61 protein-coding genes (2 of these 61 running past the window's edge) are annotated in these 55,823 nt (G+C 57.7%); 16 read left to right on the top strand and 45 right to left on the bottom strand.

All coding sequences use genetic code 11. The annotated features are described in order from the left end of the window. Window positions 1-331, top strand: partial view of an alpha/beta hydrolase family protein gene (locus CLV87_RS02010; protein ID WP_099244888.1) — the 3' portion only. It extends 707 nt beyond the left edge of the window; the window shows 331 of its 1,038 coding nt (coding positions 708-1,038); its start codon lies off the left edge, out of view; it ends in the stop codon at window positions 329-331. Between the two features lie 48 nt (window positions 332-379). Here the strand turns inward: CLV87_RS02010 and CLV87_RS02005 are convergent, their stop codons facing one another. The 16 genes from CLV87_RS02005 to CLV87_RS01930 all read right to left on the bottom strand — a co-directional run bounded on the left by CLV87_RS02005 (window position 380) and on the right by CLV87_RS01930 (window position 13,498). Further along, window positions 380-1,693 carry an ATPase gene (locus CLV87_RS02005; protein WP_099243818.1) on the bottom strand — a complete coding sequence of 438 codons (1,314 nt, stop codon included), beginning with the start codon at window positions 1,691-1,693 and terminating at the stop codon, window positions 380-382. A gap of 97 nt (window positions 1,694-1,790) precedes the next feature. Then, on the bottom strand, window positions 1,791-2,111 hold the full coding sequence (locus tag CLV87_RS02000; RefSeq protein ID WP_099243820.1) for a thioredoxin family protein: 321 nt from the start codon (window positions 2,109-2,111) through the stop codon (window positions 1,791-1,793). Window positions 2,112-2,183: 72 nt separating this feature from the next. Continuing rightward, window positions 2,184-2,717 (bottom strand): prepilin peptidase, encoded by a 534-nt coding sequence (locus CLV87_RS01995; protein WP_099243822.1) that lies wholly within the window; start codon window positions 2,715-2,717, stop codon window positions 2,184-2,186. A gap of 23 nt (window positions 2,718-2,740) precedes the next feature. Continuing rightward, window positions 2,741-3,592 (bottom strand): tetratricopeptide repeat protein, encoded by an 852-nt coding sequence (locus CLV87_RS01990; RefSeq protein ID WP_099243824.1) that lies wholly within the window; start codon window positions 3,590-3,592, stop codon window positions 2,741-2,743. 27 nt (window positions 3,593-3,619) lie between these two features. Beyond that, entirely contained in the window at window positions 3,620-4,186 is a 567-nt protein-coding gene (locus tag CLV87_RS01985; protein ID WP_099243826.1) for a tetratricopeptide repeat protein, read from the bottom strand. Between the two features lie 2 nt (window positions 4,187-4,188). After that, complete coding sequence (locus CLV87_RS01980; RefSeq protein WP_099243828.1) at window positions 4,189-5,160, bottom strand: type II secretion system F family protein; 972 nt, start codon at window positions 5,158-5,160, stop codon at window positions 4,189-4,191. A gap of 12 nt (window positions 5,161-5,172) precedes the next feature. Further along, a complete protein-coding gene (locus CLV87_RS01975; RefSeq protein ID WP_133840664.1) occupies window positions 5,173-6,138 on the bottom strand; it encodes a type II secretion system F family protein in 966 nt (321 codons plus the stop codon). 5 nt (window positions 6,139-6,143) lie between these two features. Next, window positions 6,144-7,595 (bottom strand): CpaF family protein, encoded by a 1,452-nt coding sequence (locus CLV87_RS01970; protein ID WP_099243832.1) that lies wholly within the window; start codon window positions 7,593-7,595, stop codon window positions 6,144-6,146. A gap of 15 nt (window positions 7,596-7,610) precedes the next feature. Beyond that, on the bottom strand, window positions 7,611-8,855 hold the full coding sequence (locus CLV87_RS01965) for an AAA family ATPase (protein WP_099244890.1): 1,245 nt from the start codon (window positions 8,853-8,855) through the stop codon (window positions 7,611-7,613). Between the two features lie 235 nt (window positions 8,856-9,090). Beyond that, the gene (locus CLV87_RS01960; protein ID WP_099243834.1) at window positions 9,091-9,789 is read right to left on the bottom strand and encodes an OmpA family protein; all 699 of its coding nucleotides are present in this window, start codon (window positions 9,787-9,789) and stop codon (window positions 9,091-9,093) included. 8 nt (window positions 9,790-9,797) lie between these two features. Further along, window positions 9,798-11,219: a type II and III secretion system protein family protein gene (locus CLV87_RS01955; RefSeq protein WP_099243835.1), complete on the bottom strand. Its 1,422-nt coding sequence runs from the start codon at window positions 11,217-11,219 to the stop codon at window positions 9,798-9,800. Window positions 11,220-11,424: 205 nt separating this feature from the next. Next, window positions 11,425-12,285, bottom strand: coding sequence for a Flp pilus assembly protein CpaB (gene cpaB, locus CLV87_RS01950; RefSeq protein ID WP_099243837.1), 861 nt, complete (start codon window positions 12,283-12,285; stop codon window positions 11,425-11,427). Window positions 12,286-12,470: 185 nt separating this feature from the next. Next, window positions 12,471-12,650 carry a hypothetical protein gene (locus CLV87_RS01945; RefSeq protein WP_099243839.1) on the bottom strand — a complete coding sequence of 60 codons (180 nt, stop codon included), beginning with the start codon at window positions 12,648-12,650 and terminating at the stop codon, window positions 12,471-12,473. Between the two features lie 78 nt (window positions 12,651-12,728). Beyond that, window positions 12,729-12,908 (bottom strand): Flp family type IVb pilin, encoded by a 180-nt coding sequence (locus CLV87_RS01940; RefSeq protein WP_099243841.1) that lies wholly within the window; start codon window positions 12,906-12,908, stop codon window positions 12,729-12,731. 114 nt (window positions 12,909-13,022) lie between these two features. Further along, a complete protein-coding gene (locus CLV87_RS01935) occupies window positions 13,023-13,202 on the bottom strand; it encodes a Flp family type IVb pilin (RefSeq protein WP_099243843.1) in 180 nt (59 codons plus the stop codon). 116 nt (window positions 13,203-13,318) lie between these two features. Beyond that, window positions 13,319-13,498, bottom strand: coding sequence for a Flp family type IVb pilin (locus CLV87_RS01930; protein ID WP_099243841.1), 180 nt, complete (start codon window positions 13,496-13,498; stop codon window positions 13,319-13,321). Window positions 13,499-13,841: 343 nt separating this feature from the next. Here CLV87_RS01930 and CLV87_RS01925 point away from each other — a divergent pair, with 343 nt between their 5' ends. Further along, window positions 13,842-14,693, top strand: a complete 852-nt coding sequence (locus tag CLV87_RS01925; protein ID WP_099243845.1) for a lytic transglycosylase domain-containing protein — start codon at window positions 13,842-13,844, stop codon at window positions 14,691-14,693. A 6-nt stretch (window positions 14,694-14,699) separates the two neighbouring features. Here the strand turns inward: CLV87_RS01925 and CLV87_RS01920 are convergent, their stop codons facing one another. From CLV87_RS01920 to coxB, 10 genes are all read right to left on the bottom strand, one after another. Further along, window positions 14,700-16,118, bottom strand: coding sequence for an FAD-binding oxidoreductase (locus CLV87_RS01920; protein ID WP_099244892.1), 1,419 nt, complete (start codon window positions 16,116-16,118; stop codon window positions 14,700-14,702). A gap of 183 nt (window positions 16,119-16,301) precedes the next feature. Next, window positions 16,302-16,889, bottom strand: coding sequence for a GNAT family N-acetyltransferase (locus CLV87_RS01915; RefSeq protein ID WP_099243847.1), 588 nt, complete (start codon window positions 16,887-16,889; stop codon window positions 16,302-16,304). Continuing rightward, window positions 16,889-18,151: a M16 family metallopeptidase gene (locus CLV87_RS01910; RefSeq protein WP_099243848.1), complete on the bottom strand. Its 1,263-nt coding sequence runs from the start codon at window positions 18,149-18,151 to the stop codon at window positions 16,889-16,891. The genes CLV87_RS01915 and CLV87_RS01910 overlap by 1 nt, the downstream gene beginning before the upstream one ends. Then, on the bottom strand, window positions 18,148-19,536 hold the full coding sequence (gene thrC / locus CLV87_RS01905; protein WP_099243850.1) for a threonine synthase: 1,389 nt from the start codon (window positions 19,534-19,536) through the stop codon (window positions 18,148-18,150). Before thrC ends, CLV87_RS01910 begins: the two co-directional genes overlap by 4 nt. Before the next feature lies 1 nt (window position 19,537). Next, the gene (locus tag CLV87_RS01900) at window positions 19,538-20,212 is read right to left on the bottom strand and encodes an SURF1 family protein (protein ID WP_099244894.1); all 675 of its coding nucleotides are present in this window, start codon (window positions 20,210-20,212) and stop codon (window positions 19,538-19,540) included. Window positions 20,213-20,311: 99 nt separating this feature from the next. Beyond that, window positions 20,312-21,121 carry a cytochrome c oxidase subunit 3 gene (locus tag CLV87_RS01895; protein WP_099243851.1) on the bottom strand — a complete coding sequence of 270 codons (810 nt, stop codon included), beginning with the start codon at window positions 21,119-21,121 and terminating at the stop codon, window positions 20,312-20,314. A gap of 19 nt (window positions 21,122-21,140) precedes the next feature. After that, a complete protein-coding gene (locus CLV87_RS01890; RefSeq protein WP_099243853.1) occupies window positions 21,141-21,725 on the bottom strand; it encodes a cytochrome c oxidase assembly protein in 585 nt (194 codons plus the stop codon). Continuing rightward, the gene (locus CLV87_RS01885; protein ID WP_099243855.1) at window positions 21,715-21,882 is read right to left on the bottom strand and encodes a cytochrome C oxidase assembly protein; all 168 of its coding nucleotides are present in this window, start codon (window positions 21,880-21,882) and stop codon (window positions 21,715-21,717) included. The genes CLV87_RS01890 and CLV87_RS01885 overlap by 11 nt, the downstream gene beginning before the upstream one ends. Continuing rightward, window positions 21,879-22,814: a heme o synthase gene (gene cyoE / locus CLV87_RS01880; protein ID WP_099243857.1), complete on the bottom strand. Its 936-nt coding sequence runs from the start codon at window positions 22,812-22,814 to the stop codon at window positions 21,879-21,881. The genes CLV87_RS01885 and cyoE overlap by 4 nt, the downstream gene beginning before the upstream one ends. 86 nt (window positions 22,815-22,900) lie before the next feature. Further along, window positions 22,901-23,767 carry a cytochrome c oxidase subunit II gene (gene coxB / locus CLV87_RS01875; protein WP_099243859.1) on the bottom strand — a complete coding sequence of 289 codons (867 nt, stop codon included), beginning with the start codon at window positions 23,765-23,767 and terminating at the stop codon, window positions 22,901-22,903. Window positions 23,768-23,946: 179 nt separating this feature from the next. Between coxB and tldD the strand changes: the two genes are divergently transcribed. Continuing rightward, entirely contained in the window at window positions 23,947-25,368 is a 1,422-nt protein-coding gene (gene tldD / locus CLV87_RS01870; RefSeq protein ID WP_099243861.1) for a metalloprotease TldD, read from the top strand. Between the two features lie 190 nt (window positions 25,369-25,558). Further along, window positions 25,559-26,758 carry a DNA-processing protein DprA gene (gene dprA, locus CLV87_RS01865; RefSeq protein ID WP_099244896.1) on the top strand — a complete coding sequence of 400 codons (1,200 nt, stop codon included), beginning with the start codon at window positions 25,559-25,561 and terminating at the stop codon, window positions 26,756-26,758. Between the two features lie 13 nt (window positions 26,759-26,771). Here dprA and CLV87_RS01860 read toward each other — a convergent pair whose 3' ends face one another. Next, a complete protein-coding gene (locus tag CLV87_RS01860) occupies window positions 26,772-27,215 on the bottom strand; it encodes a hypothetical protein (protein ID WP_099243863.1) in 444 nt (147 codons plus the stop codon). A gap of 165 nt (window positions 27,216-27,380) precedes the next feature. Between CLV87_RS01860 and topA the strand changes: the two genes are divergently transcribed. Then, entirely contained in the window at window positions 27,381-30,080 is a 2,700-nt protein-coding gene (topA, locus tag CLV87_RS01855) for a type I DNA topoisomerase (protein ID WP_099244897.1), read from the top strand. Between the two features lie 35 nt (window positions 30,081-30,115). On the opposite strand, the gene CLV87_RS01850 is transcribed toward topA, so the two are convergent. Together CLV87_RS01850 and CLV87_RS01845 are read right to left on the bottom strand one after the other, a co-directional pair. Beyond that, entirely contained in the window at window positions 30,116-30,493 is a 378-nt protein-coding gene (locus CLV87_RS01850) for a DUF6768 family protein (protein WP_099243865.1), read from the bottom strand. After that, complete coding sequence (locus CLV87_RS01845; RefSeq protein WP_099243867.1) at window positions 30,486-31,028, bottom strand: RNA polymerase sigma factor; 543 nt, start codon at window positions 31,026-31,028, stop codon at window positions 30,486-30,488. The genes CLV87_RS01850 and CLV87_RS01845 overlap by 8 nt, the downstream gene beginning before the upstream one ends. Window positions 31,029-31,288: 260 nt before the next feature. On the opposite strand from CLV87_RS01845, the gene CLV87_RS01840 reads away from it, so the two are divergent. Both CLV87_RS01840 and CLV87_RS01835 read left to right on the top strand, forming a co-directional pair. Then, on the top strand, window positions 31,289-31,993 hold the full coding sequence (locus CLV87_RS01840) for a CoA transferase subunit A (protein ID WP_099243869.1): 705 nt from the start codon (window positions 31,289-31,291) through the stop codon (window positions 31,991-31,993). Further along, window positions 31,993-32,619, top strand: coding sequence for a CoA transferase subunit B (locus CLV87_RS01835; RefSeq protein ID WP_099243871.1), 627 nt, complete (start codon window positions 31,993-31,995; stop codon window positions 32,617-32,619). Before CLV87_RS01840 ends, CLV87_RS01835 begins: the two co-directional genes overlap by 1 nt. A 79-nt stretch (window positions 32,620-32,698) precedes the next feature. On the opposite strand, the gene CLV87_RS01830 is transcribed toward CLV87_RS01835, so the two are convergent. The 3 genes from CLV87_RS01830 to CLV87_RS01820 form a co-directional block, all read right to left on the bottom strand. Next, window positions 32,699-33,061, bottom strand: coding sequence for a hypothetical protein (locus CLV87_RS01830; protein WP_099243873.1), 363 nt, complete (start codon window positions 33,059-33,061; stop codon window positions 32,699-32,701). 212 nt (window positions 33,062-33,273) lie between these two features. Further along, window positions 33,274-33,714 (bottom strand): phasin, PhaP, encoded by a 441-nt coding sequence (locus CLV87_RS01825; RefSeq protein ID WP_099243875.1) that lies wholly within the window; start codon window positions 33,712-33,714, stop codon window positions 33,274-33,276. Between the two features lie 123 nt (window positions 33,715-33,837). Further along, entirely contained in the window at window positions 33,838-35,640 is a 1,803-nt protein-coding gene (locus tag CLV87_RS01820; protein WP_099243877.1) for a PHA/PHB synthase family protein, read from the bottom strand. 133 nt (window positions 35,641-35,773) lie between these two features. On the opposite strand from CLV87_RS01820, the gene phaZ reads away from it, so the two are divergent. After that, window positions 35,774-37,066, top strand: a complete 1,293-nt coding sequence (gene phaZ / locus CLV87_RS01815; RefSeq protein WP_099243879.1) for a polyhydroxyalkanoate depolymerase — start codon at window positions 35,774-35,776, stop codon at window positions 37,064-37,066. 144 nt (window positions 37,067-37,210) lie between these two features. Here the strand turns inward: phaZ and CLV87_RS01810 are convergent, their stop codons facing one another. Further along, on the bottom strand, window positions 37,211-37,762 hold the full coding sequence (locus CLV87_RS01810; RefSeq protein ID WP_099243881.1) for an adenine phosphoribosyltransferase: 552 nt from the start codon (window positions 37,760-37,762) through the stop codon (window positions 37,211-37,213). A gap of 284 nt (window positions 37,763-38,046) precedes the next feature. Between CLV87_RS01810 and CLV87_RS01805 the strand changes: the two genes are divergently transcribed. Continuing rightward, window positions 38,047-38,232 (top strand): hypothetical protein, encoded by a 186-nt coding sequence (locus tag CLV87_RS01805; RefSeq protein ID WP_235871809.1) that lies wholly within the window; start codon window positions 38,047-38,049, stop codon window positions 38,230-38,232. On the opposite strand, the gene CLV87_RS01800 is transcribed toward CLV87_RS01805, so the two are convergent. The 4 genes from CLV87_RS01800 to CLV87_RS01785 all read right to left on the bottom strand — a co-directional run bounded on the left by CLV87_RS01800 (window position 38,229) and on the right by CLV87_RS01785 (window position 40,868). Then, entirely contained in the window at window positions 38,229-38,852 is a 624-nt protein-coding gene (locus CLV87_RS01800; protein WP_099243885.1) for a LysE family translocator, read from the bottom strand. The genes CLV87_RS01805 and CLV87_RS01800 overlap by 4 nt on opposite strands. A gap of 3 nt (window positions 38,853-38,855) precedes the next feature. Next, window positions 38,856-39,518 carry a DUF2927 domain-containing protein gene (locus CLV87_RS01795; RefSeq protein ID WP_099243887.1) on the bottom strand — a complete coding sequence of 221 codons (663 nt, stop codon included), beginning with the start codon at window positions 39,516-39,518 and terminating at the stop codon, window positions 38,856-38,858. Continuing rightward, window positions 39,518-40,396, bottom strand: coding sequence for an S-methyl-5'-thioadenosine phosphorylase (locus tag CLV87_RS01790; protein ID WP_099243889.1), 879 nt, complete (start codon window positions 40,394-40,396; stop codon window positions 39,518-39,520). The genes CLV87_RS01795 and CLV87_RS01790 overlap by 1 nt, the downstream gene beginning before the upstream one ends. 67 nt (window positions 40,397-40,463) lie before the next feature. Next, entirely contained in the window at window positions 40,464-40,868 is a 405-nt protein-coding gene (locus CLV87_RS01785) for a helix-turn-helix domain-containing protein (protein ID WP_099243891.1), read from the bottom strand. A 65-nt stretch (window positions 40,869-40,933) separates the two neighbouring features. Here CLV87_RS01785 and CLV87_RS01780 point away from each other — a divergent pair, with 65 nt between their 5' ends. Further along, window positions 40,934-41,416 (top strand): DUF2938 family protein, encoded by a 483-nt coding sequence (locus CLV87_RS01780; protein WP_208293318.1) that lies wholly within the window; start codon window positions 40,934-40,936, stop codon window positions 41,414-41,416. A gap of 131 nt (window positions 41,417-41,547) precedes the next feature. Then, window positions 41,548-43,182: a SulP family inorganic anion transporter gene (locus CLV87_RS01775; protein ID WP_099243895.1), complete on the top strand. Its 1,635-nt coding sequence runs from the start codon at window positions 41,548-41,550 to the stop codon at window positions 43,180-43,182. A 72-nt stretch (window positions 43,183-43,254) separates the two neighbouring features. Here the strand turns inward: CLV87_RS01775 and CLV87_RS01770 are convergent, their stop codons facing one another. Next, window positions 43,255-43,896: a CatB-related O-acetyltransferase gene (locus tag CLV87_RS01770; RefSeq protein ID WP_099243897.1), complete on the bottom strand. Its 642-nt coding sequence runs from the start codon at window positions 43,894-43,896 to the stop codon at window positions 43,255-43,257. Between the two features lie 113 nt (window positions 43,897-44,009). Continuing rightward, complete coding sequence (locus CLV87_RS01765) at window positions 44,010-44,591, bottom strand: flavin reductase family protein (RefSeq protein WP_099243899.1); 582 nt, start codon at window positions 44,589-44,591, stop codon at window positions 44,010-44,012. A 76-nt stretch (window positions 44,592-44,667) separates the two neighbouring features. On the opposite strand from CLV87_RS01765, the gene CLV87_RS01760 reads away from it, so the two are divergent. Together CLV87_RS01760 and CLV87_RS01755 are read left to right on the top strand one after the other, a co-directional pair. Further along, complete coding sequence (locus CLV87_RS01760; RefSeq protein ID WP_099243901.1) at window positions 44,668-45,165, top strand: GNAT family N-acetyltransferase; 498 nt, start codon at window positions 44,668-44,670, stop codon at window positions 45,163-45,165. A 50-nt stretch (window positions 45,166-45,215) separates the two neighbouring features. Continuing rightward, complete coding sequence (locus tag CLV87_RS01755) at window positions 45,216-46,007, top strand: EcsC family protein (RefSeq protein ID WP_099244899.1); 792 nt, start codon at window positions 45,216-45,218, stop codon at window positions 46,005-46,007. A gap of 348 nt (window positions 46,008-46,355) precedes the next feature. Here CLV87_RS01755 and ptsP read toward each other — a convergent pair whose 3' ends face one another. The 6 genes from ptsP to CLV87_RS01725 all read right to left on the bottom strand — a co-directional run bounded on the left by ptsP (window position 46,356) and on the right by CLV87_RS01725 (window position 53,114). Continuing rightward, a complete protein-coding gene (gene ptsP / locus CLV87_RS01750) occupies window positions 46,356-48,596 on the bottom strand; it encodes a phosphoenolpyruvate--protein phosphotransferase (protein WP_099243903.1) in 2,241 nt (746 codons plus the stop codon). 188 nt (window positions 48,597-48,784) lie between these two features. Then, a complete protein-coding gene (locus tag CLV87_RS01745) occupies window positions 48,785-49,573 on the bottom strand; it encodes a hypothetical protein (protein ID WP_133840663.1) in 789 nt (262 codons plus the stop codon). A 42-nt stretch (window positions 49,574-49,615) separates the two neighbouring features. Next, a complete protein-coding gene (locus CLV87_RS01740) occupies window positions 49,616-50,851 on the bottom strand; it encodes an aspartate kinase (protein ID WP_099243907.1) in 1,236 nt (411 codons plus the stop codon). Between the two features lie 115 nt (window positions 50,852-50,966). Next, a complete protein-coding gene (locus CLV87_RS01735) occupies window positions 50,967-51,395 on the bottom strand; it encodes a DUF1178 family protein (protein ID WP_099243909.1) in 429 nt (142 codons plus the stop codon). A gap of 80 nt (window positions 51,396-51,475) precedes the next feature. Beyond that, window positions 51,476-52,693, bottom strand: coding sequence for a 3-deoxy-D-manno-octulosonic acid transferase (locus tag CLV87_RS01730; RefSeq protein WP_099244901.1), 1,218 nt, complete (start codon window positions 52,691-52,693; stop codon window positions 51,476-51,478). 187 nt (window positions 52,694-52,880) lie between these two features. Continuing rightward, a complete protein-coding gene (locus tag CLV87_RS01725; RefSeq protein WP_133840662.1) occupies window positions 52,881-53,114 on the bottom strand; it encodes a hypothetical protein in 234 nt (77 codons plus the stop codon). Between the two features lie 266 nt (window positions 53,115-53,380). On the opposite strand from CLV87_RS01725, the gene CLV87_RS01720 reads away from it, so the two are divergent. The 3 genes in view from CLV87_RS01720 to CLV87_RS01710 are tightly spaced (at most 11 nt apart) and all read left to right on the top strand, a layout consistent with a single transcriptional unit that may run on beyond the window. Beyond that, window positions 53,381-54,430 carry a C4-dicarboxylate TRAP transporter substrate-binding protein gene (locus tag CLV87_RS01720; protein WP_099243913.1) on the top strand — a complete coding sequence of 350 codons (1,050 nt, stop codon included), beginning with the start codon at window positions 53,381-53,383 and terminating at the stop codon, window positions 54,428-54,430. A gap of 11 nt (window positions 54,431-54,441) precedes the next feature. Beyond that, the gene (locus CLV87_RS01715) at window positions 54,442-54,921 is read left to right on the top strand and encodes a TRAP transporter small permease (protein WP_099243915.1); all 480 of its coding nucleotides are present in this window, start codon (window positions 54,442-54,444) and stop codon (window positions 54,919-54,921) included. Between the two features lie 2 nt (window positions 54,922-54,923). Then, a protein-coding gene (locus CLV87_RS01710; RefSeq protein WP_099243917.1) for a TRAP transporter large permease crosses the window boundary here: on the top strand, window positions 54,924-55,823 show its 5' portion. It continues 438 nt past the right edge of the window; only the first 900 of its 1,338 coding nucleotides appear in the window; its start codon is at window positions 54,924-54,926; its stop codon lies beyond the right edge, outside the window.

The following is a 55,823-nucleotide window of genomic DNA, read 5'->3' as shown; positions in this document are numbered from 1 at the left end:
TGACCCGGCCTTTACCTATGTGGCGACAGAGGCGAGCCTGAGCGCGATGGAACTGCCGGTGCAGTTGATCAACCTTGGGGACGAGGCTGGGCTTGCCGCATCTGATGTCAGCGCCAAAGGCAGTGATCTGGCGGCAAAGCTGGGGGATGTGGACTATGTGACCTTGGCCCCGGCCAGCCACTTTACCGCGCTGCCGGAATGCAAACCGCAAGGCGCGGCGATCTTGGAAGAGGAGCAGGACGATCCGATTTGCACCGATCCTGAAGGGGCGGATCGCAAGGAAATCCATCGTCAGATGCTGGCAGAAATCGCGCGGTTTCTTGAGCTGTAATTGAAGCGGGAGGCTGGGCATTAGAAATTCTAATGCCCAGCCTTTCCGTTATTTCACGATTTTCTCGTCTTTGACGAACATGTTCGCCCAGGCACGATCCACCAGTTCAGGGGTCATTTTGTAGGGGATGCCCTCAAAATCACAGACCGCTATCATCTGGTCGATCAAAAACACCGGTTGATAGTTGGCAAAGACATTGTTGATCGTCGGGTATTTGTTCTTTAGCAGATGCACCAGCGACGCTTCGTCCAGCTGCATCTTTTTCTTGCGCGCCACGAGGGCAAAGATCTTGAGGAAGTTTTCCTGGCTCGGCCCGTCAATTTTGATCTTGAAGAAGATCCGGCGCAGGGCCGCCTGGTCAAAGATCTCATTGGGGTGGAAGTTGGTGGAAAAGATCACCAGCGTGTCAAAGGGCACTTCGAACTTTTCGCCCGATTGCAGGGCGAGGATGTCTTTGCTCTCTTCGAGCGGAACAATCCAGCGGTTGACCAGTTTTTGCGGCGGTTCCGCCTGACGACCCAAATCGTCGACGATAAAGATGCCGCCGGTGGATTTGAGCTGTAGAGGGGCCTGATAGGTGCGCGCGGTCGGGTTGTAGACCAGATCAAGCATGTCGAGGCTCAATTCCCCCCCCGTGATGACCGTGGGGCGCTGGCAATAGACATAGCGGCGGTCAAACTGCGCGCGGCGGCGTAATTGTTTGCTTTCGTCAACATCCTCTTCGGCGGCGGAATGCACGATTGGATCGTAGACAGTGATCACCTGACCGGAATATTCGATGGCGCGGGGCACATAAATCTTGTCGCCCATGGCATCACGAATACCGTTGGAGATCGAGGACTTACCGTTGCCGGGTGGGCCATACATCAGGATCGAGCGGCCAGAGCCGACGGCGGGGCCAAGATTGCCGATCAGGTCCTCGGGCAGGATCAGGTGACCCATGGCCGAGGTCAGTTGGTCGCGGGTGATCTGGATATTGCGGATCGATTGGCGTTTGATCTGTTCCTGGTACTTCTCCAGCGGGATCGGCATTGGACCGAAATATTCCGACTGGGCAAGAGCATCCAGCGCGCGGGCCTTGCCCGCATCGGTGAGCTGATAGGGCATTTCCGAGCTGATTTCACCGGCAGCCCCCAGCGTGCCCATGGCCTCCATCAGGCCCTGGCCGCGCGCCATGTCGATCAATTCCTGGGTACAAGGGACCGGCAGGCAGATCGCCTTGGCCAGATCTGTGACCTTGTTGATGTTCTTGCGGAACTGAGTCTTCAACAGAATGTCGCGCATCATGACCATGGTCAGGCCGACATCATCCAAATTCTTGGGGGAAGGGGGCGCCATCACCGCGCCGGTCTGCATGTTCATCGCTCAATATCCTGCCGCTTTTGGGTCTTGGCCAGAGAATGGCAAGGCTTTGTGGCAGGATGTGGGCTGGTTGGGGGAGTTTGGGGGGCAGCAGATTTCAGTCTTTGAGGTCGCTGATCCAACCAAGGATGTCAATTGGTGCAGGCCAGCTAGGGTAGCGAAAGACCTCCTTGCCGTTTTGAAAGACTAGAAAGGTCGGGTAGATATTCACCGAATAGGTTTGCGGAACCTTTACCGAGTAATCCATATCCAAGTAAAAAGCCTTAGCCGTTTGGGGAAAAGACTTTTCCGCCCTTTCCAAGTCTAAATAGGCGAAGTTGCTGGATCCGGCCCAGGTGGCGCGAAAGAGCACAACGTTAATTGTGTCTGATTTCAGAACTTTGGCGTCAAAGTCGGTGTCATCAATATAGTCAACCATTAGGGCCCCGATCCAATAAGAGAGGTCCAGAGAAGCTTAACCAACCGTTCAGAGAAAGCCAGACAAACCGGCTTAGGCCCCGTATAGGGCCCCCATCACCAGATAGGCGCAGAGCATCAGGCCAAGGCCTGTACCCATCGGCAAGGTGAATTGTTTGCCCCCGCCGACAGAGTCCGGGTTGGAAGGGTCACGCATGCGCCAGGTTTTCCATTCCGGGGCCAGGCGTTTCAGCGGGCTGAAGGTGACCAGCAATGTGGTCACCGTGGCGGCCAGCATGGCAGCGATACCGATGAACAGCATCAGCCGCAGATCGCCCTGATGGATGAACAGCGCCATGACGGCGGCGAATTTCACATCTCCGGCTCCAACCTGGCGGATCATCCACATCAGCAGGCCAATGGCAAAGACAACCCCGTAATGGGCAAAGCGCCAGAGAAATTCCGTGAATGGCATGGTGAACACGCCAATCACGATAAAGGTGGCGAACAGGGCCCAGACCGTGAGATTGCTGATCTTTTTCAGCTTCATATCCACGTAGAACGTGTAAATGCAGATCGGCACCACAAGGATGGCGAAGAGCAAGGCCTGGGTCGCAGGGATATGCATGATCGTGCCTGAGCCTGTCTAAGTTACGCGTTTTCCAGCGCGTCCAAGGCGGTCTTGGCCGCTTCGAAATGCTGGGGATGCGTTTCGATGGCGTCGCGCAGCAGACCTTTGCCAATCTCGACATCGCCGCGTTTGATCGCAGCAAGGCCCAAGGAATGCAGCAGTTCGGCGCGTTCGATCTGGGTCATCGGCAGCGGCGGCAACGTGTATTTGCCCTGTGCGCCGCGGGCCAGAACCAGGTTGTTTTTGGCGGTGAAGAGGCTGGAATCCTGACGGATGGCGTCGGAGAACAGGCGTTCGGCATCGGCGTAATCGCCACGGGTCAGCTTGGAATAGCCCCAGTTGTTGAACACGGAGGCAGGTTTGGTGGTTAGGCCAAGGGCGATTTCATAGAAACTGTCGGCCTTTTTCCAATCCTTGTTGCTGTCCGCGATCATCGCCTCAAGACGGTAGCGCTTAAAGGTCTCGTGGGTGGGTGGAATGGCGTTCAGCACCTTTTCCGCCTTTTCCCAGTCATTGGCGCGGATCAGTGCATCAGCCAGGTTAACCGCGTCCTGATTGGTTTTGTCCTTGTGATCCACGACACGCGCCCAGGCAATGGCGGCCTCGCTGTTGCGTTTGGCGCGGATCAGTGAAGAGGCCAGCCCGCGCAGCAGATCAATGCGCTCGGGGTTCTGGGCCGAGGCGCGCTGAAAATAGGACACCGCTTCGTTCGGGTCCGCAGCGGTCAGCATGACTTCGTTCAGGTTGGATTCGTCAATGACGTTCACGCCCTGAAACTTGCGTTCCATTTCGGCGACGTCGATCTCTTTTTCGCATCCTGCCAGCGCAAGAACACCTGCCGCGGCAAGTGAAAGATATGTCATATGGCGCATTTTGCCTGCGTCCTTTTACTGCTCTGCCTATTGCGCTGGCGCGCTGCGGATCGTGAATTGTCCGCGCCCTCGTCGCACCAACGTGTATTCGTATTCTGTATCAGCACCATAAACAGAATTTTCCATTTTTTCTATCGCCAAGCGAAGATTGTCGCGGATTGCGTCACTTTCGCCATTATCCAGGGCAAAAGCGCGGCGCAAAACCTCGACCGCTTCGGGCAATTCGCCTTTTTCGATCAGCAAAACCCCGAGATTGTTCCAGGCTTCTGGCCAGTCGGGTTCTTTCTTGACGGCGTCGCGCAGCTGGTTTTCGGCCTGGTTCAGCCGCCCCAGCGCGAGGTTGGCCGTGCCAAGGGCCATCAGAACCTCGCCCGTTAGACCATGTTCGCCAGCAGCGCGGGTAAAGGCATTCAGCGCCAATTCATGCTGGCCCGCATCCATCAGGCGATGGCCAACGATCAAGCCATCAACGGCCTCGCCCTTGGGGTCCAGGGCGGGTGCAAAAGGGGTGTCCAAAGACGCATCTTGGCCGCCCGTGCTGCAGGCGGCCAAAAAGCTCAGGATCAGGACGGCTCCGAGTGGGGCCAAGTGCATGTTTACTGTCCGATATTGCCCATTTCTGTGATGCCAACCGCAGAAGGACCAACAAGAATGATCAGGAGCGGAGGCACTGTCAGCATCATAGTGGTCAGCGTCATCTTTGTCGGCAACTGGTTTGCTTTTTCTTCGGCACGCATGACCCTTTTGTCACGCATTTCCCCGGCATAGACCCGAAGCGCATCTGAAATCGAGGTACCAAAGGTCTGCGCCTGGTTCAGAACCGTCACGAATGAGCTGACATCCTGCACGCCGCAACGTTCGGACATGTCGTTGAGAACGCTGGTTTTGTCCTTACCTGCTTTCATCTCGTGGCTGATGATTTCAAATTCATCGGCGAGGGCCGGGTAAGAGGCGCGCAGCTCTTTTGAGACGCGAACGATGGATTGGTCCATCGACTGACCCGCCTCAACACAGACCAACATCATGTCGAGCGCATCGGGGAAACCGCCCTGGATTTCCTCTTTGCGTTTTTCGACGCGTTTGTTGATCCAGTATTTCGGCGCGAGGTAACCAGCGGCACCGGGGCCGAGGATATACATCATCTTTTGCTGCAACGTGGCCTCGGGCCCGTTGACGAACATCAGGAAGTAGACAACGCCAACCGCCAAGAGGCCCAAACCCAGCGCCATTTGCGCAAAGAAATAGAGCTGAACGGAGTCTTTGGAACGATAGCCCGCCTGCAAAAGCTTCATCCGGACATCGGACAGCTCTTTTTCGTCCTGCGGTTCGAGGAACTGGGAGTATTTGTTCAGCTTCTCATTGCGGCTTTTGTCCCGCAACACCGCGCGCTTGTCGGCGGCCATGCGATCTGCGTTGGACTTTTTCAGCTTGTCCATCGGATCGGGCTTGGCGTTCATCATCATCGGGATGGTCGCCAGGATCAGGATAAAGGCCAGCCCGGCCACCACCATCAGCGGGCCGGCGGGGCCAAGCTGATCGGTGATCATCTGATTGATTTGGTCAAACATGTCAGGGCGTCCTTACACTTTGATATTCACAAGAGCGCGCATCACAAAGATGTTCAGCGTCAGCATGATACCCACGATAAAGCAGGCCGGGATGAACCACGGGTGATCGAGCACCTCGTCGTAGTAATCGGGCTTGGCCACCTGGATAAAGATCAGCGCGGCGACCGGGAAACCGGACAGGAATTTACCGGACCACTGTGCCTCGGCCGTGATCGCCTTGACGCGGCGGAACAGGCGGAAACGGGCGCGGATCACCTTGGCAAGACCCTCGAGGATCTCGGCGAGGTTACCACCGGCTTGCTGCTGAATGGCCACGGCCACCGCGAGAAAGCGCAAATCCTGCATGTCGAGCCGTTCGGCCATGTGTTTCAGGGCTTCGCCCACATCGCGGCCATAGGTGGCCTCGTCTGCGATGACGCCGAATTCGGTGGCCAGCGGGTCTTTGATTTCTTTGGACACAATGGTGATGGCCGAGCTGAACGGGTGACCGACACGCAAGGAACGCACCATAAGCTCAACTGCATCAGGCAGCTGCTCTTCAATCATGCTAAGGCGCTTTTTGGCCTTGTGATTGACCCACATGTAAACACCACCCACGCCCATGGCGACACCCATGACCAGACGCACGGCCAGGCTTGCCTCGGTGCCGACGGACAGGCCTACAAAGGCAGCGACAGAGGCACCGGCCATGACCATGATCAGCTGTTGCGGGGTAAAGGCGATGGAGGCTTTTTGCGCTTTATCCGCCAAGAGCGAATAGAGCGGCAAAGAGCGTGATTTCATGTGCTGGTCCATCTCCTTGCGGAGCTTGGCCAGAACGTCTTCGCGCCGCTCGCCCTTGTCGAGCATTTCGAGGCGACGATTGACCTTGTTGGACAGGCTGATCGATTTGCCAAACGCCACCAGATAGATGCCGTTGACCATGACCAGAACGCCAAGGAAGATCATGCCATAGATGATTGGGGCTGCACTGAGCATGGGTCTTACTCCGCTCGGAAAGGTTCGTAGATCGAGGCGGGCACGTCATATCCCCACATGCGGAAACGTTCGGAAAAGTTCGAACGCACGCCAGTGGCGGTGAAATGCCCGATGATCTTGTTATCGGGGGTCAGGCCAACACGTTGGAAACGAAAGATTTCCTGCATGGAAATCACGTCGCCTTCCATCCCGGTGATCTCGGTGATCGAGGTCATCCGACGCGAGCCGTCCTGGAGGCGCGAGGCCTGAACAATCAGGTTCACAGCCGACGAGATCTGCGCGCGCATCGCTTTCAGCGGCATTTCGATCCCGGCCATGGCGATCATGTTTTCCAGACGCGCCACGCCGTCACGCGCCGAGTTGGCGTGGATCGTGGTCATGGAGCCGTCGTGGCCGGTGTTCATGGCCTGCAACATGTCGATAACTTCTTCGCCACGCGTTTCCCCGACGATGATCCGGTCAGGGCGCATCCGCAGAGCGTTTTTCAGACAGTCACGCGGGGTAACGGCACCTTTGCCTTCGACGTTGGGCGGGCGGCTTTCCATGCGGCCCACATGGGTCTGTTGCAGCTGAAGTTCCGCCGTATCCTCGATGGTCAGAATACGTTCTGAGTTGTCGATGAAAGAGGACAGCGCGTTGAGCGTGGTGGTTTTACCAGAACCGGTACCGCCCGAGACGATCACGTTCAGGCGGGTGGCCACGGCGGCCTGCAAATAAACCGCCATCTCTTCGGTAAAGGCGCCAAAGTTCACCAGGTCGTCAATGCCCAGTTTGTCCTTTTTGAACTTACGAATGGACACAAGCGAGCCGTCAATCGCAACCGGCGGCACCATGGCGTTGAAACGCGACCCATCCTGAAGACGGGCGTCAACATAAGGGTTGGATTCATCGACGCGGCGACCGACGGCGGAAACGATCTTGTCGATGATCCGCATCAGGTGCTTTTCATCTTTAAAGGTCACGTCCGACAGGCTGAGCTTACCGTTTTGTTCGATAAAGATCTGCTGCGGACCGTTGACCAGAATATCCGAGATCGTCTCGTCCTTGAGCAGGGGTTCAAGCGGCCCCAGACCTTTGACCTCGTCATAGAGGTCATTGATCATCGTGCGGCGTTCGTCCCGGTTCAGAACCACGCCTTTTTCCTGCAAGGTCTCGGTGGTGATGTCGTTGATTTCTTCGCGCAGCTCTGCCTCGCTCGCGGCGTCAAGTGCGGCGAGGTTCAGGTTGTCCAACAACGCGCGGTGCATTTCCAGCTTGATGTCAGCCAGACGTTCCTTGCGTTTCTTTTCCTTGTCCGCAGGCGCAGCTTTGGCCGCGACCTTGGGCTGAACCGGACGACGAGCGGCGGGTTGTTCGGCTGGTGCGGCTTCTGCCGCAGGCGCAACGGGGGCAGCCGGGGCTTTGGCCTGAACGGGGGCTGCCTCGGAAACCTGGTTTTTCTTGTAGCGCGAAAACATCAATAATCCTCGTTATCAGGCGGCTTCGGCGTCGGAATTGCCGATGGCGTCCAGTTGGGCGGCCAGTTTGACAAACTCTTTGCGGAGCGGGTTCTTGGGCACGTGATTGGCCAATGGCAGACCGTGATCGCAGGCTTGCGCCACCGGCTTGCCGCCATCAGGCAGTTGCAGATCAAGGGCAATGCCCAAACCATCCGCCATGCGTTTCACGCGACCTTTGCCTTGCAGGTCGGTGAATTTGGGCGCGTGGTTCAGCACATAGCGTAGCTTGTCATAGGGCAGGTCTTCGGATTGCAGGGCGCGTTTCAGGCGCATGGCGTTCTGGGCCGAGCGCATGTCGAGCGCGACCATGGCGAAATAGACCTGCGCCTCGGTCAGGACGGTTTCGGTCCATTGCACAATCGTGCTGGGCATATCGACGATGACATAATCAAAGTGATTGCGCGCCACGTCGAGAATGGCCTGAACATCCGCCGGGCCAATCATGTCGAGCGGCAGGATGTCTGAAGGTGACGTAAAGACCTGGATCTTATCTTCGTAGCTGACCAAGGCTTGCCCAAAGCTGTCACCATCCATGGATTCGACATCGGACAGCAGTTCCAGCACGGCCTCGCGGCGGGGCAGGTCAAGATAGGTGGCGACTGTGCCAAATTGCAGGCCAAAGTCGATCAGGCAGACCTTGGGTTGGCCCTCTTTGCGACATTCGGCGAGCTCGTAGGCCAGGTTGACGGCCATCGTCGTTGCGCCAACACCACCGGCAAGCCCTTGGACCGCAATCAAAACTCCATCGCCATCCCCGGAGAGCTTGACGCCTTGTTCACCCGGCTGCACCTCTGCGGCGACCGGGGCAGGGGGATTGCGCATACGCTCAACCGCAGCGGCCAACTCCCCTTCGGGTAGCGGATAGGGAACAAATTCATCAGCCCCTTGGCGCAGCAATTGGTGAAGCGAGGCGGGCGTGACATCTTCGGCGATCAGGACAACCTTGATGCCCCGGTTCTTGGCCCCGGAAATAATGCCGCTGAGCAGGGCGAGGTCTGGCTCGTCGATGGCATCAATCGCCATGGCGACAAATTCCAACCCTTCGGCCTCTTTTTGGTTGAAAAAGGCCAGGGCTTCGTCAAAGCCGAGATCCCCCCAGCTTTCCCCAAGGATCGTTTCCATGTCTTCGATCAGAAGATCGAAGTTTTGCACATCACGGCTGATGGTGCAGGCAACGATGGGCGATGGGTCCGCCTGGGTTGGAATAGTACTCGTCATGGCCTCGCGTCCTTTCTGCCGAACCGGAAAGGTGAAGAAACCAATCATTTCGCCACCCGATTTCCGAATCCGATGCGCCGACTCAAATTGCGACGCTTTGATCCTTTGCAGTCGAAACTGACGGTGAAAGGCGGCAACATTTGGGCCAAAAAGTCGAAATTGTACGGTATTTCTGGACGGTCAAAAGAAAAGGCACCCCGAAAGGTGCCTTAATCTTGGTTGTTGTGTGGGTGGTTTATTCGCCGCCGTCAATGCCGCTATCTACTTCGAGGTTCGAGCTGGCAACGCCGGTCAAACCCGTAACAGGTTCGGCGCTACGGACATATTCGCGATAGATGACTTCGGCATATTTGCCGTCCATCACAGTCTGGTGACCGTCCACAAAGCCCGAAACCTCGGTTACGGTGCGGCGGTTGCGGCGCTCTTTACCTTCGGTGACGATCAACGGCTGGGTTTCGCCAAAGCTGACCACCGCCTCGAGGCGCGAACCGTCGATGCCTTGGGAGACAAGATAGTTAACAACAGTGCGCGCGCGGCGCAGGCCCAGAGCCTTGTTATAGCTGTTGCCGCCAACTTTGTCGGTATGGCCATAAACCTTAAAGCGCACTTCGGGGAATTGGCGGATCCAATGCGCCTGCTCGCGCAGCGTATCAATCGCACCCGCATCCAGAACCGAGCTGTTAAAGGCAAAGTTCACCGTGGTCATGACCTCGGAGGCAAAACGCTGGGACAGATCATAGACGAATTGTTTGTCGCCATTCATGATCTGGGTGTTGTGCATGGTGGCATTGCCGAAATGGCCGGTGTCAATCAACGAGCCCGCTTCGCGGTAAAACGCACCGCGCACATTTTCCCCGGCTGGGTTGCTACTACATCCGGCCAGCGCGAGGCTGATTGTGATGCCGGTAATCGTGGTCCTGATCATCTGTCCCATGCCTCCGCTCAATCCATCACATAGCCGTAAGAGCCGGTGAAATCTTGTTTCGCCACTTCGCCCGCTGCGCCGGTTTTTGGTGTGCCAGCCACACGACCGCGCAGGAACAGATCCTTTTCGGTCGGGGGAATGACCCGGTCGGTCGGCAGGGCCAGGGCCTCGCCGCGTGTCGGTGTCACCAGATGCGGCGTCACGATAATGACCAGCTCGGATTGTTCGCGCTGGTATTCGGCACTGCGGAACAGCGCGCCCAGCACCGGTACATCGCCAAGCCAGGGCACCTGACCGTTCAGATCGGTAAAGTCATCCATCAAAAGCCCTGCAATCGCAAAGCTTTCACCATCGCGCAGCTCGACCGTGGTCTGGGTCTCGCGCCGCTTAAAGGCTGCGACGGTGATATCCGACAGGCTGATACCGTTGGTGTTGTCGATCGAGGAAACCGCGGCTTCCATTTCGAGATTGATCAGATCGCCATCGATCACGCGCGGGATAAAGTTGAGCTCGACCCCGAATGGTTTGAATTCGATGGTGATGGTGTTGTTCTGCTGAGAGACCGGAACCGGGTATTCGCCACCGGCCAGGAACTTGGCCTCTTGACCGGACAGGGCGGTCAGGTTCGGTTCCGCAAGGGTGCGAACAACGCCTTTGGATTCAAGGGCTTCGAGGAGGATGCCCACTTCGAGGCCACCCATGTTAAAGCCAAGCAGTGCACTGCCTTCGGTGTCGATCCCCTCGGGGAAGAGTTTGTTGGAAACGGCATCGACATGGGCCAATGGGGCAGCGTTGCCGGTCCCGAGTTCCAGCCCAAGATCGCCACCAAGCACAGAGCCGCCGGTCGCCAGAGAGGCGCGGAGCTGTTTGCCAACGGTGCGTTGCATTTCTGCAAAGCGCACCTTGAGCATGACCTGTTGGATGCCGCCGACCGTCATCAGGTTTGACACCCGTTCAGGCGCGTAACGCTCTGCCAAGTCAAGCGCGCGCTGCATGCGCGCCGTTGAAGAGGCCGTGCCGGACAGAACAATGCCGTCATTGGCGGTGCGGACTTCGATCTTTTCATCCGGAAGGATCTGGCGCAGCCGCTCTTTGAATTCGGTGATGTCGGCGGTGACGCGCACATCGACATTCGTAATGAGCCGGCCCTGGCCGTCGAGAATGGTCAGGGTGGTAGCACCAGGCGATTTGCCCAGAACATAGATGGTGCGGTCAGAGAGCGATGCGATATCGGCGATTTCGGGATTTACCACCGAAAGTTCGCCAAAGGGCTGGTCGCTTTCGACGACAACCGCGCGGTTCATCGCAACCTTGAGCACCTGTTCGGTGCCATTGCGCATGACCCGCAGGGTTTCCGCCCGCAGCTCTGTTGCGACCGGAGCGGTCACAGCCATTGTCAGCCCCAACAGGGCCGCCTTCATGAATCTATCAAATTTCATGTGACCTGCCTTTCGATCACGCCTCATTCACAGGTCTTTTCGCCTGTATTTGGAGCAAATCTGCGCCAGTTTTGGATTTTTTGCAAGAATCAATGACTTCGGTCGCAAAATTTATGTGGATAACTGGCAACAGATGATTTTTAGGCCACAGCAAAACGGGCACCCGATTGGGGCGCCCGTCTGATCGCAAGGTGTTGAAACTGTATCAGTTCGAACAGGGGATCGGAATTTCGGTCCGGACATTGCCGCGACGTTCGATCCGAGTGCAGGTTTGCAGCGCGCGCTTGGGGGCCTCTTCGGCTTCGGGCTGTTCCAGACCCAGCAAAGACAGTTGGTCGACTTCGATGGCATCGGCGACGGTGTCATCATTGCTGGCCATCAGAGACAGGGACAGTTGACCGGTTTTCTGAGCTTGCGCGAGGGCAGCAACCTGCTGCGGGCTGGCCGCGACGGTGACTGTTTGAGCGATAGTCGTTGCCGTTGTCTCGGTTTCAGACATCTGGTCAATCGCAATCAGACGCATGCCGGTTTCGATCAGCTTAGTTACGTCGCCCTTTGGCAGGTGCGGATCGTTGCCGGGGATGCGGCCTGTCCAATAGACGTCAACACGGTCACCAGGGCGCAGGAAGCCCGACACACCCGAAGCCACGTCAACCTTGATCGCAAAGGCACGTTGGCCCCTTTCAAGGCGCGATGTCAGGCCGGCGTCACCACCGGGTTCGGACACTTTGATCGCCAGAACGGCCTCAAACTTTTCCATCGGTCGCAGCGCCACGCGCGGATCTTCTCCCACGGCGGAGGTTGGGTTGGCTTCGTCAAAATACCCTTCGGGGAGGATCTCTTTGGGCCAGGGGGCCAGTTGGATATCCTCGGGTAGGATCTGTTCGCCAAAGGCAATGGCGCGGGTTGTGACATAGATCTGCTGTGTTGGCACAGCGGCGGTCACTTTGGCGCGTTCCTGTTGCAAGGCGTTTTCATAAGCGCCGATATAATTCTGCGCCATGTAGACGGCAAAACCTGCCAGCCCCAGTCCTGCAATCAGCACCAATCCGAATACAAGTCGCATGTTTCACCTCATGATTAACTCGGGACCGCGATGAATAGGGTGCGATCCGAAACCCAAACTGACCAAAAATTGTGGCGAAATCGGGCCACGAAGGCGGTTCTTCCGTGAAGTTTCACGCATGATCCGCTCATAAGAATGGGCCGCGCTTAGACAAGCACAGCCCATTTGCGTAGGGAACAGGGAAATCAGAAATCGTTTTCTGCGGCGATTGCTCCGCCAGCTGCGTTCATCAGCGCCAGTGAATTGTCTTCGATCATAAAGAAGGAGATCGCGGACATTCCAACTACAGCGGCAGTGATGACAACCCAATCGACGGTGACGGCACCAGATTGGTCTTCGCGGAATGCTTGGATAAATTTCAGCATGTTGACCCTTTCCTGCTCTGATAGTGGGGTTTCTGGTCAGACAAGCCGACCAGAAACTTAGGCTTTTGCGAAATCGACTTAGAAGTCGTTTTCTGCCGCAACAGCACCACCAGCGGCGGTGATCAGGGTGTTGGCGTTTGTCTCGATGGTCGAGTAGGCGGCGATGGCCAGGCCAACAACAGCGGCGGTCAGAACAACCCAGTCAACGGTGACTGCGCCAGCTTCGTCTTTGCGGAAGTTTTTGATGAACTTGATCATGGTTTTTCTCCAGGTTGCCCCAGCGGGGCGAGCATAAGGTTAAGTCTTGGTCATTTGGGCGGGGCCATCAGGCCCATCGCCCGACTTTCAAGCGATCAGGTGATCGCGAGGGACTTAGAAGTCGTTTTCTGCCGCAACAGCACCACCAGCAGCGGTGATCAGGGTGTTGGCGTTGGTTTCAATCGCGGTGTAAGCAGCGATGGCCAGGCCAACAACAGCAGCTGTCAGAACAACCCAGTCAACGGTTACTGCGCCAGCTTCGTCTTTGCGGAAGTTTTTGATGAACTTGATCATGGTTTTTCTCCGGTGCCCTTATGGGCGAATATGTGTGTAGGGAACTTCAGGTCAGGTGGCGCGCAGGGTCGGCCCACGCGCCGATCTTTCTATGCGGCGATTACGCCGCGACCGACTTAGAAGTCGTTTTCTGCCGCAACAGCACCACCAGCAGCGGTGATCAGGGTGTTGGCGTTTGTCTCGATGGTCGAGTAGGCGGCGATGGCCAGGCCAACAACAGCAGCTGTCAGAACAACCCAGTCAACGGTGACTGCGCCAGCTTCGTCTTTGCGGAAGTTTTTGATGAACTTGATCATGGTCTCTCTCCAGAATTGGTCGTGTTTCGCTCACCGCTTTGGACATTGTCGGCCTCTCTCACTTGCCTGTCCGCTGCGGTATGAGCCACTTATCACCCTGTATTGGGGCGAGATTTTGACCCGATTGCAGTGATTTTTAGCTTTCCCGAAAAAACCGAAATAAAAAACTTAAGCTGCTGAATTTGCAGTATAAAAATGTTAACCTTTGTTGAATTTGGATAGGTAGCCTATCCTTTTGGGTATAAAATCATGGCACAATGTTTCCGGTTTGGAGACACAGATAGAAAAGCAGCTATAATTGTGCCATAAATAGAAAAACACCCAACGCAGGTGCGAGCAGATAATGGTTATGAGATTCTTTTCAGCGGCGCTGTGCGCCGTGCTTTTGGCGAATCCAGCGCCTCTGGCGGCGCAATCCGATGGCTCCAGTTTTACCTTTAAACGCGTGAAGCCGCCCAAGCCGGGGCAAAAGCGGATTACGATTCAGGTCGCGCCACGGGCAAATCCGGCTGTGCCGCCGCCACCCAAATCCAAAGCGCAGCCAGTTGCAGCACCGCCGCCCGGAGCCGCACCGGCACCACAAGCCGCTGCCACGCCCAAGTCGGCGCATTACGCTTGGTATTGGGATCAGGTCTCGCCCAATTTAGGGGCGCAGGGGGCCGGGCGGTTGGAGCCAGCCTTGAACAGTCTCAGCAAAGGGCCAGCCGGGCAGGCCGTCAAAGCGCCCCGTTTGCAGCATATGCAAGAGATCGCCGCCAAGTATGGACGCGATATCTTGCGCGAGTCGGTGGGGACGCAGGTCTCGCCCGCCTTGGCGCTGGCGGTGATCTCGGTCGAATCTGCTGGCAAGAGTGATGCGCTGAGCAAAGCCGGGGCGCAGGGGTTGATGCAGTTGATGCCTGCCACGGCGAAACGATTTGGCGTGAGTGACAGTCTTGATGCGGCGCAGAACATCAAGGGGGGGATCAAATTCCTCGATTTCCTGATGGAGAAGTTTGAGGGCGACCCGATTCTGGTTCTGGCCGGGTATAATGCCGGTGAGAATTCCATCGGCAAACATGGCGGTGTGCCGCCCTTTGCCGAGACCCGTGATTATGTGCCCAAAGTGCTGGCGGCCTTTCAGGTGGCGGCGGGCATGTGTCTGACACGCCCGCAGCTGGCCTCGGATGGCTGCGTGTTCCGGCTGCCGCAATAGAAATGGTCAGAGCGGGCGCAGCACTGCGCCCGGGTTCATGATGCCATTCGGATCAAGCGCGGATTTGATGGCGCGCATGGCCGCAATCTTGGTCGGATCACCATAGCGTTCCAGATCTGCTGTTTTGAGGCGGCCAATGCCATGCTCGGCGCTGAAAGAGCCGTCCATCGCCTCCACGAGGTCGTGCACCGTCGTTATGATTTGATCGCGCAGGGCGTCATAATCCGCGCGGTCACGCCCGAGGGCGGGGAAGACATTATAATGCAGATTGCCGTCGCCGAGATGGCCAAAGCAGTTGATGCGGATGTCTCCCAAGGCGGATAGCATGCTGCCTGCAAGGGCGATGAACTCGGGGATCGCGCTGAGCGGCAGGGAGATATCGTGGCTGGAGATCGCGCTGATGGCGCGGTTGGCGAGCGGGATATGTTCACGCAGGGACCAGAAGTCGGCGGCTTGGCTTTGCGACTGCGCGAGGAGACCGTCTGAGACGAGATTTTTGTCAATGGCATCGCTCAGAAGCGTTGTCAGGCAATCCAGCGGGTCCAAGCCGCGCGGCAGGCTGATTTCGAGCAGAACGGACCATTCGGGAGGCATTGGCCAAGGCTGACGAATGTCCGGCAGAGTTTCGGTAAGGAAGTCAAAGCCGGTGCGATGCATAAGCTCGAACCCGGTGACGCAATCGCCAAGTTGGTTGCGGGCGATGGCAAGCAGATCCAGCGCAGCTTTGGGGGAGGTGACCTCGAGCAGGGCGGTGCCCTGAGCAGCGGGGCGCGGGAAAAGCTTGAGGCTGGCGGCGGTGATGACACCCAGCGTGCCCTCGGATCCCAGCAGCAGATGGCGCAGGTCATAGCCGGTATTGTCTTTGCGCAGCCGTTTGAGCCCGTTCCAGATCTGACCATCGGGCAGGACGGCCTCAAGCCCGAGCACGAGATCGCGGGCATTGCCATAGCGCAGGACATTGGTGCCACCGGCATTGCAGGCGAGCAATCCGCCGATGCGGGCCGAGCCTTCGGAGGCGAGGGAGAGCGGGAAGAGACGGTTTTGATCCTCGGCGGCGGATTGCACATCGGCCAGAATGGCCCCGGCCTCGACAATCATGGCGTTTTCCAGCGGGTAGGTGGCGCGGATTGCGGTCATGCGTTCGAGCGACAGAAGAAGCGGGGCGGGACCGTCAGAGGCGACCTGACCGCCGACCAGGCCGGTGCCACCGCCATAGGGGATGAGGCCAATATTGTTTTGCGCGCAGAAGGTAACGACTGTCGCGACCTCTTGCGTGTTGCGGGGCAGGGCGACATGGGTGGAACGCCCCTGCCAGCGCCCACGCGGCTCCTCAAGATGATGAGGGCTGGTTGGGCGAAGGGTGTCAGGCGGCAGGAGCTTGGCCAGAGCGTTGGCGGAGGTATCGTCAAAGGGGGAAAGGGTCACGGGCGCGTCTTTGTTTTTGAGGTCTTGGAGGTAGAGATAGACAAAGGAGCTGTGCAAGAACAGGCGAAACGCTGTTTAAAGGTATGCCGCGAGCGGCATTCGTGGAGTTGGCCCCCCAACCTGTCCTTCCCCCTTGGGGGGAAGGGAGCGTGCCTTGGCCGACCCCGGCCCGGGAGCAGTGCGTCAGAGACCAGCGTTGCTTTTGCCGCGGCGATCCATACGCAAGGAGGCATAAAGGACATGTGTGCGCCAGCGACCATTGATTTGCAGATAGCTTTGCGCCACGCCCTCATACTTGAAGTGCGAGGCTTCGAGCAGGCCGCGTGAGGCGACGTTTTCGGGCAGGCAGGCGGCTTCGATCCGGCTCAGGCCCAGTTTTTCGAAACTGTGATGCACCACGGCTGAGATGGCTTCGCGCATATAGCCGTGGCGCGCGTAAGGATCGCCGATCCAATAGCCCAGCGTTCCGGCCTGAGCGGGGCCGCGGCGAATATTGTCGAGGGTGATGGCCCCCAGCAGCGTGTCATCCTCGCGGCGGAACAGGAAGAGCGGCAGTGCGGTGCCGCCGGAAATGGCGCGCGAGGCCCAATAGACCCGGTTGGTAAAGGCGCGGCGGCTGAGATGGTCTGCTGACCAGCTCGGTTCCCAGGGCGTCAGGAAGTGGCGGCTTTGCTCGCGCAGGGAGGACCAGGCGGCGTAATCGCCATGCACCGGCGGGCGTAGGGTCAGCCGCTCGGTTTCGAGCTTGAGCTTGCGCCGCAATCCCAGCATCAGGCCGCCCGACGTGCCTGCAAATCAGCCAGGGCGGGGGCCTCTGAGATCGGGCCGTAGAGCGCCAGAGCCGGGGAGGCCTGTGCCGCTTGCTTTTGTGCAAAGCCCAGCACGTCTGACAAGGTGACGGCGTCGATGCGGGTGATGGTGTCTTCGATCGGTGGGACACGATCCCAGATCTGCACCATACGCGCCATGCGTTCGGCCCGGCTGGCCGGGCTTTCCAGCCCCATGAGCAGCCCGGCTTTCATCTGGGCGCGGGCGCGATCCAGTTCGGCCTGGCTCATATCCTCGGCGGCGCGTTTCATCTCGTCAATGGTGAGGGTGGCCAGCTCGCCCAGCTCTTCGCCGCTGGTGCCCGCGTAGATCGTGGTCATGCCGGTATCGGCATAAGCGCCGCTTTGGGCAAAGATCGTATAGCATAGGCCACGTTTCTCGCGGATTTCCTGAAAGAGGCGCGAGGACATGCCGCCGCCCAGAGCGCTGCTGTAGATCTGTGCGGTGTAGAAGTCAGGGTCGCGATAGCCCGGTCCCTCAAAGGCCAGCGCCATATGCGCCTGTTCAAGGTCCTTGACCTGACGGCTTTCGCCACCATGAAAACGTGCCTGTTCAAAGGCGGGGGCAGAGCGGGCAGGTAGGGCACCAAACAGCGCCTCGGCCTGAGCCACCAATGTGTCATGATCGACAGCACCGGCGGCTGAAAGGATCATCTGACCAGGCCCGTAATGTTCAGAGACAAAACGTGCCAGATCTTCGCGATCAAAACTGCGCACGCGCTCGACCTCACCCAGAATGGTGCGCCCGATGGGCTGATCTGGATAGGCCTCTTGCTGGAGCCAGTCAAAAATCACGTCATCCGGCGTGTCCAAGGCCTGGCCGATCTCCTGAAGGATCACGTGGCGCTCGGTCTCGATCTCTTTGTCGTCAAAGATCGGGTTGAGCAGGATGTCCGAGATCACATCCAGCGCCAGACCGGTATCGGCCTTGAGCACGCGGGCGTAATAAGCTGTCACTTCGCGCGAGGTATAGGCATTGATATAACCGCCCACATCCTCAATCGCCTCGGCGATTTGCAAAGCGCTGCGGGTTTTCGTGCCCTTGAACGCCATATGTTCGAGGAAATGCGCGATGCCATTTTGCTCAAAGCGTTCATTGCGGCCACCAGCAGTGACCCAGATGCCAAGGGCGGCAGATTGCAGCCCCGGCATGTGTTCGGTGACAATACGAAAGCCGTTTGAAAGCGTGGCGAGTTGGACGGTCACTTGGCGAGACGCTCCTGAATGAGGGTTTCCAGCGCGGTGAGGTCATTGGGGACCTGTGTCACGCGTTCTGAACGCTCATAAAGGTCTGCCATGCGATTGGGAAGAGGCGGGCGAATGCCCGAGGCATTTTCCACCGCATCGGGGAATTTTGCCGGATGCGCCGTGGCAAGCGTGATCATCGGGGTGGCGGGATCACGGTGTTCTTCGCCGATCTTGGCCCCGATGGCGGAGTGTGGGCAAAGCAGCTCACCCATGGTGGCGTTGGCCTCTTTGATAAAGGCGAGGGTTTCCTCTTCGGAAACACGGCCGGAGTCGAAATCTTCGCGCAAGGCTTGCAATGCGCCTTGGGAAACGGAGAAGCCGCCATTCGCCAGCTCGTCCATCAGCTGGGCGACGGCCGCGCCGTCCTTATTATAGGCAAAGAAAAGCGCGCGCTCGAAGTTCGAGCTGACCAGGATGTCCATCGACGGGCTGATCGAAGGGGCGACCTCGCCCTTTTCATAGGCCCCGGTGGTCAGGCAGCGATGCAGGATGTCGTTCTGATTGGTGGCCACAACCAGACGGTCAATCGGCAGGCCCATTTGCTTGGCGATGTAACCGGCAAAGATGTCGCCAAAGTTGCCGGTTGGAACGGTAAAGCTGACCTTGCGATCCGGTGCGCCGAGGCTGGCAGCGGCGGAGAAGTAATAGACCACCTGCACCAGAACCCGCGCCCAGTTGATCGAGTTCACGCCAGCGAGTTTGACGCCGTCGCGGAATTCAAAATGGTTGAACATGTCCTTGAGGCGGGCCTGGCAATCGTCGAAATGCCCCTCAAGCGCCAGAGCATGGACATTGCTTTCTGGCGGGGTGGTCATCTGGCGACGCTGTACCTCGGACACGCGGCCATGCGGGTAGAGGATAAAGACATCCACGGCGTCCAGACCCTTGAATGCCTCAATCGCGGCAGACCCTGTATCGCCGGAGGTTGCGCCAACGATGGTCACACGCTCACCGCGTTTGGTGAGTTCGACCTGAAAGAGCTGGCCGATCATCTGCATGGCGAAATCTTTGAAGGCCAGGGTGGGGCCGTGGAACAGTTCCAGCAGGAAATGGTTCGGAGCGAGCTGCACCATTGGCGCGCGGGCGTTATGGCCAAAGCCCTCGTAGGCGCGGGTGATGCAGCCCATCAGCTCCTCATCGCTGAAGCAATCGCCGACAAAAGGCTTGATCACGCGAAAGGCGGTTTCTTCATAGCTGAGACCTTGCAGGGCGCGGATCTCATCGGCGCTCATCTGCGGAATCTCAGCCGGAACATAAAGCCCCCCGTCACGCGCCAGGCCGGTCAGCATGGCATCGGCAAAGCTTAGTTCCGGGGCGTTGCCACGTGTCGAGACATATTTCATTTCAGTCGCCTTTTTTCAGCAAGCGTCGCAGCCAGACGCCGGTCATGATGAGCCAAATCCCGGCCAGAGAGAACCAAGTGATGGCATATTGCAAGTGATCATTGGGAATGCCCGAAATGTCGACCGGCAAGAGCGTCATGCCCTTGTCAGCGGGCGACAAACTTCGCGCAACAATTAGGAGCGGTTCGGTGTCGAGGGTTTCAGCCATCTGCTGGACGTCACGTGCAAACCAGATATTGCCCGCCACATCGTTTTCCGGGGTCGAGCTGTTGCGATCATCGGGCCAGAGCAGATTGCCGGTCATTTCGATAGGGCCGGTATAGAGCGGGGCGGATTTCTTGGCGGTCGGGACAAAGCCGCGATCCAGCAGAACGCGACGGCCCTCATCGGTTGTCAGCGGCGAAATCACCCGCCAGCCGGGGCCGCGGCTTTTGATCGAGACCAGCACAAACAAGGCGCCTTCGTTCAGGGTACCGGAGGCTTGGACGGGCATATAGCGCTGTTCAGTGGGGGCTATTACGCGGGGTAGGGGGACAGGATCGCTGGCGATGACCTGCTCGATCTCATTCAGCACACCTTGTTTCCAGGTCAGACGCTGCACTTGCCAGGAGCCAAGCGCGACAAGGATCGCGGCTCCGACCAGACCGATCAGCAGGGGGGCGATGAGACGTTTCAAGGCAGCTCCGAAAAAGCAAAGGCGCGCCGGGTTGGCGCGCCTTGTTTTTTCATTCTCGGCAGAGGGTTTCAACCTCAAACCGGGATCAAATATGGGCTCTTAGCCACCCCAGACGTAAACTGCGGCAAACAGGAACAACCAGACCACGTCAACGAAGTGCCAGTACCAAGCTGCCGCTTCGAATCCGAGGTGGTTGGTCGGGGTGAAGTGGCCGCGCAGAACACGCAGGTAGCAGATGAACAGGAAGATGGTGCCGACAACAACGTGGAAGCCGTGGAAGCCGGTCGCCATGAAGAAGTTTGCGCCATAGATGTTGCCCGAGAAGCCAAAGGCCGCGTGGCTGTATTCATACGCCTGGAACACGGTGAAGATCAGACCCAGGATGATGGCAATAACCAGACCAGACTTGATGTCTTTGCGGTTGTTATTGTCATGGGTCAGAGCGTGGTGCGCCCAAGTTGCGGCACAGCCGGAGCAAAGCAGGATCAGAGTGTTGATCAGTGGCAGGTGCCACGGGTCAAAGGTTTCGATCCCAACGGGTGGCCAAACACCATCAATGGCCGGGCTGTTGCCGTCGGGGTCCATTGGGTACATGGCGTGCTTGAAGAAGCTCCAGAACCAGGCAAAGAAGAACATCACTTCGGACATGATGAACAGGATAAAGCCGTAGCGCAGGCCGATCAGAACCACCGGCGTGTGATCGCCAACCTGGTTTTCGGCCACGGTCTCGGACCACCAGCCAAACATGACGTAAAGAACGCCAACAAAGCCGATGAGGAACATCCATGGGCCATTGTCATGCATCCACATGACGGCACCAAACAGCATGATAAAGCCTGCAACTGAGCCCAGGAAAGGCCAGATAGAGGGGTTCAGAATGTGATAATCGTGGTTCTTGGCGTGGGCCATATTCTGTCCTCGTTTCGCGTTAATTCAAAGACGTGTTGTCGTCTGTTGTTGGGGCCAAAGCGGCCTGCGCCTCATCGGGCAGGTCGATCTGGTAAAAGGTATAGGAAAGCGTGATATGCTTGGCATATTTCGCGTCGCCGTCATTGATGATGTCAGGATCAACAAAGAACAGCACCGGCATCTGCACACGCTCGCCGGGCATCAGAACCTGCTCGGTAAAGCAGAAACATTCGATCTTGGAGAAATAGCCACCCGCCGCATAGGGGGCGACATTATAAGAGGCCTGACCCGCGACCGGTTTGTCGGTCGGGTTGTAAGCCTCGTAAAAGGCCATGCCCTCTTCGCCGATGCGCATGGTCATCTCGCGCTGCATGGGCTTGAACTCCCACGGCATGTCGCGTTCCAGCGAGGCGTCAAAGCGGATCTTGATGGTCTGGTCCAGAATTTCACCTGCCGGACCTTCGGCAACATTGGTGGTGCCGCCAAAACCCGTGACACGGCAGAACCAGTCGTAAAACGGCACAGATGCCCAAGCCAGGGCCCCCATGGTGACCACGACGCCCAGCAGTTGGAATACGGTTTTGGTTTTTGGATCAGTTGCCATTTGTGCCCTCGACATTTGGCACCTGGAAGCCCGGTGACTTTACCTTGACCACGGTCAGGCCCATGATGATGGCGACGAATGCGACGAGAACCAAGGCCAGCCCGGTATTGCGGCCTTTGCGGCGGGCATGAAGCTCGTGCTGTTTTGTCAGGCTCATAGCGCCACTCCGAATTTGTCCAGACCTGCCTCGATCAGGATCGCACCAAAATGGGCAAAGAGATAGAGCAGGGACAGTTTGAAGAACTTGCGCTCGACCGCGAAATTGTCGGCCTCGGACATGTCCTCGTCGCGGCGATAGATGTCGAACGCACCCTTGAGGAACAGCGCGTTCAGGACAATGGCCACGGAAAGGTAAACCCAGCCGCCCACTTGGGTAAAGCCAAGTGCAATCGCCAGGGCCGCGAGCAGAACGGTGTAGCCCAGGATATGGCGGCGGGTAGAGGGGCGACCATGGGTGACGGTCAGCATCGGAACGCCAGCATCGTCATAGTCAGAGCGCATGAACAGGGCCAGCGCCCAGAAATGTGGTGGGGTCCACATGAAGGTCAGGCAGAACATCAGCACGGATGCGGTCGAAATCTCACCCGTGGCAGCGGCCCAGCCGATCATCGGGGGGAAGGCCCCGGCGGCACCGCCAATCACGATGTTCTGAGGCGTCGAACGCTTCAGCCACATGGTGTAGATCACGACATAAAAGAAGATGGTAAAGGCCAGAAGCCCACCGGCCAGCCAGTTGGTGGCCAGGCCAAGAAAGACACAGGCAAAGACCGACAGGGTCAGGCCAAAGGCAAAGGCCTCTTCGCGGGTGACTTTGCCAGCAGGGATGGGGCGCTTGGCGGTGCGCTTCATCACGGCGTCGATATCGGCATCATACCACATGTTCAGCGCGCCGGATGCGCCGCCGCCCAAGGCGATGAAGAGAATCGCGCAGAAGCCGACAAAGGGATGCACCGCTGTCGGTGCGGCCAAGAGGCCAACAAAAGCGGTGAAGACCACAAGCGTCATAACCCGCGGCTTAAGCAGGGCGAAGAAATCGCCGAACTGTGCCTCGTTCTCGATGGGCTTGCTCTCAAAGCTGGCGTCGCTCATGTGGTCTTCCGTATTGGTCTGTTAAGACAAGTGAGGGCGCGTTTCCGCGCCTCTCGAGAGTTTTACGGGGCCGGGGCCCCGCTGGATCAGTTGGTCAGGAACTGCTCAACCGGGGTGTAGTCAGCGCCACCCTTGTTGGCCTCAACCCAAGCCTCGTAAGCGGCTTCAGAGACGACCTTGACGGTGATGGGCATGTAAGCGTGGGCAATGCCGCAGAGCTCGGAACACTGACCGAAATAGACACCTTCGCGATCCGCCTTGAACCACAGTTCAGCCAAACGACCAGGCACAGCGTCCTGCTTTACGCCAAAGGCCGGGATGGTCCAGGAGTGGATCACGTCCGCGCCTGTGACCTGCATCACAACGGTTTTGCCAACGGGAACAACAACGGCGGTGTCGGTGGCCAGCAGGAAGTCTTCTTTGCTGTAACCGGCTTCAACGAGCTCTGCTTCGACTTCTGGGGACATTTTGTTGTCGCCTGCGCCGATCATGTAGCTGTCAAAGGCCAGCTCTTCGTGATCAACATATTCATAGCCCCAGTACCACTGGTAGCCGGTGACCTTGATGGTGACGTCACCCTCTGGGATTTCCTGCTGCGAGAACAGAACTGGCAGAGAGAAAGCGCCGATCACAACCAGGATAGCGATGGGAATCAGCGTCCAGGCGATTTCCAGAGGTGTGTTGTGGGTAAAGCTGGCCGGGTTTGGGTTGGCCTTGCGGTTATGGCGGACAATGACAAAGGCCAAAAGGCCCGTCACGAACAGGGTGATCAGGGTGATGATCACCAGCAGCAGGTTGTCCAAACCGTGCAGTTGCTCGGCAAGGCCGGTCGCTGCGGGCTGAAAGCCCACGCCACCCGGAACGGGTTTCCCCACCACTTCGAGCTCTTGCGCCAGTGCCGGCGCGGCCAAGACAGTGGCCGCCAGGCCCGTCAGCATCGTCTTCAGTTGCATATCTCACCCTGATCGGTTGCGAATTCTGTTACCTACGGAAAAAGGAGGGCACCGGGCAAACCGACTCCCTCACCTCCCATTGCGTTCTGACCGTTTAAAATCATATTCTGATGCACCTATAAAGGTCCCATCTTGCGGCAAAGCGCCGCTTTTTTGATCCAGATCAAATCGAGGTTGCCATGAGCGATGCCCCCTTCCGCCCTTTCGAGACCCATCTCGACCTTGAAAACAGTACAAAAATCCTGCGGGACGCCCTGAACGGGGCCGAGGATGGAGAGCTGTTTCTGGAGCGGCGGCGGTCGGAATCATTGGTCTTTGATGATGGGCGGGTGAAAACCGCCAGTTATGATGCCTCGGAAGGGTTTGGGTTGCGGGCCGTGAATGGTGAGGTGGCTGGGTACGCGCATGCCACTGAAATCAGTGAGGCCGCGCTGAAACGTGCCAGCGAAACGGCGCGTTTGGCTGTAGGGCAGGGCGGGGGAATTCTGGCTCCGGCCCCGGCAGGCACCAATAAAAAGCTCTATACAGATAGCGATCCAATTGCCGGGGCGGATTTCCCGGTCAAGATCGAAACCCTGCGCGAAATTGATTCCTTTGCTCGAGAGCTTGACTCTCGGGTCGTGCAAGTGACCGCGACGATTGCCGCTACATTGCAAGAGGTGGCGATTCTGCGTCCCGAGGGTGGGCTGGTCACCGATGTGCGCCCGATGACGCGGGTCAATGTCTCGGTCATTGTCGAAGAAAACGGTCGTCGCGAATCTGGCACGGCGGGCGGTGGCGGTCGTGTGGCTCTGGATGGGCTGCTGGACCCGCAGGATTGGCAGGGTAAAGCGCGCGAGGCCTTGCGCATTGCGTTGGTCAATCTCGAGGCCGAACCGGCCCCGGCGGGTGTGATGGATATCGTGCTTGGCCCGGGCTGGCCCGGGATCTTGCTGCACGAAGCGATTGGCCACGGGCTGGAAGGCGATGCCAACCGCAAGGGGGCCTCGGTCTTTGCCGGTTTGATGGGGCAACAGATCGCCTCCAAAGGGGTGACAGTGCTGGATGACGGCACGATCCCTGATCGCCGCGGCTCGATCACGGTGGATGACGAAGGCACACCATCGGGCAAGAATGTGTTGATCGAAGACGGTATCTTGGTCGGCTTTATGCAGGATCGCCAAAATGCCCGCCTGATGGGGGACAAACCCACGGGGAATGGGCGTCGGGAAAGCTATGCCCATGTGCCAATGCCGCGCATGACCAACACCTATATGCTGGGCGGCGATGCCGACCCGGCGGATATTGTCGCCGATCTGGATGACGGGATCTGGGCCGTTGGCTTTGGTGGCGGTCAGGTCGACATTACCAATGGTAAGTTCGTGTTCTCTTGCACCGAGGCCTATCGCGTCAAAAACGGTAAGGTTGGCGCGCCGGTGAAAGGCGCGACTTTGATCGGCGACGGGGCCAATGCGCTGAAACGCATTCAGGCGCTTGGCAACGACATGGCGCTGGATCCGGGCATGGGCAATTGCGGCAAAGCGGGCCAATGGGTGCCGGTTGGCGTCGGCCAACCGACGGTCAAGATCGGCGGTTTGACGGTTGGCGGGGCTGGAAACTAAGCCGATTCCCTAATTTTGAGCCGTTTTTTGACGGTTTGAGACATGGTGATGGGCGAATTTCAGCCCATTGCCGCTGTTTAAATGCAGCTGTTTCAACGCTTTGTAACTAAATCTGGCGAAAACTGCCGCAATTTACCCGTGGTTAACCCTCTTTGCGCTACCTCTAAACGTGCAAGACGACGGGGCCAAGATGCGCGACCACAGCTACTCTTCCACTCACCCCCCACTCCCACCCACCACGGAAGATGATCGGGTGTCGTGGCTCCGTCTCTTGCGATCTCGCCGCGTCGGTGTTGCGACGTTCTGGCGATTGCTCTCCGAACATGGAACCGCTCAGGACGCCTTGCAGGCTTTGCCCGAGGTCGCCCGTGCGGCTGGCGTGCAAAAATATGACTCCTGCCCAGAGGGCGTGGTTTTGGCGGAAATGAAAGCGGCGCGGGCGCGTGGGGCCAGGTTGGTCTGCCGGGGCGAGGCGGCTTACCCCACTGACTTGGCGGAAATCGATGATGCGCCACCCATGCTGTGGGTGATCGGTGATACAACGGCGTTGTCGCGACCGATGATAGCCCTGGTGGGCGCGCGAAATGCCTCGTCACTGGGCCTTCGCATGGCGCGATCCTTGTCGGCCGATTTGGGGCAGGCGGGGTATCAGATCGTCTCGGGCCTGGCGCGCGGGATCGACACGGCGGCGCATCTGGAGGCGTTGGAAACCGGGACAGTGGCGGTTTTGGCTGGCGGGGTCGATGTGCTGTACCCGTCGGAAAACACCCGTTTGGCCGAGGATATCGTGGCCAAAGGTGGCGCTTTGATCAGTGAACAACCGATGGGATTGCAGCCCATGGCGCGGCATTTTCCGACCCGCAATCGTATCGTGTCTGGCTTGGCGCGGGCTGTAGTGGTGGTCGAAGCGGCGGCGAAATCCGGCTCGTTGATCACCGCGCGCACCGCCTTGGATCAGGGGCGCGAGGTTTTGGCGGTGCCCGGACATCCAATGGATGCACGGGCCTCTGGCTGTAATATCCTGATCCGCGACGGCGCACGGCTGGTGCGAAACGGCGCGGATGTTTTGGAAACACTCCCGGATATCCACACCGCTGCTCAACCGGAACTGCCCGGTTTCGAGGAAGAGCCGCTTGAGGATGTGGTTGCCAGGCTCCCGCAAACGCCAGCACCCAAACGCAGTTTGCGTGACACGGCCAAGCTGCATTTGCAAATCCTGAAACAGTTGGGCCCATCCCCTGTCGCCGAAGATCAGTTGATCCGCGACCTTGGGGCCCCGTCAGGCGAGGTGGCACCGGCCCTGACCGATCTTGAGCTGGAAGGGCGCGTGCAACGCAAGCCTGGCGGTTTCTTGACCTTGGTGCCAGATGCCAGCGAGACCCGGCATTAGGCGGTATCAGGCCTTAATTCGCGCAGGTTTCAGGGATCACAGGATGCCAAACCGGGCAAAAATACGGGTCCGCCCACCAGACATCCGTCGCGCCATAGGCATGATGCACCGCAACCCAGGTATTGCCGGATTTCTGATACAGCGCCTGCATGTCCGGGCCGCCCCAAAACTCCGCCTCTTCGCCATCTGCGTAGGGCGACCGCAGGTCATTGATGCCGATTTCCGATCCATCCGGGCGCACCGGTTGCAACATGCCAAAGGCCACGTCCCCCTCAACCCGCAGATCCTGCACAACAAAGACAACCGGCGCGCCAAACACCTTTTCCGCATGCGGGCGCAAGGCATCCATCAGATCGCTGCGCAGCGCCGTGCCGCGTTGGGGTTCTGTCCAGGCCTGAACTGGCAAGGCAATGCCCGCCGACAGCAGAAGTGAAAGCGAAAGTCGTAGAAAAGTCATGCAAATATCTCCTGTGAATATGCCCGTTTTTAACGCAATCCCCTGATATTCGCCAAGCGTGATAGTTGCCCACATTGACAATTCCCCCTTGCACCCTCCACTCTGCGCCGCCATATGCGGCCCGCAAAGAGGCGCGCGAAATATCATAAAGAGGTTTTGAGTTTTATGCCTGTCGTAGTTGTTGAATCCCCGGCTAAAGCCAAGACAATCAACAAATATCTTGGGTCGAACTACACGGTTCTGGCCTCTTACGGGCATGTGCGCGACCTGCCGCGCAAGGGCACCGCGGTCGATCCGGATGACGATTTCTCAATGACTTGGGAAGTCCCGAATGATTCGCGCAAACATGTGGCAGCGATTGCAGCCGCATTGAAAACCGATGACGAACTGATCCTCGCGACTGACCCTGATCGCGAAGGCGAAGCCATCAGCTGGCATTTGAAAGAGGCGCTGACCAAAAGGCGTTCGATCAAGAAATCGACCCATGTGAGCCGCGTGACCTTTAACGCGATCACCAAATCCGCCGTGACCGAAGCGATGGCCAATCCGCGTGACATTGATACACCATTGGTCGAGGCCTATCTGGCCCGCCGCGCGCTGGACCGGTTGGTGGGCTTTGGCCTGTCGCCTGTTTTGTGGCGCAAACTGCCCGGGGCCAAGGCGGCTGGGCGGGTGCAGTCTGTGTCGCTCCGCTTGATCGTTGAACGCGAGATGGAGATTGAGGCGTTTAAGCCGCGCGAATATTGGAGCGTCAAAGCCCAGTTGACCACGCCGCGCGGCCAAAACTACGAGGCACGCCTGACGACTTTGGCTGGCAGCAAGCTCGACAAGTTTGATCTTGAGAATGCCACCCAGGCCGAGATGGCCGTGCAGGCGATCACCTCGCGCGCGCTCAAGGTCACCAAGGTCGAAGCCAAACCAGCCAGCCGCAACCCGTCGGCTCCGTTCATGACCTCAACCCTGCAACAGGAAGCCAGCCGAAAATTCGGCATGGGCGCGCGTCAGACAATGAACGCGGCGCAGCGCCTTTATGAGGCCGGCTACATCACTTATATGCGGACCGACGGGATCGACATGGCCCCCGAGGCCGTGACCGCCGCCCGCGATGCAATCAGCGATCGCTATGGCGCGGAATATGTGCCCGACAGCCCGCGCGTCTATAAAAACAAGGCCAAAAACGCCCAGGAAGCGCACGAATGTATCCGCCCCACGGATATGACGCGCGACGCGGCCAGTCTTAAGCTGACGGAAGATGATCAGCGTAAATTATATGATCTCATCTGGAAGCGGACCCTGGCCTGCCAGATGGCCAGCGCCAAATTGGAGCGCACCACGGTCGAAATCGGCAGCGATGATGGCCAGGTTGGGTTGCGTGCCAGTGGTCAGGTTGTGCTCTTTGATGGTTTCCTCAAGGTCTATGAAGAGGGCCGGGACGAGCCGGTCGAGGATGATGATAAGCGCTTGCCCCAGATTATGATGGGTGAGGCCGCAGGCTTTGCGGCGGGCTCGCTTCAGGGCGGTTATGACAAGGCGGCGGGCACCTCTGGCGCGGTGATTGAGGGGATGCAGCGCTGCGATGCTGCGGTATTGTCCGAAGATGCGGCCGTCTTGGCGCTGCAAAGCTTTACCCAGCCGCCCCCACGTTACACCGAAGCGACGCTTGTCAAACGGATGGAAGAGCTGGGCATTGGCCGCCCGTCCACCTATGCCTCGATCCTGACCCGCCTCGAAGAGCACGCCTATGTGCGCAAGGAGCAAAACCGCCTCTTCCCCGAAGAGCGCGGGCGCATTGTGACGATCTTCTTGCTCAATTTCTTCAAGCGCTATGTGGAATATGATTTCACCGCGGCGATGGAGGATGAGCTGGACCATGTTTCGGCGGGTGAGATCGAATATGTTGAGGTGCTTAGCAAATTCTGGCGCGATTTTTCAGTAGCGATTGAGGAAACCACCGAGCTGCGTGTTTCTGAGGTGCTGGATGTGCTGGACGACGCGCTGGCTCCGCAGCTTTATCCGCCGCGCGAAGACGGCTCTGACCCGCGGATCTGCCCGAAATGCGGTAATGGTCAGCTGCACCTGAAAACCTCGCGCACCGGTGGGTTTGTCGGTTGTGGCAACTATCCTGAATGCACCTATACCCGCCCGATTGCGGGTGAAGGTGCCGAGGGTGAGGAAAAACTGCTGGGCGAAGATCAGGGCGACGAAATCTGGCTGAAAGATGGGCGTTATGGCCCCTATGTTCAGCGCGGTGAGGCGACGCCTGAAAACAAGAAGCCGAAACGCTCTTCGATCCCGCAGGCCCGTCATGGTGGCTGGCCCAAGGAAGAGACAACGCTTGAGCAAGCCATCGAGTTGCTCAGCCTGCCGCGCTATGTGGGCGACCACCCCGAAGGCAACCGGATCAGCGGCAATTTGGGGCGTTTTGGTCCCTATATCATGCACAAAGCGCCCGGTGACGAAAAACCGGTCTATGTGAACTTCAAAACCTATCGCGAGATGATGGAAGTCGGCATGAACCACGCGGTGGAGCTGCTGGCCCATAAACGCGCCAATCCAGGGCGCGGGCGAGGTGCGGCTGCCAAGGCGCTCCGTGAGCTGGGCGAACATCCCGATGGCGGCAAGATGGGGATTTATGACGGGCGCTATGGGCCTTATGTCAAATGGGAAAAGGTCAATGCGACCCTGCCCAAGGATGTCGATCCCAAGGATGTGACCGACGAGATGGCGATCAACCTGATTGCCGAAAAGACCAAGAAAGCGCCCAAGAAAAAGGCGGCAGCCAAGAAAGCCCCAGCCAAGAAAACGGCGGCGAAAAAGACTGCGGCAAAGAAAACCACTGCGAAAAAGGCAGCGGCTGACGACTAAGGAAACAGGCCCGGCAATGCGCCGGGCCTTTTCTTTCAGTCATGCTTGGACGCGACCATCAATTGCAGGCGTTTGACTTCGCGAATGACGCGGTCGGCCTGGATTTGCGGCATCAGGCTCAGCTTCATTTGCAAAGCACCCAACATCAGCACGGTTGAGCTGAATCCCCATTTCAGGGCGGGCATGGTTTCGGTCGCGCCAAAGAAGCGGATCGCGCACCAAACGGCTGCGATAAACATCGCGGTTTGGACAAGCATCACGACCCAGGTTACCCAACCCAGCTTGCCGCCGAACTGCTTGAAACCCAGTTCAAACCAGCCAAGCTCTTGTGTTGCTTCCAGAATTTCCCGATCCTGCCCGGTGAGGGCGGCTTTGATCTGGGCGTCTAGGTCTTTTTCAAAAGCATCAGACATCGTTTTCTCCTTCCAATGCGGTTTTCAGGTTTCTACGCGCCAAAGACAGGCGCGATTTGACGGTGCCGACAGGGATGTCGAGCGCGATTGAGACCTCGGTCAGGCTGAGGTCTTCGAGATAGAACAGCGCCACTGTCGCGGCCTGAGCCGAGGGCAGGGCGGCGATGGCCTGGGCCAGGTCGCGTGACACGCCGGGCGGCGGTTCGACAAGTTGCGGCATCTCCGGGGCCAGGGCAGCGGCAAGTGAACGGTCGCGCTGCTTGCCTTTGATCAGCGCGGCACATTTGCGGGTCACAATTCGCAAGGCCCAGACCGGAAAGGCGGCGTCACTGCGCAGCGATTTCAGCCCTTTGAAAATGTCGATCCAAGCGTCCTGGACGGCATCTTGCGCCTCATCGTGATTCCCGAGAAGCCGAGTCGCGTGCAGCAAAAGACGTGGTCCACGTAGCTCGACAAGCTCGATTGCAGCCTTTTTGTCCCCTGTCCGGGTGCTGGCGACGAGATATTCCTCATATATGCGTCTGGCGGTGCTCATCTGCTCTCCTGCGTTGATATTAGAGAGTGCGGGCAGGGCGGCAAAAGGTTCATTTCTTAGGACGAATTTTGATGTGCAATTTAAACGGGAGTTAAAACATGAATTACTCCTCTATAAAAATGGCGGGAATTTTTAGGTCATTTCGCACAACTTAAACGAAAGTGTTACAGAGCGTGTGCTGCGTTGCGGCGAAACAGTTGACACGTTAACTACCCTCGGGTCACAAACCTGACCATCCAAGTGTTCCAAGGGAGGACATCATGAAGAAAGTGTACGGCTCGGCCGCAGAGGCGCTGGATGGCGTGCTGCAGGACGGGATGCTGATTGCTGCGGGTGGCTTTGGCCTGTGTGGCATTCCTGAACTGCTGCTCGAAGCGATCAAGGAAAGCGGCGTCAAGGATCTGACATTTGCATCCAACAATGCGGGTGTCGATGATTTCGGCATCGGTATTCTGTTGCAGACCAAGCAGGTCAAGAAAATGATCTCTTCCTATGTGGGTGAGAATGCGGAATTCATGCGCCAGTATCTGAGCGGTGAGCTTGAGCTGGAATTCAACCCGCAGGGCACGCTGGCTGAACGTATGCGCGCTGGTGGCGCGGGCATCCCGGGCTTTTACACCAAAACCGGCGTGGGCACCGTTATTGCCGAGGGCAAGGACCACAAAGACTTCAACGGTGAGACCTATATCATGGAAGAGGGCATCTTTGCTGACCTCGCCATCGTAAAGGCCTGGAAAGCGGATGAGACCGGCAACCTGGTGTTCCGCAAGACCGCGCGCAACTTCAACGCGCCTGCCGCGACCTGTGGCAAGCTCTGCGTGGTTGAAGTCGAAGAGATCGTTCCGACCGGGTCGCTGGACCCCGATCAGATCCACCTGCCGGGGATCTATGTGCACCGCATCATCAAGGGTGAGCATGAGAAACGTATCGAACAGCGCACCGTGCGTAAGAAGGAGGGTGCATAATGCCTTGGGATCGTAACCAAATGGCGGCCCGCGCCGCTCAGGAATTGCAGGACGGTTGGTATGTGAACCTTGGCATCGGTATTCCAACGCTGGTGTCCAACTACATCCCGGAAGGTGTCGAAGTGACGCTGCAATCGGAAAACGGGATGCTGGGCATGGGCCCGTTCCCCTATGAGGGCGAGGAAGATCCCGACCTGATCAATGCCGGTAAGCAGACCATCACCGAACTGCCTCAGACCGCCTATTTCGACTCGGCGCAGTCTTTCGCGATGATCCGCGGCGGCAAGATCGCCATGGCGATCCTGGGCGCGATGGAAGTGGCCGAGAATGGCGATCTGGCGAACTGGATGATCCCGGGCAAGCTGGTCAAAGGCATGGGCGGCGCGATGGATCTGGTGGCCGGTGTTGGCCGCGTGGTGGTTGTGATGGATCACACCAACAAACACGGCGATTCCAAAGTGTTGAAGGAATGTACGCTGCCGCTGACTGGTCAAAAGGTTGTCGACCGTATCATCACCAATCTGGGGGTTATGGATGTGGTCGAAGGCGGCTTGAAGATTGTCGAACTGGCGGATGGCGTGAGCGAAGAAGAGTTCCGCGCATCGACGCAGGCCACAATCGTCTAAGTTCCTTGAGCGTTTGAAATGTTAAGGCCGCCGGGGTTTCGGCGGCCTTTTTCGTGGGGATACTGCTCGGGGGCTGACCCTAAGGTAAATTCACCGGTGTGCTGATCCGACCATCCTCTAGCATCACCGCAGCGCCATTCAGCGGGCCCGTGCAGAGCGCGCCGCCAGGGCTGGGCGTGGTGCCCTCAGCACAGGCATCCCCCTGCTTGGGACAAGCGCAGCCCGCATTGCGAACCGTACAGCCCGCGCTGCAGGCTTGGGAATTGATGATCAATGTCAGCGGGCGCATGCCTTGCAGCTCAAAACCGGTGCTCTCCAGCTTGTTCAGCAGGGTCTCGGTCGTCACCGGATCAAGGTTGTGCCACTTCAATACCCGCTCTTGCGCCAAGGCAGGCAGGGCGGTGCAAAGGGTTAGAAACAGGGCAAAAGTCAGGCGTATCATCTCGCGCCTCCGCTGTGTCAGGGACACCCCGATTAGAGCATTCAGACGGCGCTGGTGCAAAATGGCATGATTGACGGTCAGCCTTTCCTTACCTCGGTCTGGAGGGCTGACAAATGAAAAGGCAGGCTCCTTTCGGAGCCCGCCTCAAGGAAATTGCACCAGATTGGGAGGAGGGGTGCAATTATCCTGCTCAGCCGCGAAGGCTGATTATCTTATGCAGATGCCTTTTTGGCAGCTTTGGTCACTTCGTCAGTGGCTTTTTTGACGGCTGCAGTGGTTTCTTCCTGCAGGTCTTTGCCAGCTGCCATCAGCAGCTCAACGGTGTCCATCTGAACTTTTTTCGCGATTTCAGCGAAAGCGGCCATGTTTTCTGCAGCAACTTCTGCCTGAGCGGAAGCGAAATCAGTGACGGCTTTGGCGTAGTCGGCAGGCTCTTCTTTGGCGGTGGTCATGTCTGCCAGCTTGGCCAGAGTGTCCTTGGTCCAGGTTGCCTGCAGCTCGGTGGACTTTTCAGCAGCTTCCAGAGCAACTGCGGCCAGTTTTTCGTTCATGGAAGCTTGCGACTTGAACGCGTCTTCCATGGCTTTGGTGTCAACTGGGAAAGAACCCATAACGTCTTTGAGAACAGCGGTGAAATCTTGTGCTTGTGCCATGATGCAAATCCTTTTCTTGCTGCTCTCGGGCCCACCCCGGTGTGCTGCAGCTGCAAAGAATATGCATGCTGCGGCGCAGCATTTCAAGTGAAAGTTCTGCGACGCAGCATAAAACCTGATAAGTTACTGTTTTTGCTTCACAGCTTTTATCTGAACATAGGTTCCAGGGGCCGGGGCGAGTGATTTATATGACGAATCACCCGGAACGCGAGCCTCTGTTTTCTTGCCCGAACGCTTCTTCAGCCAGGCTTCCCAATGGGGCCACCAAGACCCTTCATGCTGCGTTGCAGTATTTTTCCAGTCTTCAAATCCCAGCCCCAGATCTTCATGGGTGGAATAGCCGTATTTCACCTTGGACGGGGGATTGACGATACCTGCGATATGGCCCGACCCGCCGAGGATGTATTGCTTGGACTTTGATCCCATTTGCTGCACGCCGCGATAGACATCGCAAGCGGCTGCAATGTGATCGGTTTCTGTCGCAACCGACATTAGCGGGATATCCACATCCTTGATCGACAGGGTTTCGCCGAACATCTCAAACTCACCATTGGCGAATTCGTTGCGCTGACAGAGGCCGCGCAGATATTGCATGGTCATCTTGCCCGGCAGATTGGCCCCGTCGCCGTTCCAATACAGCAGATCAAAGGCAGGCGGAGTTTCCCCCATCATGTAACTCTTGATGGCAGGGCCATAGATCAAGTCGTTGGAGCGCAGGAAGGAGAAGGTCCGCGCCATGATAAAGCTCGACAGAATGCCGGTATTGTTGATCTCTTCTTCGATCCCGTCGACAAAGTCGTTTTGCAGGAAGGGCGTGAACTCGCCTTGCTCTGCAAAATCGGTCAGGGTCGTAAAGAAGGTCGCGGATTTCACCAGCTTTTGTTTGCGCTTTTTCAGCAAGGACAGGGTGAGCGACAGGGTCGTACCGGCGATGCAATAGCCAATGGCGTTCACCTGTTCGGTGCCGCAAATCTCGCGCGCGACATTCATCGCGGTGAGATAGCCCTCTTCGATATACTCCTCCAGGCCAATATCGGCATAGGCCTCGTCCGGATTGATCCAACTGACAACGAACAGGGTATAGCCCTGATCGACAATCCAGCGGATCAGGCTGTTTTTCTCTTTGAGGTCAAGAATGTAGAACTTGTTGATCCAAGGCGGGAACAGGATGATGGGGGTTTCATGCACCTTTTCGGTCGATGGTGCATATTGGATCAGCTCCATCATGCGATTGCGATAGACCACCTCGCCCTTGGCGGTGGCGATATTGCCGCCAACCTCAAAGGCGCTTTCATCGACCAGGCGCACGATCAGCTCGCCATTATTGGCTTCGACATCGGCCACCAGGTTTTCCAACCCTTTGACCAGGCTTTCGCCATCCGTCTCAATCGCCTTTTCCAGCGCGTCAGGGTTGGTCGCGAAAAAGTTGGTCGGGGCCATCATATCAGTGATTTGCTGCGCGAAATACCGAAGGCGCTTTTTCTCGGTTGGATCGAGATCGTCGATGCTTTCGACCGCATCGCGAATGGCGTCGCCATTGATCTGATATTGCTGCTTGATGAAGTTGAAATAGGGGTGCGTGTCCCAAAGAGGATTGGAAAACCGGCGATCCTTGCGACCTGTGTTTTCGGGGGCTTCCATTTTTCCCGCTGCAAAAGCTTTTTGCGCTTCTGCAAAATGCTGCATCGTTTTGCCCCAATAATGAACTTGCTGTTCGATCAATTTCGCGGGGTTTTGCAGCGCTTCTTGCCAATAGGCCTGACCGGCTTTGGCATAAAGCGACGCCTCGGGCCCGTTCAAGGCGTTGGGAATGGGCCGCTTTTTGGTCAGAGCGCTTACCAGCCGTTGTTGCAGCTCTTCGATTCGGGCCATATTGGCCTCGAGTTGGGCGCGGTTTGTGCCTGCGTCAACGTCGTTTGTTGTCATTGATGCAAATCCCCCCTATCTTCGCATTTGCAGAATAGACCCGGGATGCCCCATCGGCAAAGCGACGAATTGGCTCGGGGACAAAGGCGCGGCAAAAATGCGCCACTTTGGAAACGCGTAAGGAGTTGTGCGCATGCGCTACATGATGACCTATGATCTAATGGAAACAATGCGCAATACAAATCAATGGCTTGGGGCGACTGCCAAGACCATGGCATCTTACCCGGCCTTTTCCATTGTGCCAAACCCAGCCTTGGCCTGGGCCGCAGCCTGGGGCGAGGTGACTGAGCGCACGTTTGAACGCATGGTGGTCAAGCCGGATTGGGGCATTCACACCATGACCTGCGAAGATGGCAAGGATCATCTGGTCAATGTGGAAACCGTGGTCGAAAAGCCGTTTGGTGACCTGATCCATTTTGATGTTGCTGGCCGCGAAGAGCAGCCGCGCAAGATCCTGCTTGTTGCGCCCATGTCGGGTCACTATGCAACGCTTTTGCGCTCGACTGTGAAATCCCTGATCGTGAATTGCGAGGTCTATGTCACCGATTGGCACAATGCCCGCGATATTCCTGTGTCTGCCGGGAAGTTCGATGTCGAAGACTACACGCTTTACCTGATGGAATTCATGCGCGAGTTGGGCCCTGACACCCATGTGATCGCCGTTTGCCAGCCCGCGCCATTGACCTTGGCCGCGACCGCCTATCTGGCAGAGCTGGATCCCGAGGCGCAACCGCGCACATTGACATTGATCGGCGGCCCGATTGATCCGAATGCAACCCCGACCGATGTGACCGATTTCGGCCATCGTGTGACCATGGGGCAGCTTGAAGAGACCATGATCCAGCGGGTTGGTTTCAAATATAAAGGCGTGGGTCGGATGGTCTATCCGGGTCTGTTGCAGCTAAGCTCGTTCATGAGCATGAACGCGGATCGCCACTCAAAAGCGTTTAACGACCAAATCCTGCGGGTGGCCCGTGGCGAAGCGTCAGATCATGACGCGCATAACCGGTTCTATGATGAATATCTGGCGGTTATGGATATGCCCGCCGAATTCTACCTGTCGACGGTTGAGCGGATTTTCAAGAATGGCGAGATCGCGTCGAACTCCTTTGAGGTCGCCGGTCACAAGGTCGATATCGGGGCCATCACCAATGTGGCTGTGAAAACCGTGGAAGGGGCCAAGGATGATATTTCCGCGCCTGGCCAATGTGTTGCGGCCCTGGATCTGTGTACTGGCCTGCCCGATGACATGAAGGCCGCGCATCTGGAGCCTGACGCAGGGCATTACGGGATCTTTGCGGGTAAGAGCTGGCGTAACAATATTCGCCCGCTGGTGCTGGATTTCATCGATTCCAACTCAGGACCGAAAAAGCCGGCACCCAAGCGTAAGGCCAAGCTGAAAGCGGTTAAAACCGACGCGGCTTGAACCGGCGTTTTGACTGATAAAAGAAAGGCACCCGCATTTGCGTGGTGCCTTTTTCTTTGTTGCGGGCGAGGGGCCAGCCCCTCGCGCTCCCCAGGATATTTTTGGCCCAAAGAAGCCTTGGCCAAAGAAGATCCGGGGCGAAACTCAGAGACCTTCGAATTCGCAGAGGATATGGACATCCATGCCCATGGCTTCGAGCTTGGCGCGCCCGCCAAGTTCGGGCAGGTCGACGATAAATGCTGTGCCGATGATCTCGCCGCCCAGACGCTCGATCAGTTTGATCCCGGCCTCAGCCGTGCCGCCGGTGGCCAAGAGGTCGTCCACGACCAAGACTTTTTCACCGGGCAGAATGGCGTCGTCATGGATTTCAACCACCGCCTCGCCATATTCGAGTGTGTATTCCTCGGAAATCACAGCACCGGGCAATTTGCCCTTTTTGCGGATCGGTACAAAGCCGGCTGAAAGCTGGTGTGCGACAGCGCCGCCCAGAATGAATCCGCGTGCTTCCAACCCGACAACCTTGTCAAATCGAACGCCGGCATAGGGGTGCAAAAGCTGGTCGATCGCCATGCGAAATCCGCGTGGATCGGCGAACAGGGTGGTAACGTCCCGGAACATGATGCCCTCATGCGGGAAATCAACAATCGTGCGAATGTAGTCTTTGACCTGAGGGCGGGCGTTTTTGGGGGCGGACATGAGTCTCTCCTGCACAAACAAAGCCGCCCCCTAGTGTCGGAGAGCGGCCTGTTAGGCAAGGCCCATCTGAGAAATCAGGATTTTTTGGCGCGCCAGTTGTAGAAACGTTTCGGCAGCCAACGCAAGCGTGCGCGGTTGCCATTCAACTGGTCGTTGACGAAGAAAGTCTTTGCAAGCATCGGGTTCATTGTTAATACCTTCTGATAATACAGCAAAGTGCTGTGCCTGTGATGTAAGATGTATATACGTATATTTGGTTAAATTTCAACTAACGTGGGGCCATCTTGGGCAAGGAAGCCAAAAAAAAGGTTAAAAAAGAGAAAGATGCGCAACTGGTTCTGCGCTTGGGGCGCGAGGAACGGGACGCGTTTGTGGAGCTGTGCCAGGAATTGGACAGTTCGGCCAGCCGTGAGGTGAGGCTGTTCATTCGGCGGTTTCTCAAGAAACACGCCGAAGAGAATTCGGATTAAGTCGCGCGGCGCAGGGTGGCGGTAAAGACGCCCATGGCAATCAGGACAGAGCCGCCTGCCCGGGTGATCCAGGCTAGGATCGAGGGGCGCGAGATCATGCTGCGCAAACGGTCAGCGGCCAGCGCGTAGGCCAAGGCGTTCAGCGTCGCCAATCCCACAAAGGTGCTGACCAAAATGGCAAATTGCGGCAAGAGCGGTGCAGCGGGGGTCACGAATTGCGGAACAAAGGCGATGAAAAAGGCGATGCTTTTGGGGTTTAGCGCTGTGACCGCAGCGTTATGCGCAAAGATCCCACGCGCCGACACATCGGTTTCGGGGAGCGACAGCCCGCTGGTCGGGGCGGAGCGGATGAGCTTGATCCCGAGATAGATTAGATAGATTGCACCGACCCATTTCAGAACGGTGAACAGTGTAGCGGACGTGGCGACTAACGCGCCCAGCCCCGCCAAAGACAGGCTCATGGCGATGAAATCCCCCACCGCGACACCCGCGGCCGAGGCGACGGCCACGCTACGGCCTTTGCTGAGCGCGTAGCTGAGCACCAACAGAATGGTCGGGCCGGGGATGATCAGCAAAACGATGGATGCGGCGGTGAAGGCCAGCCAAATTTCTAAACTCATGATTTAGTCCTGCGGGTAATGGCGTTGCAGGGCCTTGATGTCCTGCGGGCCGAGGGTTTTGGACGCGTTGCTGTCCTGTGAGAAAATCGAGATGTCATCGTAATCAGGATTTCGAATATCGGTCAATAAACCAAGCGCCTGGGTCAACTCTTCGAGCATAGCGCTTTCATAGCTGCGGATATGGAGGCGGGTGCCAAAGATAATGACACTTCGGTTGATGACGCCATTTCTGGCCCAAACGATCACGCGGGCACCGGCCACGGTTTGGCCGTCGACCCCCGGCAGGCCAGTGCCTGAAATCGGTTCGCTGCCATCGGTATCAACAAAATAAATGCGGATATCGGCGTCGTTCTCGGGTGGCACCTGCGTCAAGGACAGGTTCATCGGGACGCGGTTTAGATATTGGATAGCGCGGGTCAGGGCAGCTTTGGCGCGCTTTTGTTTGCCACCTAGAAAGGCGCGGTCCAGAGGTTCCAGACTCACCCTGATTTGGTCCCCAGAAGGCCAGCGGAGGAATTTTTTGGCGCAGGTTCCGTCAGGTGGGGCGGCACAGGCGACGAGGCGGTAAAACGCCTCATCGCTCAAAAGGCCCTCTGTTTCGACAAACTCCTGGGCCCGCAAGATCGCAGGACATAGCAGCGCTATGCAGGCCAGGAGACGCAGCATTAGGCGGTCAGAACACGTCCGGCGACGGCGTCGAGTTTCGCCACCAGATCCGCGTCGCGTTTTTCAGGGGCCGTCATGATCGCGAAATCCAAGGCGCGGTCGCAGCCATGGGGGCAGGGGGCGCGATCATGGTCGAGCAGGTCCGGTAGGCCTCGGATCATGTTACGGGCCTTTTCGGAATTGCCCATCAAAGTCTTGATAATGTCATTCACATCCACCTCGCCATGATCGGGGTGCCAGCTATCGTAATCGGTGACCATCGCGATGGACGCGTAACAAAGCTCGGCTTCGCGGGCGAGCTTGGCCTCGGGCATATTGGTCATGCCGATCACATCCGCGCCCCAGTGTTCACGATACATCTTGGATTCCGCAAGGGTCGAGAATTGCGGGCCTTCCATCGCCAGATAGGTGCCCCCCTTGTGAATGGTGATACCGGCCGCTTGCCCTGCCTGATGGCAGGCCTCGCCAAGGCGTGGGCAGGTGGGATGGGCCACGCTGACATGGGCCACGCAACCGGTGCCGAAAAAGCTCTTCTCTCGGGCAAAGGTGCGGTCAATGAATTGATCAACAATGACAAAATGGCCGGGCGCGTATTCTTCGCGAAAGGATCCGCAGGCTGAGACCGAGATCACATCGGTCACGCCAAGACGCTTCAACGCGTCGATATTGGCGCGATAGGGGACTGTGGTCGGGCTGTGCACATGCCCGCGGCCATGGCGGGGAAGAAAGGCCATTTTGACGCCGTTCAGACTGCCGGTCAGGATTTGATCCGACGGGGTTCCCCACGGGCTTTCAACATCGACCCAAGCGGTGTTTTCCAGCCCATCAATGTCATAAAGGCCCGATCCGCCAATCACGCCAATCATTGTCTCTGTCATGTTTCCAAACCCATAGGTGTCCTGATTTGAGCGTAACCTGCCCAAAAGCGGGGCAAAAGAAAAGCGTTTAGCGCGGAACTTTCTTGTGAGGGAGAGAGTTCAGAACCGCTTGGAAATTGGGGCATTCCGCGTGGCTGGGGGCGGTGCATTTGGCGATGTGGCGCAAGAGTTTGCTGAGCTTTTCCAAATCTTCGATTTGCGCGTCGATATCATCGGCCCGCGCCGTGATCTTGTCGCGATCCAATGTAAAGCGTGGCTCGTCCGGGAGCATTTCTGCGGTTTCTTCCAGAGTGAACCCGGCCGCTTGGCACAGGCGTATCAACGCCAGCCGCGGCAGGATGGATGGTTCATATTGGCGTCGCAGTCCCTTGCGCGAGATTGCTTCGATCAACCCACGTTTCTCGTAATAGCGCAGTGCGGATGGGCTGGTGCCCGAGCGTTCCGAAACATCGCCAATATCAAGCAATTCCATGTTGACCTCAATCTGACTTCAAGTGGCAGTTTGCCGATCCACTTGAAAAGAGCAAGGAGCGTATCGTGGATTGGCTATTATTGGGCGGGGCCGGAATAGTGGCGACCGCAGTTATGGATGTTAGTGCCCTCGTTCGGGCAAAGCTGTTTGGTGTCGGTGGGTTGAACTATGCCTTTGTCGGTCGTTGGCTGTTATACATGCCGCGCGGCCGTTTCTTTCATCAGCCGATTATGAACAGCGCGTCGCTGCGTGGTGAACTGGCACTTGGGTGGGTTGCGCACTACGCCATCGGCATTGCGCTGGCCTGGGGGCTTGGGGCCTTGATTGGGGCCGAGAGGGCCTTGGAGCCAAATGCGGTTGTCCATATTGGCTTTGGTTTGGTTAGCGTCGGATTGCCGTTCTTGATCATGCAGCCGGGGTTTGGTTTTGGCGCAGTTGCCCGCAAAACGCCTAATCCGGCTCAGGCACGCAAGAACAGTTTGATCGCTCATGGGGCCTTTGGCTTGGGGCTCTTCCTTACCTGTTGGGGGATCGCATTGATGCGTTAGGCGGCGATTATGCACAGCGCGGCATCAAAGCTCTGCCGATTGGACACGTTTTTATAAGGGTTCTGCGCATAGACTGGCCTTTTCTGCTGGGGTGCAGTAGGCGGGGCGCGCGTCTATGAACAGGATTCCCGATGAAACGATCCCTTTTGGCGGCCTTTTCGGACCGCCTTGCTATGCCTGATCTGAGCCTGATGCCGAAAGAGGGGCTGACCCCGGCGCGGCTGCGGATCGAATTGCTTGCCGGTTTGACCGTTGCCCTGGCCTTGGTTCCCGAGGCGGTGGCCTTTGCCTTTGTGGCGGGGGTGCATCCGCTGGTTGGTCTTTATGCTGCCTTTATGGTGGGGTTGATCACCGCGCTGTTTGGCGGTCGTCCTGGCATGATCTCGGGCGCGACGGGGGCCTTGGCGGTGGTCATGGTGGCCCTGGTGGCGCAGCATGGGGTGGAATACCTCTTTGCCACCGTGGTTCTGATGGGGATCTTGCAGGTTTTTGCCGGTGTCATGCAATGGGGCAAGTTCATTCGTCTTGTGCCGCATCCGGTGATGCTGGGCTTTGTGAACGGCCTAGCCATCGTGATTTTCCTGGCGCAGATGGGCCAGTTCAAGGTGCCCGGATCGGTGGTCAACACCGGTGAGGGGCTGAGCAGTGGCGAATGGCTGACAGGCATGCCGCTTTACCTGATGCTGGGTCTGACGGCGCTGACAATGGCGATTATCTGGGTCATGCCCAAGATCAGCCGCGTGGTTCCGGCCCCCTTGGCGGGGATCGCGGTGGTTGCGGCACTGGTGATCGGGTTCGGACTGGACGTTCCGCGCGTCGGCGATATGGCGGAAATCAGCGGCAGCTTGCCTCCGTTCCATATTCCGGCCGTGCCGCTGAATTGGGACACGTTCATGATCATCCTGCCTTATGCGGTGATCCTGGCGGCGATTGGCCTGATTGAATCCCTGCTGACGCTGAACCTTGTCGGCGACATGACTGGCGAGCGTGGTGGCGCATCGCAGGAATGCATCGCCCAAGGCGGGGCGAATATTCTCACCGGTTTCTTTGGCGGCATGGGCGGTTGCGCGATGATTGGTCAGTCGATGATCAACGTGAAATCCGGCGCGCGCACGCGGATCGCCGGGATTGCGGCAGCGCTGTTCCTGTTGATCTTTATCCTTTTCGCCGCGCCATTGATTGAGCTGATCCCGCTGGCTGCGCTGGTTGGTGTGATGTTCATGGTGGTGATCGGGACCTTTGCCTGGAACTCGCTCACCATCCTGCGCAAGGTGCCTTTGACCGATGCCTTTGTTATCCTGCTGGTGACTGTTGTCACCGTGATGGAAGACCTTGCCGTGGCGGTGGTTGTCGGTGTGATCGTGTCGGCCCTGGCCTATGCCTGGCAGAACGCAACCCGCATTCAGGCGACCAAGCGTGAGTCCAAAACCGAAGAGGGCGCGCAGGTGTACGAAATCCACGGTCCGCTGTTCTTTGGTTCGGCGGATGGCTTTACCGAGCTGTTCGATGTCGCCCATGACCCAGAGGTTGTGATCATCGACTTTGCGGGCAGCCGGGTTGCGGATCAGTCGGCCTTGCAAGCGATTGAAGCAGTTGCGTCCAAATATGAAATGGCCGGGAAGAAAATTCAGCTGCGCCATCTCAGCCGTGATTGCCACCAGTTGCTGACCAAGGCGGGGCATCTGATGGTCGACAGCGATGATGACCCCGATTACCGGATTGCCGCCGATTATGGCGTGCGCACCGGGATTTTGGGCGGTCATTGATCCACATTTACGGACGCGAAGAAAGAAGAGGGGGCTTGGCCCCCTCTTTGCTTTTCAGCCTGGTTTTTCGGCTTATTGCGGCGCAAATACCCCAAGGTCGCGCACCGATCCCTTGGTCAACGCATCGCGCGCTTTGGCGATGCGATCAAGCGGCCAATCCCACCAGGCCAGCGCGTTCAGATCCTCGACCTCTGCCGCGTCATAGCGCATCTTGACCACCTGCGCCGGATTGCCTGTGACGATGGCGTAATCGGGGATCGTGCCGCGCACGACAGACCCAGCCCCGACAATCACCCCATTGCCGATCTTGGCACCGGGCAAAACCAGCGCTTTGTAGCCCAGCCAGACATCATGCCCGATCACCGTGTCGCGGGTGTCTGGCTGATAGCCCAGCATGGTTTCCGGGTCGAAGACGGCAAAAGGAAAGGTGCTGGGCCCCTGGGTGTCATGGTTGGCAGAACTTCCGACAAAGCGCACGCCATGGGCGATCTGACAGAATTTTCCGATGCTCAACAGCTCTTGGCTAAACGGAAAGAGATAGGGCGCAAGGTGACTGGCCCAATCATCCGGCGGGTTGAAATCAGACGCATAGGTAAAGTCACCGATGCGCATTCTGGGATGGTCGATGACTTGGTTGAGAAAAACCGTGCCCTTGTGAACGGAACCGTCAGGCAAGGTGATGGGATAGGCGCGTTTGGGATCAGGCAATAGCATGTTGCCTCCTTTGAAAACTGGTTGAAATCAGTGATTCAAAGGTACTGGTCCATCACGCCCTCCATTGTTGCGGGTTTAGTTTAACCCCCGGATCACCCAGAGTCCATGCGTGTCTATTCGCCGGGCCGCGACAGGCTGAACAATTCGCGCACGGTGGAAAAATCGCGATAGCCAAGTCGCGAAACCGGGTTGAAGCTGAGCACGTCAAAGATTCCATCCCGAATGCAGTCATCTCGCAGGTGGACGCCAGTGACTTCGCCAAAGACCGCGAAATTTGCTTCTCCCGGCAATTCTAGAATCTGGGTCAGCTTGCATTCCAAAGCTGCCGGCGCATTGGCAACGCGCGGGGCGTTGATGGTTTCGCATTCGGCCTTTTCGATTCCCACATGGGCAAATTCATCGACATTGCGGGGCAGGGCCGCCGAGCTGGCATTCATGACCTCTTTGAGAGCCTCTGAAACCACGTTGACGCAAAACACCTCGGTTTCGCGGATATTGGCCAGGCTGTCCTTGGCAGTGGTGGAGGAAAACATCACCTGTGGCGGCACATAGGCGACCGCGTTGAAAAAGGAATAGGGGGCGATATTGTCGCCCTCCGACCCGCGGGTCGAGATCCAGCCAATGGGCCGAGGGGTGACAATGGCGTTAAAGGGATTGTGGGGCAGGCCGTGGCCGTCTTGGGGACGGTAGAACATCTATGCGTCTTCCTGTTTGCGCGAGAATTGTGGAAGTGTTACGCCGCTTTGCGCCGGATTGCCATGCGAGGTTGCCTTGTACACGCTTCACCCCGAAACCCCTGACGATTGGTGGGAGGTCGAGAACCTCTATGACACTTGCTTTGCGCCCGGCCGCACAGCTTTGTCGTCCTACCGCCTGCGCGAAGGTGTGGAGCCGGTAAGGGGGTTGTGCGTGGTGGCGCGCGACGCTGATGGGATCCTGGGGGCGGCCATTCGGTACTGGCCTGTCATGGTCGGGCACTGGCACTGTTTGTTGCTGGGGCCGATTGCGGTACATCCAACGGCGCAAGGCGAAGGGCTGGGATCCGCTTTGATGCGGGATACGTTGGAGCGGGCGCGTGAAGCAGGTCATGAACGGGTGATATTGGTTGGCGATGAACCCTATTATTCTCGCTTTGGTTTTGTGCGTTTGAACGGGGTCGATATGCCCCCCCCGACCAACCCTGACCGGATTTTGGGTGTCGCCCTGGTCGATGGTGCCTGGGATGGGGTGAAAGGATCTGTTTCCCGCTGCGAAACGACCGAGGGTTGAAAACCGACCCTCGCGCTCACATCTTTGTGACAGCGCGAAAGGAGCATTTCATGAGTGATACGACCCTACCGACCCATTCCATTCCCGCCGAAATCGCGGTTCTGGCTGAACGGCACCGGGCTGCGAACCATGCGGGGATGCAGGTGCTGAGCCTCTTGGGAAGCCAGGCGGATAGCCTGCTGAGCCGACTGCCAGATGGTGTCAAATCCGGTCTGGAAGAAGCGACAACAGGTGCGTTGCGTGTGGCCTACCATTCAGCGAAATACTCTCGGGGCAAGGTGCCTGACCAAAAGGGCTGGCTAAACACGGCTTTTGCCACGGCAATGGGTGCCGTTGGGGGCGCTGGTGGGCTGGCCTCGTCGCTGGGCGAATTGCCGGTGACCACAACGGTTTTGCTGCGCGCCATCCAGGGGATTGCGGTTGAGCACGGGTTTGATCCGGACCAGGATGAGATCGCACGCGAATGTCTCAGCGTTTTTGCCTCTGCCGGACCGCTGGAAAAGGATGACGGGGCTGACATTGCCTTTTTGTCGGCGCGTATGGCTCTGACTGGTTCAACCGCGCATCGGATTATCGCCGCCATCGCGCCAAGAATGTCGATTATCATGGGGCAAAAACTGGCCACGCAGGCGGTGCCGGTGATCGGGGCTGCGGCTGGCGCGGCGGTCAATTTTGCCTTTACGAATTACTACCAGCAGATGGCGCATGTGCATTTTGGCCTCTTGGCCCTGTCGCGCGACACTGGTGTCCCGATGACCGATTTGGTGGGACAAATGTCGGCGGCATTGGAAGCCGAGCAGGACCGGGCGTCGGAAAAAGCGCGAGAAAAGGACAGCGCTTAAACAAATTTTAGGGGAATTCCCCTAAATTCATCTTTGCAAAGGGGAAACCAAGTCCCCTCATCTAAAGGGTCTGATCCAATGCAGTCGGCCGTATCGTCAGGAGCGGTGCAAACCGACATTGGGTGAAAACAGAGCCAAATCGCGTAGAATAGCGCGAACAGCGTTGCTGGCCAGAATGGTAGGGGACGCAAGACTGACGTCGAAGACTTTACACCCGGTTGATGGAAGCACTCCACAACCGGGTGTTTTCATTCCCGGCCCACGGTAACCGTGACCGCGAGGCTAGGTGATCCAAAACTTTTGCCAAAGTTTTGCAAATTCCATGGATGGAATTTGGTCGCGCGCGCTTCAGCCGTTTTCGCGCAAATAGGTCATCACCGCGTTACGCACGGATTGCTCACCGTTTGCGCCCGCCTCATGGATCACCTGACGGATCTCATTGAGATTATAGCGCATCAACAGGCTTTTGACCGGGCCGATCGAGGCAGGCCGCATGGAAAGATTGCGAATGCCCATGGCGGCTAGGCACAGTGCCTCCACCGTTCGGCCTGCATCTTCGCCACAAAAGCTGAGATGGGTGCCGGAGTCTTCGCAGCGACGCACGACCCCCTCAAGGAAGGTCAGGAAGGAAACATTCAGTGTGTCATAACGGCGGCGCACCCGTTCGTTTTCTCGGTCAGCGGCGAAAAAGAACTGCTTCAAGTCATTGCCGCCAATCGACAGGAACTGCACCTCGTCAAAGAACTGCTGAGGCGCATAGGCCAGTGACGGCGTCTCGAGCATCGCCCCGATTTCCAACCTTTCCGGGACCTTGTGACCCAGCCGCGTTTCCCGTGCCAGGACCTTATCGACCTCATTTCGCGCCATTTTGTATTCGCTATACTGAGCGATAAAGGGGAACATGATGGTCAGCGGCCGCCCTTCAGCTGCGCGCAAAAGCGCTTGAAGCTGCATGCGCATCACACCCGGTCGATCCAGGGCCACGCGGATGGCGCGCCAACCCAAAGCAGGGTTAGGCTCCTCCTGTGGTTTCATATAGGGCAGCACCTTGTCTGACCCGATATCGAGGGTGCGAAATACCACGCGCTTGCCATGGGCCGCGTCCAAGACCCGTTTGTAAAGCGCTGCCAACTCGGTGCGTTTGGGCATCTGGTTGCGGATCAGGAATTGTAATTCGGTGCGGAACAGCCCCACGCCTTCGGCCCCGGAATTGTCTAATGAGGGCAGGTCGGCCATCAAGCCGGCATTCATGTGCAAATGGATATGCTGGCCATCTGCTGTGATGCAATCGGCCTCGCGGATCGAGGCATAACGTTCCTGCGCCTTAGCCTGCATCGCCATTTTGTCGCGAAAGGCGCTGACGACTTGCTCATCTGGGCGCAGATGCACAATGCCCTGATCGCCGTCGACCAGGATCTGGTCCCCGTTCAAAGCTTCGTTGGTGATCCGGTCAGCATGGATGATCAGCGGAATCGCCAGGGCGCGGGCGACAATCGCGGCGTGAGACCCGACTGACCCTTCCTCAAGCACAACACCTTTGAGGCCGCGGCCATATTCCAGCAGTTCAGCCGGGCCAATATTGCGCGCAATGAGCACCGGGTCGGACGGCATTTCGGACCCGGTTTCACGGCCTTGACCGGTCAAGATCCGCAGCAAGCGGTTCGACAGGTCATCGAGGTCGTGTAGCCGTTCGCGTAAATACCCATCCGTGACCTGGCTCATCCGGGCGCGGGCCTGGGATTGTTCTTTCTCTACCGCCGCTTCGGCAGAGAGGCCGCGGGCGATATCCTCTTCCATGCGGCGCATCCAGCCTTTGGAATTGGCAAACATGCGATAGGCTTCGAGCACCTGCATCTGTTCCGCATCGGCCGAGGCTCCGGCGAGCATTTCATCAACACTGACACGCAAATGATCAACCGCCTCGCGCAGGCGCAGGCTTTCTTTCTCTGGGTCATCGGCGACAGGGTTGGTCACCACAACGCGCGGTTCGTGCAGCCAGACATGCCCCATGGCTGTGCCCTCTTGGCCGACGCCCCCCCGGATCAGAACTGCCTGGGTGTGAAGCGCTTTCAACGCCGCGCCTTCGCCGACAAAAGCCCCGAGTTCCGCCATTTCGGCGAGAACCATGGCGACGACTTCCAAGGCATAAACATCATCGGCGGTGAATTCGCGCTTATCCTTGCTTTGCACAACCAAAACGCCAAGCTTTTCGCCGAGACGTTGGATCGGAACCCCTAGGAAGCTTGAATAGATCTCTTCTCCGGTTTCCGGCATATAGCGGAAACCGCGTTCCGATGGCGCGTCGGCGGTGTTGACCACATCTCCATAACGCGCAACGCGCCCGACCAGACCTTCGCCCAGTTTCATGCGGGTCTGATGCACGGCTTCCTGGTTCAAACCTTGCGTCGCGCAGAGTTCCAGCGTTTCAGCATCACGGAACAGGTAGACCGAGCACACCTCGGTCTGCATGCTGTCTGCGGTCAGATGCGTGATCTTGTCCAGCCGTTCCTGACCGGCGGCTTCCTCAGCCATCGTGTCACGCAACCTGCCTAGCAGCTTGCGGCTTTCACTTTCCAGACCATCGGCCATAAGGCTCTGCTCCCTCAACGCTCCGGATACCAGTTATAGGCGAGTTGGGCAGGGGAGGGAAAGCACAATGCCCCGCCGCATCGCAGCAAAAATGCGTGTTTTTCCATGATGCTAATGGTTTGAGCAGATTGTCTCAGCCCGCCTTCGAACGAACGGGACAGAGCGGCCTGCAAACAAGACCACCTGTCTCAGTCACACATCTGTGCAGCCGTTTTGCGACCTTTATTGCCACCGGCCAAAAGCGGCCCAATGACCTTGAGCCGGTTTGGTACCATCGTTTGAACCGCACGTTCGATATTGGAAGGCAGGCGGCCCGGATGGTATTGCAGCGCATAGGCAAACAGCGCGGTTTCAGCGAGGTCCTCTTTGCCCGGGTTGCGTTCTGCGTAGCGAGTCAGAAACGTACGATCCTTGCGCTGGGCCTTGCGCCATTTACCGCTGACGGCATGGGGGTGATCCAGCGTGGCGTGAACGCTTTCGTGAAAGACGGTCTCATCCAGATCATGGGTGCTCAGACGTTTTTTGACATTTTGCGAGTACAAAACAAAGAATCGACCGCGATCCTCGCCAAAGGCTGTGTGGTCGCCTTTGTGAAGGACAACATGGCTGAGTTTGGCGCGCATGGACGTGGGCAGGCGGCCAATGGCCTTGGCCACCGGATAGGCAATGGCCTGCGCGGCCTTGGGGTGTTTGAAATCAGGGTGCGCTAGCAATTCCAGGCGTTTACCGTCCAGATACCGGGCCTCGTAAACCATGACGCCATCTGCGAATAATTGGTTGCTACGCTTGTCGGGCATTTCCCGCCGCTCGCGTCCGATGGGCTGTTTCAGGCAGGCGAGCAAAGACGGATCCGACGTCTTGATGAACTCCAGATCATTGGAAACAACAGAATTCTCAAAGAGAGGTTTTGCATTTGCCGGGTTGGCCAGAACAAGGGCGGCCAAAACGGGCACAATCACTGATTTATAAAAGGACAAAGGGGCACTCCTGCAAGGTGTGCCCCATGCGTGATCCAGTTCTTAGGCTTTTTCAAGCTCAAAGGCGTCATGGAGCGCTTGGACGGCCAGTTCCATATACTTGCGCTCAACCAGAACCGAGACTTTGATTTCGGATGTGGTGATAACCTTGATGTTGATGCCCTCGTCAGACAGGACCTTAAACATCTTAGAGGCCACGCCAGCATGGCTGCGCATGCCAATGCCAACGATGGACACTTTGGCAACGGCTTCGTCAATATCCAAATGGCTGAAGTTCAGCGCGCCACTTTCCTTGATCCCGTCAATCGCTTTCTGGGCGCGGGCCACTTGGTCGGTGGGGCAGGAGAAGGTCATATCTGTACGACCATCTTCAGAGATGTTCTGAATGATCATATCGACATTAACGCTTGCCTCGGCTAGCGGGCCAAAGATGGCTGCGGCGATGCCCGGACGGTCTGCAACCGAGACCAGGGTCATTTTGGCTTCGTCACGAGAATGGGCCACACCGGCCACGACATTGCTTTCCATGATATCCTCCTCGTCGCAAACGAGCGTTCCTGCTTCGTCGGACTGTTCTTCGAAACTGCTCAGTACGCGCAGTTTGACTTTGTATCGCATCGCCAATTCGACGGAACGGGTTTGCAGAACCTTCGCTCCCAATGACGCCAGTTCCAGCATTTCTTCAAAGGCGATCTTATCAAGTTTGCGGGCCTTTTCACAGACGCGCGGGTCGGTGGTATAGACGCCGTCGACATCAGTGTAGATGTCACAACGTTCTGCGCCAAAGGCGGCCGCAAAGGCCACAGCGGTGGTGTCAGAGCCCCCGCGACCCAGCGTGGTGATACGGCCCTCGGGGCTGATACCCTGGAAACCAGCGACGACGGCAACCTTCATACCTTCGCCGAATTTGGCATTGATATTGTCGGTCGGGATCTCTTCGATCCGCGCGCTGGCATGGGCGTCGGTGGTTTTGACCGGCACTTGCCAGCCTTGCCAGCTGCGCGCGGGAACATCCATTTCCTGCAGTGTCAGCGCCATCAGGCCGGCGGTCACGTTCTCGCCCGAGCTGACAACCGCGTCATATTCACGAGCGTCAAACAGCGGCGAGGTTTCGTTGACATAGCCAACGAGCTTGTTGGTTTCACCGGACATGGCCGAGACGATGACAATCACGTCATAGCCTTTGGCCACTTCAACGCCCACGCGCTTGGCGGCGCGGCGGATGCGGTCCAGCGTTGCGACGGAGGTTCCGCCGAATTTCATTACGAGAATGGGCATGATGCACCTTTCCTGTCAGGTCGCGCGGGGGTGTACGCGCTGACGTGGTTTTGTGCAAGGGTGCATTGGGTGGATCGCGGCGAAACGAGAAAATAGGTCCCGCTGGTTTGCAGGATCAGTTGCTTTTGCGATTGGGAACAAAGGGTAGGGGGGCAACCGGAATGCCATCATCAATCAGGGCTTTGGCATCTTCCGGCTTGGCTTCGCCCCAGATCGAGCGTTCGGGGCTGTCGCCCAAATGCATGGCGCGGGCCTCAGAGGCAAAGTCCTTGCCCACATAGTCCGAATTCTCTTCGACATGCGCCTTGATCTTGGCCAGAGCCTCTTCTGCGGCGCTTTCCGGGCTGCGCAGATCAGTTGCGTTTGACTCCGCCTCAGCCTTTTTGTTGACCCGAGGGGCCATCAGCGCCTTTTCCACCTCGCTTGAACCGCAAACAGCACAGGTCACGTGCCCGGCACCCTGCAATTTGTCAAAAGCAGAGGCAGACTGAAACCAGCTGTCGAAACGGTGCCCATTGGCACATTTTAGGCTGTATTGGATCATAGGAAGCGGGTGTTTAGGGTCATTCCATTCGGCCTGCCAAAGGTAAACATTTCGTTACGCTGCGCAAGGGGCGCAGGGGCTCATTCCGTTGGGGCAGCGATGATTTTCGCGATGGTTTGGCAGAGCTCGTCTAGGTTCAGGTCCGACTTGAGCGCGTCTTTGGCAGCCTGCCCGGCGGCGATTTGCATGTCTTCCGGGGCCAAGCATAGCAGCGCTTGGGCCAGGTCATGCGCCGTTTCAATCTGGATGGCGGCATTGTTGGTTTTCAAGCGCTGGCTCGCAGCGCTGAAATTCCGCATATCCGGTCCGTGCAGGATTGCCGAGGCAAAGGTCGCAGGTTCATATGGCGTGTGACCGCCTCTGTCGCTCAGGCTGCCGCCGATAAACACCCGCCCTGCCAGTTGGTACCAAAGCGCCATTTCGCCCATCGTGTCCGCCAGGTAAATCTGCCGCCCGTCTTTGTTTGGCGGCTCTCCGGTACTACGCCGGGCAGTGTTGAACCCTCGCGCGCGGATCATGTCTGCGATCTCTTGCGCGCGCTTTGGGTGGCGGGGGGCCAGAATCAGTTTTGTGTCGGGCCTGTCCTGCAGGGCCAAGGCATGAGCCTCCAAGACAACCTCTTCATCACCCTCATGGGTCGAGGCGGCCAGCCAAGTTTGTGATCGTGAAAAGGCGGCTATAAGCTGCGGGTCCGGTGTGAGGCCTGAGGCGGCATAAAGAGACTTCAGATCCATGACCGGGCCGCTTGCCTGTGTGCTCAGGCCCAACTCCAAGAGGCGGGATTGGCTGGCCGCATCCTGTGCTAACGCGAGGGAGACCTTGCCAAGCACCCGGGCTGGCAACCTGCCGAGCTTGCACCAGCCTTTTGCTGTCCCCGCGCTCATCCGTGCGCCCAGGATCAGGACCGGGCCGGGGCAGTTTAAGATGCGGTGTGGCCAGATTTCGGACTCCAAAGTGATATGGGCTTGGACGTTCCATTGCCGGATCATGTCGCGTGTGACCCAGCTTAGATCCAGCGGCGCCAAACGGGGCGAAACGCGATCCAGAGCCCAAGAGGCGACCATATCGCGGGCCGTTTCCGTGTTGCTTGTCACCAGCCAATTGATGCTTGGCTGGTCCTTGATCAGCTCCTCCAGAATTGGCCGGAAGGACGCTAGCTCACCATTGGACGCGCCGTGCAGCCAGACATGGGGGCCCGCAGGGATCGGTTGGGTATCGCGCCCCAATCGCGCGCGCACCGGGCCTTTGGCCAGCGAAATCGCGGAAAACAGGCTGATGAGGAAGCGATATAGCAGCACGCGCAGATATCCATTCGTAGGGATTGGGTTTCGATGTGTCTGTTCGCGCAACAAAAGACAAGCGGAGATATGCGCCACACGACCGCTCAGCACCGCGAGAGAACGCGCCTGTGGATAAAACTGTGGATGTCGGGGTTTTCAAATTGGCTTCATTGCGTTAGTTGCCTCTGTTGAGGTGTATGCTAGGTTAATCACTTGCACCTGCTACTTCTGCGGCCAACATTAAGCTTGCATAGGTGCGATTTTTTGACGTCAGTATTTGCAGATAGAGCTGAAGGATTTTCACAAAACCGACCTGCTCAGAGTTTTCTCCATGCGGCGAATCCCATGAATGGTCGGAAAAGTACAAGTCGCAGAACTGCGTTATGTAGAGCGTGGCCTTTGCCGCCGAGGGCAGGCCTCGAAAAGCCATTACTTTCAACGTGTTTCCCGTCAAAGTTGAGAGATTGGTTCAATTTGGATACTTCGATCCGCTCGCTCCTTGCTGGAGCCTTCAACTTGTAAATTCGCCAACTCAAAATGTTTGGGATGTAAAGTGGTGGGTAAGATCCTGAAAGTATTTGTAGATTTTTGACCTCTACGCGCAAGCTCAGGGTGAAACGAAAAAAACAGCCTTGAAAAGTAGCGCGGGACTCGTCAGGATCAAAAGTGAAATGCAATTTTGCATAGTGAAACTGGGAGGATTTCATGCGAAATTTGAAAGCCGCACTTTGCGCGGCCGTTACAACCTTGGCCGCAGGCGCTGTTTCTGCGGAAACTGTTTTGATCCACGGAGAGGCGGGCCCGAACCGAGGCGCGCGCGCCAAGGCAATCCAGTGGTTTGCCGATCAGGTTGCTGAGCGGTCCGAGGGGGATATGCGGATTGATGTGCAGTGGGGCGGTGCCCTGTTCAAAGCCAACGCGGCGCTGCAATCGATCCATGATGGCGTGGCCGATATGGGCACCGTGATTTCGGTCTATTACCCGCAGGAATTCGCCAGCTACGGAATTGCGGACCTGCCTCTGGATAACCCGGATGCCTGGGTTGGTATGCGCGCCACGGATGAGTTGTTTCGCACCAATGCAGCGGTCAAGGCCATTCTGGATGACAAGAACCTTGTCTATATCGGCACCTTCACCACAAGCCAGGTCAATATCGGATGCAAAGGGGCTGCGATCCGGACCGCCGACGACATTGACGGTCTAAAAGTGCGCGGCGTTGGAGCCTACGGCAAGGTGTTCGGTGAAATGGGGGCCAACATGGTTCGCATGTCGATCTATGACGCATATCAGGGTTTGGATAGCGGTTTGATCGACTGTTCGCAGGGTTATTCCTACGCCGTCTCCGCGCTGAAACAAGCCGAGGTCATGGACAGCTATACCTTGTTGAATTGGGGGCAAGTTGGCGGCGTTGGCACGTTCATGAACAAAGATGCCTTTGATGCGCTCAGTGCCGATCAGCAGGAATTGCTGCTGAGCACCGGGTCGGACATGGTGGATTACTTTGGTCAGATCCTGACCGGGGCCAATGCCAAGGCGATCGAGGACATGAAAGCGCAAGGTCTGGAAGTCATTGAACTGCCCGAGGCCGAACGCGCCAAGCTGATCGAGCGCGGCCAACCCTATGTTGACGCCTGGATCGAAACAGCGGGCAAGGCGGGCCTGGATGGCGCTGCGACGCTTGAGGTCTATCGTGGTCTGCTGGCAAAATACACCGCCGAGCGCGACGAAAAGGGTTACCCCTGGGATCGCCAGTAAGGTCATCTGACGTGCTCAAGAAAGTCGAAAGCCTGTTGCTGGGGCTGGCAGCCCTGGCCGTGCTGGTCATGGGGGCGATGATCACCGTCAACGTTATCCTGCGCCTGTTTGGCACCTCGTTGCCTGATAGCGTCGTGTTGGTGCGCGAATTGATGGTGGCTGGCATTCTGTTGCCGCTTGCGGTGGTAACTGCTCAGCGTGCCCATGTTTGCGTCGAAGTGCTGACCAACCGCTTGCCGCCCCGCGTGACCCAAGGGTTGATCCTGATCGGCTGGGTCATTGGCCTGCTGGCTCTGGCACCGATGGTCTATGCTGGATGGCGCGAGCTGGCGGCAACCTGGAGCAAGGGCAGCTTCTTTTTCGGCGATCTGTCTTTGCCGAAATGGCCGGGCCGCTTGGTCTTTTTCCTGGCAATGAGCGCCTGCTGGCTGCGGCTTCTGTTGGTGCTAATCGAAGACACACGCGCATTTCTGCGCAATGAAGAGGCATAATCATGGACGGAGCAACAATCGGGCTTATCGCCTTTGCCGCCGTGCTGGGGATGTTGGCCATTCGTGTGCCAATCGCCTTTGCCTTGGCCAGCGCGTCGACGCTGGGCACGTTTATCATCTTTGCCACCCGGACCGGAGCCTTTGCCCCGGAACGCGCGGTGCGCCCGACCACGTCGATGGTGTTTTCCAACGCCTTTGACCTGGTTCACAATTATAACCTGTCCATGATCCCGCTTTTCGTTGCCTTGGGCCATGTCGCCTATCGCGCCGGGATCACGACCAATATCTACGAAGCCGCCAAGGTCTGGCTCACACGTCTGCGCGGCGGGGTGGCCATGGCCTCTATTGTCGGCTGCGGTGGCTTTTCAGCGATTACCGGCAGCTCGATTGCTTGCGCTTCGACCATGGGGCGGATCTGTACGCCCGAAATGCTGCGTATGGGCTATGACAACCGTTTGGCCACAGCCTCGGTGGCGGCGGGGGGGACTCTGGGCTCGCTCATTCCGCCGTCGGTTCTGTTCATCATTTACGGTATCTTTACCGAAACCTCGGTCTCGAAACTGTTTTTGGCCGGTGTTCTGCCTGGGCTACTGACCTTGGCCGGGTTCGTGTTGGTTGTCGCCGTCTGGGTGCATCGCGACCCAAGCATCGCGCCGGATTCCGGCATTCACTATTCCAACAAGGAACGCATGCAGGCCGCGATCAAAGCCTGGCCCGCGCTTTTGCTTTTTGTTGTGATCGTCGGCGGCATCTATGGCGGTGTCTTTACCGCGACCGAAGCTGCCGCTGTTTCGGTTTCCTTGGCCGTTGCAGTTGGATTTGCACAGAAAACGCTGAACTGGTCCGATCTTTGGGACTCCCTCAAAGAGACCTGCATTCAGACTGCGGGCATCTTTATCATT

The sequence above is a fragment of the Pelagimonas phthalicica genome (genome assembly GCF_004364805.1).
GTDB classification, from domain to species: Bacteria; Pseudomonadota; Alphaproteobacteria; order Rhodobacterales; family Rhodobacteraceae; genus Pelagimonas; species Pelagimonas phthalicica.
The sequence above is the reverse complement of the archived record's forward strand: the minus strand, read 5'-3'. Positions and strand labels throughout refer to the sequence as shown.

Coding starts and splice junctions, on each gene's coding strand:
- CLV87_RS02005 (WP_099243818.1), bottom strand. CDS start 1,693: ATGAACATGCAGACCGGCGCGGTGATGGCGCCCCCTTCCCCCAAGAAT.
- CLV87_RS02000 (WP_099243820.1), bottom strand. CDS start 2,111: ATGGTTGACTATATTGATGACACCGACTTTGACGCCAAAGTTCTGAAA.
- CLV87_RS01995 (WP_099243822.1), bottom strand. CDS start 2,717: ATGCATATCCCTGCGACCCAGGCCTTGCTCTTCGCCATCCTTGTGGTG.
- CLV87_RS01990 (WP_099243824.1), bottom strand. CDS start 3,592: ATGCGCCATATGACATATCTTTCACTTGCCGCGGCAGGTGTTCTTGCG.
- CLV87_RS01985 (WP_099243826.1), bottom strand. CDS start 4,186: ATGCACTTGGCCCCACTCGGAGCCGTCCTGATCCTGAGCTTTTTGGCC.
- CLV87_RS01980 (WP_099243828.1), bottom strand. CDS start 5,160: ATGTTTGACCAAATCAATCAGATGATCACCGATCAGCTTGGCCCCGCC.
- CLV87_RS01975 (WP_133840664.1), bottom strand. CDS start 6,138: ATGCTCAGTGCAGCCCCAATCATCTATGGCATGATCTTCCTTGGCGTT.
- CLV87_RS01970 (WP_099243832.1), bottom strand. CDS start 7,595: ATGTTTTCGCGCTACAAGAAAAACCAGGTTTCCGAGGCAGCCCCCGTT.
- CLV87_RS01965 (WP_099244890.1), bottom strand. CDS start 8,855: ATGACGAGTACTATTCCAACCCAGGCGGACCCATCGCCCATCGTTGCC.
- CLV87_RS01960 (WP_099243834.1), bottom strand. CDS start 9,789: ATGGGACAGATGATCAGGACCACGATTACCGGCATCACAATCAGCCTC.
- CLV87_RS01955 (WP_099243835.1), bottom strand. CDS start 11,219: ATGAAATTTGATAGATTCATGAAGGCGGCCCTGTTGGGGCTGACAATG.
- cpaB (WP_099243837.1), bottom strand. CDS start 12,285: ATGCGACTTGTATTCGGATTGGTGCTGATTGCAGGACTGGGGCTGGCA.
- CLV87_RS01945 (WP_099243839.1), bottom strand. CDS start 12,650: ATGCTGAAATTTATCCAAGCATTCCGCGAAGACCAATCTGGTGCCGTC.
- CLV87_RS01940 (WP_099243841.1), bottom strand. CDS start 12,908: ATGATCAAGTTCATCAAAAACTTCCGCAAAGACGAAGCTGGCGCAGTC.
- CLV87_RS01935 (WP_099243843.1), bottom strand. CDS start 13,202: ATGATCAAGTTCATCAAAAACTTCCGCAAAGACGAAGCTGGCGCAGTA.
- CLV87_RS01930 (WP_099243841.1), bottom strand. CDS start 13,498: ATGATCAAGTTCATCAAAAACTTCCGCAAAGACGAAGCTGGCGCAGTC.
- CLV87_RS01925 (WP_099243845.1), top strand. CDS start 13,842: ATGGTTATGAGATTCTTTTCAGCGGCGCTGTGCGCCGTGCTTTTGGCG.
- CLV87_RS01915 (WP_099243847.1), bottom strand. CDS start 16,889: ATGCTGGGATTGCGGCGCAAGCTCAAGCTCGAAACCGAGCGGCTGACC.
- thrC (WP_099243850.1), bottom strand. CDS start 19,536: ATGAAATATGTCTCGACACGTGGCAACGCCCCGGAACTAAGCTTTGCC.
- CLV87_RS01895 (WP_099243851.1), bottom strand. CDS start 21,121: ATGGCCCACGCCAAGAACCACGATTATCACATTCTGAACCCCTCTATC.
- CLV87_RS01890 (WP_099243853.1), bottom strand. CDS start 21,725: ATGGCAACTGATCCAAAAACCAAAACCGTATTCCAACTGCTGGGCGTC.
- CLV87_RS01885 (WP_099243855.1), bottom strand. CDS start 21,882: ATGAGCCTGACAAAACAGCACGAGCTTCATGCCCGCCGCAAAGGCCGC.
- cyoE (WP_099243857.1), bottom strand. CDS start 22,814: ATGAGCGACGCCAGCTTTGAGAGCAAGCCCATCGAGAACGAGGCACAG.
- coxB (WP_099243859.1), bottom strand. CDS start 23,767: ATGCAACTGAAGACGATGCTGACGGGCCTGGCGGCCACTGTCTTGGCC.
- tldD (WP_099243861.1), top strand. CDS start 23,947: ATGAGCGATGCCCCCTTCCGCCCTTTCGAGACCCATCTCGACCTTGAA.
- dprA (WP_099244896.1), top strand. CDS start 25,559: ATGCGCGACCACAGCTACTCTTCCACTCACCCCCCACTCCCACCCACC.
- CLV87_RS01860 (WP_099243863.1), bottom strand. CDS start 27,215: ATGACTTTTCTACGACTTTCGCTTTCACTTCTGCTGTCGGCGGGCATT.
- topA (WP_099244897.1), top strand. CDS start 27,381: ATGCCTGTCGTAGTTGTTGAATCCCCGGCTAAAGCCAAGACAATCAAC.
- CLV87_RS01850 (WP_099243865.1), bottom strand. CDS start 30,493: ATGTCTGATGCTTTTGAAAAAGACCTAGACGCCCAGATCAAAGCCGCC.
- CLV87_RS01845 (WP_099243867.1), bottom strand. CDS start 31,028: ATGAGCACCGCCAGACGCATATATGAGGAATATCTCGTCGCCAGCACC.
- CLV87_RS01840 (WP_099243869.1), top strand. CDS start 31,289: ATGAAGAAAGTGTACGGCTCGGCCGCAGAGGCGCTGGATGGCGTGCTG.
- CLV87_RS01835 (WP_099243871.1), top strand. CDS start 31,993: ATGCCTTGGGATCGTAACCAAATGGCGGCCCGCGCCGCTCAGGAATTG.
- CLV87_RS01830 (WP_099243873.1), bottom strand. CDS start 33,061: ATGATACGCCTGACTTTTGCCCTGTTTCTAACCCTTTGCACCGCCCTG.
- CLV87_RS01825 (WP_099243875.1), bottom strand. CDS start 33,714: ATGGCACAAGCACAAGATTTCACCGCTGTTCTCAAAGACGTTATGGGT.
- CLV87_RS01820 (WP_099243877.1), bottom strand. CDS start 35,640: ATGACAACAAACGACGTTGACGCAGGCACAAACCGCGCCCAACTCGAG.
- phaZ (WP_099243879.1), top strand. CDS start 35,774: ATGCGCTACATGATGACCTATGATCTAATGGAAACAATGCGCAATACA.
- CLV87_RS01810 (WP_099243881.1), bottom strand. CDS start 37,762: ATGTCCGCCCCCAAAAACGCCCGCCCTCAGGTCAAAGACTACATTCGC.
- CLV87_RS01800 (WP_099243885.1), bottom strand. CDS start 38,852: ATGAGTTTAGAAATTTGGCTGGCCTTCACCGCCGCATCCATCGTTTTG.
- CLV87_RS01795 (WP_099243887.1), bottom strand. CDS start 39,518: ATGCTGCGTCTCCTGGCCTGCATAGCGCTGCTATGTCCTGCGATCTTG.
- CLV87_RS01790 (WP_099243889.1), bottom strand. CDS start 40,396: ATGACAGAGACAATGATTGGCGTGATTGGCGGATCGGGCCTTTATGAC.
- CLV87_RS01785 (WP_099243891.1), bottom strand. CDS start 40,868: ATGGAATTGCTTGATATTGGCGATGTTTCGGAACGCTCGGGCACCAGC.
- CLV87_RS01775 (WP_099243895.1), top strand. CDS start 41,548: ATGAAACGATCCCTTTTGGCGGCCTTTTCGGACCGCCTTGCTATGCCT.
- CLV87_RS01770 (WP_099243897.1), bottom strand. CDS start 43,896: ATGCTATTGCCTGATCCCAAACGCGCCTATCCCATCACCTTGCCTGAC.
- CLV87_RS01765 (WP_099243899.1), bottom strand. CDS start 44,591: ATGTTCTACCGTCCCCAAGACGGCCACGGCCTGCCCCACAATCCCTTT.
- CLV87_RS01755 (WP_099244899.1), top strand. CDS start 45,216: ATGAGTGATACGACCCTACCGACCCATTCCATTCCCGCCGAAATCGCG.
- ptsP (WP_099243903.1), bottom strand. CDS start 48,596: ATGGCCGATGGTCTGGAAAGTGAAAGCCGCAAGCTGCTAGGCAGGTTG.
- CLV87_RS01740 (WP_099243907.1), bottom strand. CDS start 50,851: ATGCCCATTCTCGTAATGAAATTCGGCGGAACCTCCGTCGCAACGCTG.
- CLV87_RS01735 (WP_099243909.1), bottom strand. CDS start 51,395: ATGATCCAATACAGCCTAAAATGTGCCAATGGGCACCGTTTCGACAGC.
- CLV87_RS01720 (WP_099243913.1), top strand. CDS start 53,381: ATGCGAAATTTGAAAGCCGCACTTTGCGCGGCCGTTACAACCTTGGCC.